At 64.1% G+C, this 57,671-nt stretch carries 49 protein-coding genes and 1 pseudogene (2 of these 50 only partly in view); 25 read left to right on the forward strand and 25 right to left on the reverse strand.

Going from position 1 to position 57,671, the window contains the following annotated elements; all coding sequences use genetic code 11:
• Positions 1 to 817: the 5' portion of a glucose-6-phosphate dehydrogenase (coenzyme-F420) gene (gene fgd / locus ACTXG5_RS03070; protein ID WP_445162296.1), read on the reverse strand. It extends 194 nt beyond the left edge of the window; 817 of the gene's 1,011 nt are visible here — the first part of the coding sequence; the start codon lies at positions 815 to 817; its stop codon lies off the left edge, out of view.
• 204 nt (positions 818 to 1,021) lie between these two features.
• On the opposite strand from fgd, the gene ACTXG5_RS03075 reads away from it, so the two are divergent.
• Positions 1,022 to 1,774: an MBL fold metallo-hydrolase gene (locus ACTXG5_RS03075; protein ID WP_445162297.1), complete on the forward strand. Its 753-nt coding sequence runs from the start codon at positions 1,022 to 1,024 to the stop codon at positions 1,772 to 1,774.
• Entirely contained in the window at positions 1,771 to 2,106 is a 336-nt protein-coding gene (locus tag ACTXG5_RS03080; RefSeq protein ID WP_445162298.1) for a YnfA family protein, read from the forward strand. Before ACTXG5_RS03075 ends, ACTXG5_RS03080 begins: the two co-directional genes overlap by 4 nt.
• Here ACTXG5_RS03080 and ACTXG5_RS03085 read toward each other — a convergent pair.
• The 6 genes from ACTXG5_RS03085 to ACTXG5_RS03110 are packed head-to-tail and all read right to left on the reverse strand — an operon-like array spanning position 2,081 to position 7,421.
• On the reverse strand, positions 2,081 to 3,436 hold the full coding sequence (locus ACTXG5_RS03085) for an NtaA/DmoA family FMN-dependent monooxygenase (RefSeq protein ID WP_445162299.1): 1,356 nt from the start codon (positions 3,434 to 3,436) through the stop codon (positions 2,081 to 2,083). The two genes, ACTXG5_RS03080 and ACTXG5_RS03085, sit on opposite strands and share 26 nt — an antisense overlap.
• Entirely contained in the window at positions 3,433 to 4,548 is a 1,116-nt protein-coding gene (locus ACTXG5_RS03090; protein WP_445162300.1) for an LLM class flavin-dependent oxidoreductase, read from the reverse strand. Before ACTXG5_RS03090 ends, ACTXG5_RS03085 begins: the two co-directional genes overlap by 4 nt.
• Positions 4,545 to 5,642 carry an LLM class flavin-dependent oxidoreductase gene (locus tag ACTXG5_RS03095; RefSeq protein WP_445162301.1) on the reverse strand — a complete coding sequence of 366 codons (1,098 nt, stop codon included), beginning with the start codon at positions 5,640 to 5,642 and terminating at the stop codon, positions 4,545 to 4,547. Before ACTXG5_RS03095 ends, ACTXG5_RS03090 begins: the two co-directional genes overlap by 4 nt.
• Entirely contained in the window at positions 5,639 to 6,169 is a 531-nt protein-coding gene (locus ACTXG5_RS03100; RefSeq protein ID WP_445162302.1) for a GNAT family N-acetyltransferase, read from the reverse strand. The genes ACTXG5_RS03095 and ACTXG5_RS03100 overlap by 4 nt, the downstream gene beginning before the upstream one ends.
• On the reverse strand, positions 6,132 to 7,052 hold the full coding sequence (locus ACTXG5_RS03105; protein WP_445162303.1) for an SAM-dependent methyltransferase: 921 nt from the start codon (positions 7,050 to 7,052) through the stop codon (positions 6,132 to 6,134). Before ACTXG5_RS03105 ends, ACTXG5_RS03100 begins: the two co-directional genes overlap by 38 nt.
• A 6-nt stretch (positions 7,053 to 7,058) precedes the next feature.
• The gene (locus ACTXG5_RS03110) at positions 7,059 to 7,421 is read right to left on the reverse strand and encodes a DUF3054 domain-containing protein (protein ID WP_445162304.1); all 363 of its coding nucleotides are present in this window, start codon (positions 7,419 to 7,421) and stop codon (positions 7,059 to 7,061) included.
• Between the two features lie 65 nt (positions 7,422 to 7,486).
• Here ACTXG5_RS03110 and ACTXG5_RS03115 point away from each other — a divergent pair, with 65 nt between their 5' ends.
• From ACTXG5_RS03115 to ACTXG5_RS03140, 6 genes are read left to right on the forward strand one after another with little or no spacing between them, the layout of a single operon-like run.
• Positions 7,487 to 8,233: an SDR family NAD(P)-dependent oxidoreductase gene (locus ACTXG5_RS03115; protein ID WP_445162305.1), complete on the forward strand. Its 747-nt coding sequence runs from the start codon at positions 7,487 to 7,489 to the stop codon at positions 8,231 to 8,233.
• 5 nt (positions 8,234 to 8,238) lie between these two features.
• Complete coding sequence (locus tag ACTXG5_RS03120) at positions 8,239 to 9,423, forward strand: acyl-CoA dehydrogenase (RefSeq protein WP_445162306.1); 1,185 nt, start codon at positions 8,239 to 8,241, stop codon at positions 9,421 to 9,423.
• A 12-nt stretch (positions 9,424 to 9,435) separates the two neighbouring features.
• A complete protein-coding gene (locus tag ACTXG5_RS03125; protein WP_445162307.1) occupies positions 9,436 to 10,584 on the forward strand; it encodes an acyl-CoA dehydrogenase family protein in 1,149 nt (382 codons plus the stop codon).
• The gene (locus ACTXG5_RS03130) at positions 10,584 to 11,258 is read left to right on the forward strand and encodes a TetR/AcrR family transcriptional regulator (protein ID WP_445162308.1); all 675 of its coding nucleotides are present in this window, start codon (positions 10,584 to 10,586) and stop codon (positions 11,256 to 11,258) included. The genes ACTXG5_RS03125 and ACTXG5_RS03130 overlap by 1 nt, the downstream gene beginning before the upstream one ends.
• 24 nt (positions 11,259 to 11,282) lie before the next feature.
• Positions 11,283 to 12,512, forward strand: coding sequence for a serine hydrolase domain-containing protein (locus ACTXG5_RS03135; RefSeq protein ID WP_445162309.1), 1,230 nt, complete (start codon positions 11,283 to 11,285; stop codon positions 12,510 to 12,512).
• A 16-nt stretch (positions 12,513 to 12,528) separates the two neighbouring features.
• Positions 12,529 to 13,131, forward strand: coding sequence for a hypothetical protein (locus ACTXG5_RS03140; protein ID WP_445162310.1), 603 nt, complete (start codon positions 12,529 to 12,531; stop codon positions 13,129 to 13,131).
• 2 nt (positions 13,132 to 13,133) lie between these two features.
• Here the strand turns inward: ACTXG5_RS03140 and ACTXG5_RS03145 are convergent, their stop codons facing one another.
• The 3 genes and pseudogenes from ACTXG5_RS03145 to ACTXG5_RS03155 form a co-directional block, all read right to left on the reverse strand.
• Positions 13,134 to 13,508 (reverse strand): hypothetical protein, encoded by a 375-nt coding sequence (locus tag ACTXG5_RS03145; protein ID WP_445162311.1) that lies wholly within the window; start codon positions 13,506 to 13,508, stop codon positions 13,134 to 13,136.
• A gap of 126 nt (positions 13,509 to 13,634) precedes the next feature.
• The gene (locus ACTXG5_RS03150) at positions 13,635 to 13,937 is read right to left on the reverse strand and encodes a CDGP domain-containing protein (protein WP_445162312.1); all 303 of its coding nucleotides are present in this window, start codon (positions 13,935 to 13,937) and stop codon (positions 13,635 to 13,637) included.
• Between the two features lie 86 nt (positions 13,938 to 14,023).
• Positions 14,024 to 14,485: pseudogene (locus tag ACTXG5_RS03155) on the reverse strand (ricin-type beta-trefoil lectin domain protein).
• Between the two features lie 751 nt (positions 14,486 to 15,236).
• Here ACTXG5_RS03155 and ACTXG5_RS03160 point away from each other — a divergent pair.
• From ACTXG5_RS03160 to ACTXG5_RS03205, 10 genes are all read left to right on the forward strand, one after another.
• Entirely contained in the window at positions 15,237 to 15,485 is a 249-nt protein-coding gene (locus ACTXG5_RS03160; RefSeq protein WP_445162313.1) for an acyl carrier protein, read from the forward strand.
• Positions 15,482 to 17,203, forward strand: coding sequence for an AMP-binding protein (locus ACTXG5_RS03165; protein WP_445162314.1), 1,722 nt, complete (start codon positions 15,482 to 15,484; stop codon positions 17,201 to 17,203). The genes ACTXG5_RS03160 and ACTXG5_RS03165 overlap by 4 nt, the downstream gene beginning before the upstream one ends.
• On the forward strand, positions 17,200 to 18,510 hold the full coding sequence (locus ACTXG5_RS03170) for an aminotransferase class I/II-fold pyridoxal phosphate-dependent enzyme (RefSeq protein WP_445162315.1): 1,311 nt from the start codon (positions 17,200 to 17,202) through the stop codon (positions 18,508 to 18,510). The genes ACTXG5_RS03165 and ACTXG5_RS03170 overlap by 4 nt, the downstream gene beginning before the upstream one ends.
• Positions 18,511 to 19,131: 621 nt before the next feature.
• On the forward strand, positions 19,132 to 20,235 hold the full coding sequence (gene pdhA / locus ACTXG5_RS03175; protein ID WP_445162316.1) for a pyruvate dehydrogenase (acetyl-transferring) E1 component subunit alpha: 1,104 nt from the start codon (positions 19,132 to 19,134) through the stop codon (positions 20,233 to 20,235).
• Position 20,236: 1 nt separating this feature from the next.
• Positions 20,237 to 21,286, forward strand: coding sequence for an alpha-ketoacid dehydrogenase subunit beta (locus ACTXG5_RS03180; RefSeq protein ID WP_445162317.1), 1,050 nt, complete (start codon positions 20,237 to 20,239; stop codon positions 21,284 to 21,286).
• Positions 21,283 to 22,512 carry a dihydrolipoamide acetyltransferase family protein gene (locus ACTXG5_RS03185; protein WP_445162318.1) on the forward strand — a complete coding sequence of 410 codons (1,230 nt, stop codon included), beginning with the start codon at positions 21,283 to 21,285 and terminating at the stop codon, positions 22,510 to 22,512. The genes ACTXG5_RS03180 and ACTXG5_RS03185 overlap by 4 nt, the downstream gene beginning before the upstream one ends.
• Before the next feature lie 228 nt (positions 22,513 to 22,740).
• Positions 22,741 to 33,051 (forward strand): fatty acid synthase subunit beta domain-containing protein, encoded by a 10,311-nt coding sequence (locus ACTXG5_RS03190; RefSeq protein WP_445162319.1) that lies wholly within the window; start codon positions 22,741 to 22,743, stop codon positions 33,049 to 33,051.
• A complete protein-coding gene (locus ACTXG5_RS03195) occupies positions 33,048 to 33,455 on the forward strand; it encodes a holo-ACP synthase (RefSeq protein WP_445162320.1) in 408 nt (135 codons plus the stop codon). Before ACTXG5_RS03190 ends, ACTXG5_RS03195 begins: the two co-directional genes overlap by 4 nt.
• Before the next feature lie 298 nt (positions 33,456 to 33,753).
• Entirely contained in the window at positions 33,754 to 34,188 is a 435-nt protein-coding gene (locus ACTXG5_RS03200; RefSeq protein WP_445162321.1) for an MmpS family transport accessory protein, read from the forward strand.
• Positions 34,185 to 37,091, forward strand: coding sequence for an MMPL/RND family transporter (locus ACTXG5_RS03205; protein ID WP_445162322.1), 2,907 nt, complete (start codon positions 34,185 to 34,187; stop codon positions 37,089 to 37,091). The genes ACTXG5_RS03200 and ACTXG5_RS03205 overlap by 4 nt, the downstream gene beginning before the upstream one ends.
• Positions 37,092 to 37,250: 159 nt before the next feature.
• Here the strand turns inward: ACTXG5_RS03205 and ACTXG5_RS03210 are convergent, their stop codons facing one another.
• Together ACTXG5_RS03210 and ACTXG5_RS03215 are read right to left on the reverse strand one after the other, a co-directional pair.
• Positions 37,251 to 38,558: a wax ester/triacylglycerol synthase domain-containing protein gene (locus tag ACTXG5_RS03210; protein ID WP_445162323.1), complete on the reverse strand. Its 1,308-nt coding sequence runs from the start codon at positions 38,556 to 38,558 to the stop codon at positions 37,251 to 37,253.
• A gap of 331 nt (positions 38,559 to 38,889) precedes the next feature.
• Positions 38,890 to 40,050: a cytochrome P450 gene (locus ACTXG5_RS03215; RefSeq protein WP_445162324.1), complete on the reverse strand. Its 1,161-nt coding sequence runs from the start codon at positions 40,048 to 40,050 to the stop codon at positions 38,890 to 38,892.
• Between ACTXG5_RS03215 and ACTXG5_RS03220 the strand changes: the two genes are divergently transcribed.
• Positions 40,040 to 40,261, forward strand: a complete 222-nt coding sequence (locus ACTXG5_RS03220) for a hypothetical protein (protein ID WP_445162325.1) — start codon at positions 40,040 to 40,042, stop codon at positions 40,259 to 40,261. The two genes, ACTXG5_RS03215 and ACTXG5_RS03220, sit on opposite strands and share 11 nt — an antisense overlap.
• Positions 40,262 to 40,666: 405 nt before the next feature.
• On the opposite strand, the gene ACTXG5_RS03225 is transcribed toward ACTXG5_RS03220, so the two are convergent.
• The 6 genes from ACTXG5_RS03225 to ACTXG5_RS03250 form a co-directional block, all read right to left on the reverse strand.
• Positions 40,667 to 41,224, reverse strand: coding sequence for an ATP-binding protein (locus ACTXG5_RS03225; protein ID WP_445162326.1), 558 nt, complete (start codon positions 41,222 to 41,224; stop codon positions 40,667 to 40,669).
• Positions 41,221 to 42,072: an SDR family oxidoreductase gene (locus ACTXG5_RS03230; RefSeq protein ID WP_445162327.1), complete on the reverse strand. Its 852-nt coding sequence runs from the start codon at positions 42,070 to 42,072 to the stop codon at positions 41,221 to 41,223. The genes ACTXG5_RS03225 and ACTXG5_RS03230 overlap by 4 nt, the downstream gene beginning before the upstream one ends.
• Complete coding sequence (locus tag ACTXG5_RS03235) at positions 42,069 to 42,338, reverse strand: acyl carrier protein (protein ID WP_445162328.1); 270 nt, start codon at positions 42,336 to 42,338, stop codon at positions 42,069 to 42,071. The genes ACTXG5_RS03230 and ACTXG5_RS03235 overlap by 4 nt, the downstream gene beginning before the upstream one ends.
• Positions 42,339 to 42,748: 410 nt before the next feature.
• Positions 42,749 to 44,470: an AMP-binding protein gene (locus ACTXG5_RS03240; RefSeq protein ID WP_445162329.1), complete on the reverse strand. Its 1,722-nt coding sequence runs from the start codon at positions 44,468 to 44,470 to the stop codon at positions 42,749 to 42,751.
• Positions 44,467 to 44,715: an acyl carrier protein gene (locus ACTXG5_RS03245; protein WP_445162313.1), complete on the reverse strand. Its 249-nt coding sequence runs from the start codon at positions 44,713 to 44,715 to the stop codon at positions 44,467 to 44,469. The genes ACTXG5_RS03240 and ACTXG5_RS03245 overlap by 4 nt, the downstream gene beginning before the upstream one ends.
• A gap of 778 nt (positions 44,716 to 45,493) precedes the next feature.
• Positions 45,494 to 45,799 carry a CDGP domain-containing protein gene (locus ACTXG5_RS03250; RefSeq protein WP_445162330.1) on the reverse strand — a complete coding sequence of 102 codons (306 nt, stop codon included), beginning with the start codon at positions 45,797 to 45,799 and terminating at the stop codon, positions 45,494 to 45,496.
• Between the two features lie 318 nt (positions 45,800 to 46,117).
• Here ACTXG5_RS03250 and ACTXG5_RS03255 point away from each other — a divergent pair, with 318 nt between their 5' ends.
• Positions 46,118 to 46,579 carry a hypothetical protein gene (locus ACTXG5_RS03255; RefSeq protein ID WP_445162331.1) on the forward strand — a complete coding sequence of 154 codons (462 nt, stop codon included), beginning with the start codon at positions 46,118 to 46,120 and terminating at the stop codon, positions 46,577 to 46,579.
• A 152-nt stretch (positions 46,580 to 46,731) separates the two neighbouring features.
• Positions 46,732 to 48,105 carry an NAD(P)/FAD-dependent oxidoreductase gene (locus tag ACTXG5_RS03260; RefSeq protein WP_445162332.1) on the forward strand — a complete coding sequence of 458 codons (1,374 nt, stop codon included), beginning with the start codon at positions 46,732 to 46,734 and terminating at the stop codon, positions 48,103 to 48,105.
• Here ACTXG5_RS03260 and ACTXG5_RS03265 read toward each other — a convergent pair.
• Genes ACTXG5_RS03265 through ACTXG5_RS03285 form a run of 5 tightly spaced genes read right to left on the reverse strand, consistent with a single transcriptional unit; the run spans position 48,102 to position 52,854 of the window.
• Positions 48,102 to 49,316 carry an O-succinylhomoserine sulfhydrylase gene (locus ACTXG5_RS03265; protein ID WP_445162333.1) on the reverse strand — a complete coding sequence of 405 codons (1,215 nt, stop codon included), beginning with the start codon at positions 49,314 to 49,316 and terminating at the stop codon, positions 48,102 to 48,104. The genes ACTXG5_RS03260 and ACTXG5_RS03265 overlap by 4 nt on opposite strands.
• The gene (locus ACTXG5_RS03270) at positions 49,313 to 49,723 is read right to left on the reverse strand and encodes a rhodanese-like domain-containing protein (RefSeq protein ID WP_445162334.1); all 411 of its coding nucleotides are present in this window, start codon (positions 49,721 to 49,723) and stop codon (positions 49,313 to 49,315) included. The genes ACTXG5_RS03265 and ACTXG5_RS03270 overlap by 4 nt, the downstream gene beginning before the upstream one ends.
• A 46-nt stretch (positions 49,724 to 49,769) precedes the next feature.
• Entirely contained in the window at positions 49,770 to 50,885 is a 1,116-nt protein-coding gene (gene purT / locus ACTXG5_RS03275) for a formate-dependent phosphoribosylglycinamide formyltransferase (RefSeq protein WP_445162335.1), read from the reverse strand.
• A 38-nt stretch (positions 50,886 to 50,923) separates the two neighbouring features.
• The gene (locus ACTXG5_RS03280) at positions 50,924 to 51,559 is read right to left on the reverse strand and encodes a PaaI family thioesterase (protein WP_445162336.1); all 636 of its coding nucleotides are present in this window, start codon (positions 51,557 to 51,559) and stop codon (positions 50,924 to 50,926) included.
• Complete coding sequence (locus tag ACTXG5_RS03285) at positions 51,556 to 52,854, reverse strand: adenylosuccinate synthase (RefSeq protein ID WP_445162337.1); 1,299 nt, start codon at positions 52,852 to 52,854, stop codon at positions 51,556 to 51,558. Before ACTXG5_RS03285 ends, ACTXG5_RS03280 begins: the two co-directional genes overlap by 4 nt.
• 80 nt (positions 52,855 to 52,934) lie before the next feature.
• Between ACTXG5_RS03285 and ACTXG5_RS03290 the strand changes: the two genes are divergently transcribed.
• The 3 genes from ACTXG5_RS03290 to ACTXG5_RS03300 are packed head-to-tail and all read left to right on the forward strand — an operon-like array spanning position 52,935 to position 55,324.
• Positions 52,935 to 53,597, forward strand: a complete 663-nt coding sequence (locus tag ACTXG5_RS03290) for a peptidase M50 (protein ID WP_445162338.1) — start codon at positions 52,935 to 52,937, stop codon at positions 53,595 to 53,597.
• A 9-nt stretch (positions 53,598 to 53,606) separates the two neighbouring features.
• Complete coding sequence (locus ACTXG5_RS03295; RefSeq protein ID WP_445162339.1) at positions 53,607 to 54,383, forward strand: site-2 protease family protein; 777 nt, start codon at positions 53,607 to 53,609, stop codon at positions 54,381 to 54,383.
• 41 nt (positions 54,384 to 54,424) lie between these two features.
• Complete coding sequence (locus tag ACTXG5_RS03300) at positions 54,425 to 55,324, forward strand: cation diffusion facilitator family transporter (RefSeq protein ID WP_445162340.1); 900 nt, start codon at positions 54,425 to 54,427, stop codon at positions 55,322 to 55,324.
• Here ACTXG5_RS03300 and ACTXG5_RS03305 read toward each other — a convergent pair.
• Positions 55,321 to 55,734: a DUF3151 domain-containing protein gene (locus ACTXG5_RS03305; RefSeq protein WP_445162341.1), complete on the reverse strand. Its 414-nt coding sequence runs from the start codon at positions 55,732 to 55,734 to the stop codon at positions 55,321 to 55,323. The two genes, ACTXG5_RS03300 and ACTXG5_RS03305, sit on opposite strands and share 4 nt — an antisense overlap.
• A 45-nt stretch (positions 55,735 to 55,779) precedes the next feature.
• Here ACTXG5_RS03305 and ACTXG5_RS03310 point away from each other — a divergent pair, with 45 nt between their 5' ends.
• A complete protein-coding gene (locus ACTXG5_RS03310) occupies positions 55,780 to 56,622 on the forward strand; it encodes an Rv0361 family membrane protein (protein WP_445162342.1) in 843 nt (280 codons plus the stop codon).
• Positions 56,623 to 56,748: 126 nt separating this feature from the next.
• Here ACTXG5_RS03310 and fbaA read toward each other — a convergent pair whose 3' ends face one another.
• A protein-coding gene (gene fbaA, locus ACTXG5_RS03315; RefSeq protein ID WP_445162343.1) for a class II fructose-bisphosphate aldolase crosses the window boundary here: on the reverse strand, positions 56,749 to 57,671 show its 3' portion. The gene runs 112 nt beyond the window's last position; the window shows 923 of its 1,035 coding nt (coding positions 113–1,035); the start codon falls outside the window, past its right edge; it ends in the stop codon at positions 56,749 to 56,751.

The following is a 57,671-nucleotide window of genomic DNA, read 5'->3' on the forward strand; positions in this document are numbered from 1 at the left end:
TGGCGGCCTTCTCCATCTCGAGGGGGTCATGGATGCTGGTCTTTTGTTCGGCGGTCAGCGACAGCGGCGCCCAGAATCGGGTGTTCTCCAGCGCCAGGTCCGGGTCGGTGTCGTAGGAGATCTTGATTTCGATCATCCGGTCGATGTCGTCGGGATTCTTGCCCGCGGCCTCCGCGCCCTCCCGCATGGCGGGGATGAGCTTGTCCTTGTACAGCTCCTCGCCCTTGCCGGAGGTGCAGATAAAGCCGTCACCCGCGCGGCCCGCGTATTTGGCGACCTGGGGTCCGCCGGCGGCGATGTAGATCGGGATGCCGCCCTCGGGCACGTCGTAAATCGAGGCGCCCTTGGTGTGGTAGTACTCGCCCTGGAAATCGACCCGGTCGCCCAGCCACAGCTCGCGCATCAGCCGCACCGATTCGCGCAGCCGGGCGTAGCGCTCCTTGAACTCCGGCCACTCGCCCTCATATCCGGTAGCGATCTCGTTGAGCGACTCCCCGGTGCCGACGCCGAGAAAGATGCGATCCGGGTAGAGGCACCCCATCGTGGCAAACGCCTGTGCGATGACGGCGGGGTTGTATCGGAAGGTCGGGGTCAGCACCGACGTGCCCAGGATGAGCCGCTTGGTGCGTTCGCCAACCGCGGTCATCCAGGCCAACGAGAACGGGGCGTGTCCGCCCTCGTGGCGCCACGGCTGGAAGTGGTCACTGACGGTGGCGCTGTCCATGCCGTGTGCCTCGGCGGTGACAGCCAGTTCGACGAGCTCACGCGGTGCGAATTGCTCGGCAGATGCTTTGTATCCAAGTTTGAGTTCAGCCACTCGTTCTTTCTACTCCTTCCCGCTCCTCTGCAAACGGTCGCGACCCGCTACGCCCGGCTTCGCCGCGCTTGCGATCGCTCCTCTATAAACGGTCGCGACCCGCTACGCCCGGCTTCGCCGCGCTTGCGATCGCTCCTCTGCAAACGGTCGCGACCCGCTACGCCCGGCTTCGCCGCGCTTGCGATCGCTCCTAGACTCGCGGGCATGGCACCAGCGCCAACACTTGTTCAAATCAGCGACACCGTGCACCTCGCCCAGGGTGAGGCCGTCAACTGGACGCTGATCACCGACGACACCGGGGTGCTGCTTATCGACGCCGGCTATCCCGGCGACCGGGAGGCCGTGCTGGCCTCGCTCGATGCGCTCGGGTACGGCCCAGGCGACCTGCGCGCCATCTTGCTGACGCACGCCCACATCGACCATCTGGGCTCGGCGATCTGGTTCGCCAGCGAACACGGCACTCCCGTCTACTGCCACGCCGACGAAGTCGGCCACGCCAAGCGCGAGTACTTGGAGCAGGTGTCGATTCTTGATCTGGCGCTGCGTATCTGGCGGCCCACATGGGCGGTGTGGACCGCTCACGTGGTGCGCAGCGGCGGCCTGATCCGCGATGGGATTCCGACGACCAAGGCGCTGACGCCCGAAATCGCCGCGGGGCTGCCGGGGCACCCGATGCCTGTTTTCAGCCCCGGCCACACCAACGGTCACTGCTCGTACCTGGTCGACGGTGTGCTGGCCAGCGGCGATGCGCTGGTCACCGGGCACCCGCTCATACGTCACGAGGGGCCACAACTGCTGCCGGCGATCTTTAGCTACAGCCAGGAGAACTGCATCCGAACCCTGTCCGCGTTGGCCCTGCTGGAGACCGAAATCCTGGCACCGGGCCACGGCCCGGTGTGGCGCGGCCCAATCCGCGAAGCGACCGATGCGGCACTGGAAAAGGCGGGCGCTCGGTGACGGTTGCCAAGTCGATCGCCCTGTTCGTCCTGGCGGCGCTGTTCGAGATCGGCGGCGCGTGGTTGGTGTGGCAGGGAGTGCGCGAACACCGCGGCTGGATGTGGGTGGGCTGGGGCGTCATCGCGCTGGGCGCCTACGGTTTTGTCGCCACCCTGCAGCCCGACGCGCATTTCGGTCGCATCCTGGCCGCGTACGGCGGGATCTTCGTCGCCGGCTCGCTGTTGTGGGGCATGGGTTTCGACGGGTTTCGGCCCGATCGTTGGGATGTCACCGGGGCCGTGATCTGTCTAGTCGGCGTGGCCATCATCATGTACGCGCCGCGAACTCACTGAGTCCCAGATGATCTCGCAGCGTTTCGCCGGTGTATTCGGTGCGAAAGGCGTAGCGCTCCTGCAGTAGTGGCACCACCTCATCGACGAACTCGTCGAGACCATGCGGTGTCAGATGCGGCACCAGAATGAACCCGTCGCAGGCGTCGGCCTGGATGTATTCATCGATCTCGTCGGCGATCTGCGCCGCGGTACCGACGAACTGCTCGCGGTTGGTGACGGCGATGACCAGTTCGCGGATCGACAGGTGCTCCGCCTCGGCGCGTTCGCGGTAACGGCGGGCCACCGCGATCGGGTCGACGTGGCGGACGCGGCCCTGGGTGATGTCGCTGTCGACGACCGGATCGAAATCGGGCAGCGGCCCTTCCGGGTCGTAGTCCGTGAGGTCGCGGCCCCAGACCTGCTCTAGCATCGCGATCGCGGTCGCTCCGCTGACCTGCTGATGGCGGATGTGTCGCGCCTTGTCCACGGCGTCGGCGTCGCTGGCGCCGAGGACGAAGGTCGCCGCCGGAAAAACCTTGAGCTGGTTGGGGTCTCGGCCGGATGACACGGCCCGGCCCTTGACGTCGGCGTAGTAGCGCTGCCCGTCTTCCAGTGACGAGTGCAGGGTGAACAAGGCGTCGCCATACCGGGCGCCGAACGCGCGGCCATCGGCGGAGTCGCCCGCCTGCAACAGGATCGGATGGCCTTGCGGCCCGACCGGCAGCGTGGGGAACCCTCGGACGTCGAACTGCGGTCCCTGGTGTTCGACCGACCGAATACCCGACGGGTCGAGATACGTCCCCGTTTCGACATCCGCCAGCACCGCGCCGGCTTCCCAGCTGTCCCAGAATTGGCGTGCGACGGTGAGGAACTCCTCGGCCCGCCGATATCTATCGGCATGGTCCAGGAAACCGCCGCGCCGGAAGTTCGCGCCGGTGAACGCATCCGACGAGGTGACGATGTTCCAGCCGGCGCGGCCACCGGACAGCTGGTCAAGGGTGGCGAATTGCCTTGCCACCTCGAAGGGTTCGTTGAAGGTGGTGTTGATCGTCCCGGTCAGTCCGATCCGGTCGGTGACACCCGCCAGGGCCGCCAGCACGGTGAAGGTGTCCGGCCGCCCCACCACGTCGAGATCGTAGATCCGGCCCCGGTGCTCGCGCAGCCGCAGCCCTTCGGCCAGGAAGAAGAAGTCGAACAGTCCTCGCTCGGCGGTTCGGGCGAGGTGGATGAACGAGTCGAATTCGATCTGGCTGCCCGCGCCGGGATCGGTCCACACGGTGGTGTTGTTGACCCCCGGGAAGTGAGCCGCCAAGTGAATCGGCTTGCGGTTCTTGCCCTCTCGGACACTCACTCGGTGATCCCCCAGCGTTTGGCGATCAGCTCGTGGGACCGCAGCCGGTCCTCCTGGCGGTGAGTCACCGAGGTGACGACGAGTTCGTCGGCGCCGGTGACCCGCTGCAGTGCCTGCAACCGCTCGGCGACTTCGTCCGGATTCCCCACGAATTGCGTTGCCAGCCGGTCCTTTACCACCGCCAGCTGGTCATCGCTCAGCGGTGGACAGTCGTCGGAGTCGGGGTAGGGCATGGCGCCGACTCCGGTCCGGATCGAATACACCCAATGGCCATATCCGGCCGCCAAACGCCGTGCCGTAGCACTGTCATCGGCAACCACGATGTCGGCGGACACCACCACATACGGCTTCGCCAAGGCCGCCGACGGTACGAACGTGTCGCGGTAAGCCTCGATAGCTTCCAGCGCAGTGGCCGGCGTGATGTGATAGCTCGCGACGAACGGCAATCCCAAGGCTCCGGCAACCCGCGCGCTTTGTCCCCGGGTGCTCCCGAAGACCCACGGCCACAACCCGCTTCGTTCGCCGGGCACTGCATGCACGTCGAACTTGCCGGCGTGGTAGGTGCCGTCCAGCAGGGCGAGAATGTCGTCAACCTGCTCGGCGAAGTCCGGCGATACCGCCTCCGGCTGCTGCAGGATCTCCATGGTGGGCTGCAACCGTTCCAGATCGAGCAGCCCGCGCAGGTCGAACGGGGTCGGAATGACCACGCCGTCCACCTCGTGCCACACGCGTGGCGGCTTGGGTTCTCTCGGCTTCTTGGGTTTGTGTTCTTGAGACCGGCGCTGCCCGGACCGGCCAACGCCGAGATCGATGCGTCCCGGATAGAAGGCCTCGAGCATGCCGAAACTCTCGACCACCGCGATGGCGGTGGTGTAGCCAAGCTGGACCGCGGCCGCCCCCACCCGAATTCTGTTGGTAGCGGCCGCGATCTGCCCGATCAGCACCGCCGGTGCGGAACTGGCCACGCCGACGAAGTGATGCTCGGCAACCCAGTATCTGCGAAACCCCCACTGTTCGGCGCGCTGTGCCAGTTCGATGGTGTTGCGCAATGCCGTCGCGGGGTTGCTGCCGGCGCTGACCGGCGCGAGGTCCAGGATCGACAGCGGAGTCATTGCCTGACCCCCGCGTACCGGTTAGGCGCTACCGGCAATCCGAGCCGGGCGCGCAGCGTTTCGCCATCCCGATACGCGGCGCGGAACCTGCCGGCCCGCTGCAGCAGCGGAACCACCTCGTCGACGATCAACGGGAGATCGGTGGCGTTGACGGCCGGCCGCAATCGCACACCGTCAATGCCCAACCCCTGCCATTCCAGCAGCAGGTCCACCAATTCCTCTGGGCTGGCGGTGAAGTTGAGAGCATCGGAGCGGGGGTCGCCCGGGCCGTCGAACGAGACCAGCACGTCCGCAAAGACTTTCAAATCGGCGCCGCCTGCCACCCGGACCTCGTCGATGATGCTGCGCACCGAAGCGTCGTCGGTAGGCGTGATGAACACGACATCGCCACTGATAGCAGCGAATTCGTAGACGGGGCCGGAGTGTGCCAGCACTGCCACCACCGGCTGACCCTGCGGCGGACGCGGCGTGATCGACGGCCCCTTGACCGAGAAGAACTTTCCGGCGAAGTCGATGTAGTGCAGTTTGTCGATGTCGACGTAGCGGCCGGTCGTCACGTCGCGGATGATCGCGTCGTCCTCCCAGCTGTCCCAGAGCCGGCGCACCACCTCGACGTAGTCGATAGCCTCCTCGAACAAGCCGTCGACGGATCCCTCCCGGCGTCCGAACAGCGCCGCCTCGTGCGTGGTCGAGCTGACTCGAGGCTGCCAACCCGCCCGGCCATGTGAGACATAGTCAAGCGTGGCAATGGCTTTGGAGACATGAAACGGCTCGGTATGGGTCACCGTGGCCACCGGGATCAGCCCGATGTGCCGCGTCACCGGTGCGATGCGGGCTGCGACCAGCACGGCGTCGCCGCGGCCGGCCAGCCGTTGCGGCGAGATCCGCTCACGACGCCCGGGCTGCGGCATCAAGGTGTCGTCGATGGTGAGGAAGTCGAGCAGCCCACGCTCAGCGGTGGCGGCGAGGCCGGCCCAGTACCGACCGCTCAGCACCGGTGCCGTCTCGGGGTCGGACGCCAGGGTCGCCCGCCATGCTTGGGGGTCCCACCCGTAGCCGTCCAGCGCGACGCCCAGATGTAGCTGCTCGGTCATGTGAGCCGCTTTTCGAATGCGATCGGGAAGACCGGACCTTGCGACGGCAACGGCCCGGCCAACCGGGTGTATCCGGTGGCCAGGTATAGCTCCTCGGCCTCGGGCTGGCGGTTGCCGGTCATCAGGTAGACCTTCCGGTAGCCGCGTGCGGCGATCTCGGCCTCCAACTCGGCGAGCAGCGCCATCGCGTATCCGCGGCGGCGATGCGCGCTGTCGGTCCAGATTCGCTTGAGTTCGGCCGTCTCGGGGTCGTATCGCCGAAACCCGCCGCCGGTGACCGGGCGGCCATCCAGCAGACCCATCAACATGCCCCCGTCCGGAGACGCGAACTCGTCAGCGGGATTGTCCTTCAGCCACGCCAATACCGTTGCTGGTGTGCTGTCATACCGCTGCGCGTACTCCGCGGCGAGCTCCGTCAGCAACGGCTGGGCCAACGCGTCATCCAACGCGGCCGGCACAAATTGGAGCTGACTCACCCTCACCTCACCTCTAACGCCCATCGGCCGGATGCATTCCGGCCGTGACATATCGGGGCGTGATCCCATTGTCATCGGGGCTGCCACGCCACTGGGCGCCCATTCCAATCGCGGCGAACAAATCGGCGACATTTCTTTCGACGGTCTCCCAGCCATGGTCCGCCAGATACTGCGGGACAGCGCGGTATTCGCCCGGATAAGTCAGCCCGGCCAGCTCGACGTCGAGACCGAATTGGCGCCAGGTGTCGACGAACGTCTGCCCAGCCTCCAGCTGGAATGAGGTCCAGGTGGGCAGGTGATCGCCGGCGAAACGGCTCCCCGGGGCACTGGCTGCCGTGACATCGTGCAGTAACTGATCCTGCCCGTCGGGGTGCAAGAACCCGACGAGCAGCGTCTCCGCAATCCACACCGTGGGTTGGGCAGCGTCGAAACCCACCCGCCGCATTGGCGTCAACCAATCTCGGCGAAGATCGGCGCCCACCGCACGACGGTTCGCGTTCAGCTCGGCGCCCAGTCCGCGCAACACGGCGGTCTTGAAGTCGATCACGTCCGGCTGATCGACCTCATACACCGTCGTCCCCGGCGGCCACCACAGCCGATACGCCCGAGTATCGAGACCAGAGGCCAGGATCACCACTTGGCGAATGCCCGCCCGCCCGGCGGCGGCCAGGAATTCATCCAGGAACCGGGTGTGCGCCCCAAGCAGGGTGATGAGCCCGGTCATGACGGCGTTGTCGCCGCCGTCATCCGCATACCGCTGGTCGTCGACCATCCGAGTGAAGTACTGCACCCCCGCGGCGCGCACCAAATGCTCGGCGAACGGGTCTTCGATCAGACCCTCATTGGTCGCCAGCGCCCTCGCCACGGCCCCGAACGTCGCGGTCATGCCGACGCCGCTGTCGGGACCCCACGTGTCGTCGTCTGTCCGCGCCATCCGTTGTCAGATGTCGGAGCGGTGCCGCAGGGTCAGCCCGACGGCCGCTCGCCAGCCGAGCAATAAGACGGCGGTGACCGTCGCGGCGACCACGACGAAACTCACAGCCACGCCCGCGGAACTGGCCTTGCGCAACACCATGCCGATCACGACGGTGCACAACCAGATCACCACCCCGGTGGGCACCACTGCGGTGGGCCGCCGCCAGGCACGGGCCGCCAGCCAACCGATCGCGGTCCCGGTGAGAAACGGCCAGGCCGTCGTCACGACGCCGGTGATATTGAGCCCTTCGTCGTGACTGCGGCGCCCCGCGGCGCAGAACACCAGCACGCACAACACGTCCACGCCCAGCCACCCCAGCCGCTGCATGCAGCGAGACTACCGCTGGGCCGACTCCTTGACCCCACCGCAGGGTGAACCTAGATTCGTCGGAAATGAATAACCATTCACAAAGCAGGCTTGCCGTGGTGACCGGCGCCGGGTCGGGCATCGGCAAGGCGATAGCCCTGGCCTTCGCCGCCCGGGGGGACCGGGTCGTCGCGGCCGATCTGGACGAAGCCGCGGCCGCGGCTACCGCCACAGCGCAGCCCGAGCTGATCACCGCGCTGCCGGTCGACGTCGCCGACCCAGCCCAAGTCGACGCCCTGCGGAAAAGGACCCACGCCGAGGCCGGCGTGCCCGACATCGTCGTCAACGCCGCCGGCTGGGACCGGACCGACCAATTCCTCAATGCCACACCGGAATTCGCTGCCAAGGTGGTCGCGATCAACTACCTGGGCCCGGTGCACATCTGCGGGGCGTTCCTGCCGGGCATGATCGAGACGCACGGCGGCGGACGCGTGGTCAACGTGGCCAGCGACGCCGGTCGAGTCGGCAGCGCGGGCGAATCGATCTATGCCGGCGCCAAAGGCGGAGTCATCGCACTCACCAAATCGCTGGCCCGGGAGATGGCCCGCCACCAGATCACGGTGAACTGCGTATGCCCCGGCCCGACCGATACGCCGCTGTTCCATGCGCAGCCCGAGAAGCTGAAAGAGGCGCTGGTCAAAGCGATCCCGTTTCGCCGCCTGGCCAGGCCCGACGAGGTCGCGGCACCCGTGCTGTTCTTCGCCTCCGACGCCGCGTCGTTCATCACCGGACAGGTGATCAGCGTCAGCGGCGGCCTAACGATGGCAGGCTGACTTCTATGAGCACTCAGAAACCTCCGGCGTTCAATCGAGACGACCCCCTTGGCCTCGACGCATCGCTGTCCAGCGATGAGATCGCCGTGCGCGACACGGTCAGAAAGTTCTGTGCCGAGCATGTCGTCCCGCACATCGCCGAGTGGTTCGAGATCGGCGACCTGCCGGTCCGCCAACTCGGCAAGCAGTTCGGCGAGCTCGGGCTGCTCGGCATGCATCTAGAGGGCTACGGCTGCGGCGGCGCCTCGGCGGTGCACTACGGCCTGGCCTGTACCGAGCTCGAGGCCGCCGACTCGGGGATTCGGTCGATGGTCTCGGTGCAGGGATCGCTGGCGATGTTCGCGATCTGGCAGTTCGGCTCCGAGGAACAGAAGCAGCAGTGGCTTCCCGGCATGGCCACCGGCGAACTGCTCGGCTGCTTCGGGCTCACCGAACCCGACGCCGGGTCCGATCCCGCGGCGATGAAAACCCATGCACGACGGGATGGTTCGGACTGGGTGCTCAACGGCCGCAAGATGTGGATCACCAACGGTTCGGTCGCCGATGTCGCGGTCGTGTGGGCCAACACCGACGACGGGATCCGCGGCTTCATCGTCCCCACCCGTTCCGCGGGCTTCACCGCCAACACGATTCACCACAAGCTGTCGCTGCGGGCGTCGATCACCAGCGAGCTGGTCCTGGACGACGTGCGGGTGCCCGCCGACGCGATGCTGCCCGGCGCCAAGGGTCTGCGCGGGCCGCTGTCGTGTCTGTCCGAGGCGCGTTACGGCATCATCTGGGGTTCGATGGGAGCGGCCCGCACGGCGTGGCAGGCCGCACTCGACTACGCAATGCAACGCACGCAGTTCGGCCGGCCGATCGCGGGATTCCAGCTGACCCAGGCGAAACTCGTCGACATGGCGGTCGAATTGCACAAGGGACAGCTGCTGTCGCTGCACCTCGGCCGTCTCAAAGACAGCGGCGGGCTACGCCCCGAGCAGGTCAGTTTCGGCAAGCTCAACAACACCCGTGAGGCGATCAAGATTTGCCGCACAGCACGAACGATACTGGGCGGCAACGGGATATCGCTGGAATACCCGGTCATCCGGCACATGGTCAACCTGGAGTCGGTGCTGACCTACGAAGGCACCCCGGAGATGCACCAGCTGGTGCTCGGCCAGGCTTTCACCGGTAGCGACGCCTTCCGCTGACAGGAGTACCCGATGTCCGCACGCCTGGAATACACGTCTGAGCATCACCAGTTCCGGGAACTGGTACGCGATTTCGTGCAGCAGACCGTCGTACCCTCGCACGAAACCTGGGAACGCAACGGCCAATGGGACCGTTCACTGTTCATCGAAGCTGGAAAGCTTGGGCTGCTGGGCTTTTCGGTCCCTGAACACCTCGGGGGCGCCGGGGTCAATGACTTTCGCTACAACGCGATTGTGATCGACGAATTGCAGCGGGCCGGGGCGGCGTCGGAGTCGATTTCGTTCACGCTGCAAAACGACATCGTGCTGCCCTATCTGACCGATCTGACGACACCCGAGCAGCAGCAGCGCTGGCTGCCCGGCGTGGTGACCGGCGAGACGGTGCTCGCCATCGCGATGACCGAGCCCGGCACCGGAAGCGACCTGGCCGGGATCCGCACCGCCGCGGTGCGCGACGGCGATCACTACGTCGTCAACGGCGCCAAGACGTTCATCTCCAACGGCCAAAGCGGCGACCTGTTCGTCATCGCGGTGCGCACGTCGCCGGACCGGCACAAGGGCCTGTCACTTCTGGTGGTGGACGCCGACACCCCGGGTTTCGAGCGTGGCCGCAACCTGGAGAAGATCGGCCTGCACGCCCAGGACACCAGCGAGCTCGCGTTCACCGACATGCGGGTGGCGAAAGAGAATCTGCTTGGCGAAGAGGGCAGCGGGTTCTATCAGCTGGTGGGAAATCTGCCGCAGGAGCGGCTCGCCCTGGGCGTGGGCGCGGTGGCCGCCGCCGAAACCGTGCTGGCCGACACGCTCGACTACGTCCGTGGCCGCAAGGCCTTCGGGTCACCGATCGCCAGTTTCCAGCACAGCCAATTTGTGCTCGCCGAACTGGCGACCGAACTCGATATCGCCCGTACCTTCCTCGACGACTGCCTGGCCGAACATTTGGTTGGCGAGCTGACCGCGGCGCGGGCGGCCCGGCTGAAATGGTGGACCACCGACCTGCAGGTGCGCACCGCCGATCGCTGCCTGCAACTGCACGGCGGCTATGGCTACATGCGGGAGTACAGCGTGTCGCGTGCGTTCGTCGACGCCCGCATCCAGACCATCTACGGCGGGACCAACGAGATCATGAAGACCATCATCGCCAAGGACTTAGGCATCTGATGTCCGTCGATTACGGTGACCTTCCCGTCGAGGAGGCGGTACGGGCGGCCCGGGTCAGCTCGCGGCGCCGACAGGTGCTCGACGCGGCGGTCACCGTCATGGGTCAGACCGGATTTCACCAGATGTCCATGCAGGACCTCGCCGCCGAGGCCAGCGTCAGTGTCGGCTTGATCTACAAGTACTTTGGCGGCAAGGAGGATCTGCTGCTGGCGACGATCGTGCGGATCCTGGATGTGTTTCGCGATCAGCTGGCACCGGTGATGGATGCGGCCGGCGACGACGCCGTCGAGCGGTTGGCTGCGGGAATCCGCCGCTACATCGAGATCGTCGACGAGAACCTCGACGGCGTCGTGCTGACCTACCGGGAGAGCCGAACGCTGGGGCCGGGCGGGCGCGCGCAGATCAAGGACCTCGAAATCGCCAGTGCCGCACCGCTGCGCGCGGCGATCGAGGCCGGCATTGCTGCCGGGGTGTTCCGCGACGTCGATGTCGACCTCACCGTTTTCGACATCATGCTGATCGCGCACGGCTGGGCGCTCAAGCACTGGCACTTCGGCCCGATTTACACCGTCGAGGAATACATCCGGCTGCAGACCCACCACGTGCTCCACTCGTTGGTTTCCGACGGCCGCCGGGCGGATTATGCGCTCCTGCTGGAAACCGTCGACGGGTAGCGCGCCCGGCTGTAAGACTCGGATATGCCGTTCTTGCGCTGGGTCGCGTGTCTGGTCATCGCTTCGCTGATACTCGGCTGTGGGCACAAGTCGGCCCCGCCAGCGTCGCAGGCGGACTCAGCCGACAAGGCCAAAGCCGATGCCGTGATGCGGGTGGTCCGCACCTTCATGACGCAGGCCCACCTGAAGGCCGCAATCGTTCGCGTCACGGTGGACGGCAAGGAGGTGGTCACCCAGGCCGTCGGCGACTCGATGACCGGGGTGCCGGCCACCACCGACATGCACTTCCGCAACGGCGCAGTCGCGATCTCCTACGTGTCGACGTTGCTGCTGAAGCTGGTCGACGACAAGAAGCTGAGCCTTGACGACCGGTTGTCGAAATGGCTGCCCGACTTTCCCAACGCGCAACGCGTCACGTTGGGGCAACTGGCGCAGATGACGGCCGGTTACCCCGATTACGTCATCGGCAACGGTCAGCTCGAAAACGAGTTGTACGCAAACCCGTTCCAGCAGTTGACAACTCAAGACATACTTGCCCAGATTTCGGGACGGCCACTGCTCTACGATCCGGGAACAAACTGGAACTACGCGCACACCGACTACGTCCTGCTGGGACTGGCGCTGGAGAAGGCCACCGGCCAGGACATGCCGACGCTGCTGCACAACGAGGTACTGGGCCCACTGGGCCTGAAATCCACCACGAACTCCGAGACACCCGAAATTCCCTGGCCCGTCCTGCACACGTTCAGCTCCGAGCGGCGTAAGGCACTCAAAATCCCGGCGGGAACTCCGTTCTACGAAGAGTCGACGTACTGGAACCCGTCCTGGACCATCACCCATGGCGCGATTCAGACCACCAACATCTACGACATGGAAGCTACCGCGGTCGGCGTCGGCTCGGGCAAGCTGCTCTCGACGGACTCGTACAAGAAAATGGTGTCGACAGCGCTGCGCGGCAAGACGCACTCCCAACCGGGCTGCCCAACCTGCTTCGACCAAAACGAGGGCTACACCTATGGTCTGGGAATCATCACCTCCGGCGACTGGCTGATGCAGAACCCGTTGTTCTCCGGCTGCGCGGGTGTGGAGGCATACCTGCCTGCGCAGAAGGTGGCGATCGCCGTCGCGGTCACCTATGCCCCGGAGGCGTTCGATGACCAGGGCAACTACAGTAACCAAGCCGACATACTGTTCCGCAAGGTCGGTGCGGTGGTGGCTCCTGACGCAGCCCCACCCATGCCGACGGGGAGATAACCGAAGGAGTCGAGGCATGCGGATTCGTGCTTTCGTTGCGTGCACGCTGGCCCTGGGCGCTTTGGGCGTGCCCACTGCCGTCGCCGATCCGACCGGCACACTGCCCCCGATGACGCCCACCAACGGCGGGCCGATCATCGGTGGCGGCGGCGCCGCACCGCAGATGTCACAACAACTCAAGAGCCTCAATGATCCCAACGTCCAAGAAGTCGACGGCCCGGACGCGGCTCAATTCATCGCTGCGGCAGCAGGTATCAGTGATCGCGACCTCGCCTTGCCCTTCATGGCGCTGCAGCGCGCGCTGGTGTGCCAGAAGAACAATGCCGGATTCGGGGCGCGCGGCTACCGACGCAATGACGGGAAGTGGGGAGGCGCCATGCTCGTCATCGCGAAGAGCGCCTACCCGGACGTCGCGGCGATGAAAGCATGCGAGATGTCCAATTGGCGCAGGCCGTCGATGGGCAGCCCAACGTCAATGTGCAACAGCGGCTGGGCCTATCCCCCGCAGACATTCGACAACAAGGGCGGCGACTACACCGTGTTGTACGCCGGCACGAACTCGGACTTCTGCACGGCGCTCAACGGGAACTACAAGGGCACCGCTTCCGTCTGGCCGTGAGCCTACGGGTGGTCACCTATCCGGCAATTTCCGAAGAATGTTCCCGGGTCGCAATAGAGGCCAACCGGGGGTGGCGGCTTGGGAGGTGGGTTGTCGCCGTCCCAAATCATGTGGGAGACATTGCCCATTCCGGGCCACAGGTAGTAGTAGGTGTGGCATACCGTCGGGTTCCAGTCGTGAATTGGGTCGGTGACGTGATTACCGGTTGCCGGGAGGGGCTCCCCCGGACACCAATGTTTCGCCGGCCCCCAATCGGTGTTGGCGTCGCCGTGGGCGGTGACGGGCGCCAATCCCGCAGCCCCCAGAGCCAGACCACTAGACACCAAAGCGGTAATGGCCAATCGCGTGATCCGCGGCGCCTTGACGTTGGCGTTCATGTTTCTCCTTGGTCGCATGGTGGCAAGTGAATGCCGCCGGCGCTACTACCGATCCCAAAGAGTGTCGAGGCCGCAGTTCAGAACGGGATGGGAACTGACTTTGCGGCAGGTGAGAAGCTGTGTGGGCTAGTCGTCGATGTGCGTCGGTGGGTCGTTGAAGGCGACACCCGACGGATGCTGGTCGGGACCCAGCGTTTGGCAGTTGGTGTTGGTGACGTAAACCGGGGTGCCGTCACGCCCGCTGGTAGGGGGAAACACCACGCACCGTTGCCAGGTGCCGTCGGGCTGGACGGGTCCATCGCACTTGCTGATAACGATGCCACCGAATTGGCAGGCAGCACTGGCCGGGGGCGAGGCGATCAGCGCGCCAGCGGTCAGCACGCCGGCCACCAGCGTGGTAGTTAATCCCGCGACGACAAATCGCTTCATGCCGTTGGGAGACTACCTCTAATTTGCGCGGCGGAGGCTCATCACCGGCGACAACACAGATTGCTTGCGGGCTGGCGGTTAGCCGGTCACGGCACCAGGTCCCACCCCTGCTCGGGCGAGCCGTTGCAGATGCGGGTGGCCACCCATGTTCCCGGGCCCGGGCTACCGAGGACGGTGAGGCAGCCGCCGAGGACGGCGGTGATCTGGCCGTTGTCCTGGATGGTCCGACGCTGGCTGTTTCCAGCACGGCTGCAGACGCGTGCGGGAGCTGTCAACGCTCAGGCCTTGCCCGGGGAACGCCGCGCATTCGAGTCGCCCGTCGCCGGTGACATTCCAGCGCTGAAGTCCGTCCCGTTGCATGGGTTGACCACCGCGAAGGTGAACCAGTCCGCGCTCGGGGCGTCCAGACACGCGTCGCCAAGTCGGCTTCGCAGCTGCACGGGCCCGTCGGCACTCGCTCCGCCGGCGTTGAGCACCGCGGCGATCAACGCTGCGCTGAATACGACAAGGACTCGTCGCGCGACGACCGTCCGCAGTGATTGATGCATGTCAACTCCGCCTTGCTGTGGGACAAAGCCGCAATAAACGTGCCGTCGATGATTTCCATGGGCTCTTTCACGTCGCCGCTTCGACGGCCGTAATGGCGGGATGTACCGTGACGAAATCGGCAATGCACGACGGGCTTCGGGAAGCTCACGGCGACACTCGTTGCTGGACAGTTGAAAACGGCTGATGTCTTATCCCCACACAGTTGGCCTAAAGTAGGACTAAAGGGCAGAAGAATTGCAGATCTGCAGCAGCGGCAACGGCAACGGCAACGGTGGCCGCAGGGTTCGGGATGGCCGGGCAGGCCTGCGATTTCGATGGCGGAAACGTTGCGCAAGGTAGTTTGGAATTGGTTGTACGACAGAGGATCCACCTAATAGGGGTATCCTATTAGGTGGATCCTATTATCTCCTATTAAGTGTATCCGCTTGCGCGCCTGCGTGATCGACGACACATAGCCAAGAGTGGATTCGGGATCATAAGTTAAACAAGTACATCGACCCACGCATGAGTGATGGCGCTTTTCGACTGCTGACTAGTTATGCAGCCAGTCTGAACGTCGATGTCGCAGAGCTCGGAGCAACAACGAAATTTTGCTGATGGGTCAACTGTGCGCTGCCATGCCGGATGCTGTGGTCAAAACAGCGCTGCGCCAATCCTTTCCATTAGGTGCGGTGCGAGCAGATGCGGCTCACCCATAAGTTTTGTCGCCGCTGCAGTGAACGCGGACGACCTGTCAACAGGACTGATCACATGAGACTTTCCACTGCGCGACCCCTACTTGATCGTGTGCGCGCGGTCGTCGCTGAGGTGCTTTGGGTGCCGGTCACCGACATCGATGACGATGCCGCCCTGGTCAACTATGGGCTCGACTCACCGCGCGCCATCGAACTGACCCTGCGACTCGAAGAAGAGTTTGCCGTCGAGCTCCCCGAAGATGTGGCTGCGCGGCTCGATACGACTGCGGCCATTGCGGCCCACTTCGCTGGAGAACTGCGATGACGCTATCGATCGCCCAGCTTCCCACTGCGTATCCGAGCATCGTGCACGCGCTGGTGGCCGGCGCTGAACGCGACAACGGTGTGCCGCGCACTATCGTGCTCCCGGGTTCCGGCGAGGAACTCGTCTTCGGCCACGACCGGCTCGCTGCTGCGGCGTGCCAGGCCGCAGCGCGACTTGCTGATCAAGGCGTCCGGTCCGGTGACCGAGTACTGATCTGTCTGCCTACTTCGCCGGCGTTTCTCAGCGTCTTCCTTAGCGCCCTGATGCTGGGTGCCGTCCCGACTAATATCGCGACGCCTAGCGCCTATGGCGCGATGGAGGTGTTCGGCCAAAAGGTCGCCCAGCTTGTCGACTATCTGGATCCCGTTGCCATCATCGCCGAACAAGGGGTCATCGACGGGATTGCCCCGCTTATGCTGACGTGCCGTCTGATCGACGGGGAACAGCTGCACGCCGAGTCGATCGCTGCGGGCGTTGCAGATACCGAGCTGCGACTGCCCGCCGCAGCGGATCCGGCCTTCATCCAGTGCACTTCCGGATCAACCGGCCGTCCGAAGGGCGTGGTAATCAGCCACGCGAACCTGGCGGCCCACTGCGCCCAGATCACCGCGCTGACCGGTTGCGGTCCAGAGGACGTGTGGGTCAGCTGGCTGCCGCTCTACCACGACATGGGGCTGATCGGCGGGTTCCTGACACCGATGTTCACCCACGGTGACGCCGTGCTGATCCCGGTAACCCGATTCCTGCAGGCGCCGCAGGAGTGGTTGCTAGCGGTCCACACCTACCGCGGCACTATCGCAGCCGCACCGAATTTCGCGTTCGGCTATGCCGCGGCCCGAATCCGCGACGAAGACATCACCGAAATCGATCTGTCCTCGTGGCGCATGCTCAGTTGCGGCGCCGAGCCGATCGTGCCGCAGACCGTCGAGGCATTCGTCGACCGATTTCAGCGTTACGGCCTGCCTGAGGGCGCGATCGCACCGTGCTACGGCCTGGCCGAGGCGACGTTGGCGGTCACTATGGTGCCCCCTTCGGGGGAAGGGGTCCGGTTCGACACCGTCGATCGCGGTCGGCTCGTGCGTGACGGACACGCGGTCGACGCCGGGCCCGATTGCGCCGAGGCGATACACCTGGTTGACTGCGGCCCACCGGTGCCCGGTACCGAGGTCAGGATTGTCGATGCCGCGGGCGCGGTATGCGCGTCGGATCGCTTGGGGCACATCCAGTTCCGCGGGCCATCGGTGACCTCGGGCTACTTCCGCAGCCCGGACGCGACTGCTGCCTGCCTCGACACCGAAGGCTGGTGGGACTCTGGGGATCTCGGCTACCTGCGCGAAGGCAGGCTACGGGTGGCCGGGCGTGCTAAGGACATTGTCATCATCCGCGGGGTAAACCACTTCCCGTCGGACTTCGAGGCGGCGGCCGAGGTAATACCTGGAGTGCGCCGCGGCGGCGTCGTCGCCACCTCGGCGCCCCATCCAGACGAGAGCACCGAGGCACTGCACTTGATCGTAGAGTCGGAATTGCCTGAAACCGACCATGATCGGCTGCGCCACGACGTCCGGATCGCAGTGAGTATTCGCACCGGTGTACCACCTGTCGCCGTTCACGTGGTGCCACCGCATTCGATCCCGAAGACAACCAGCGGCAAGCTGCAGCGCGCCAGGGCGCGCACGATGTTCGTCACCGGGCGCGAAGACGTCGGGACACCCCAGTGACCCAAACAAGCCGACACGAGGGGAACTTCAGTCTCGAATACTTCATCGACCGCGATGCAGGCGACTTCGAGGGGCGGTTCGGCTCTTTCCGCCCCTTCGTCGACAACGCGTATGCCAAAGGTTTCGTTCTGCGGGAGGTCACATCTACCGCCGGGCCGGTGGTGACCGCGCGTCGGGGGTCCGAAGCACCACGCGAGTTGGTCATGCTCGGATCGAACAACTACCTCGGTCTGGCCGACGAGCCGGAAATTATCGCCGCCGCCATCGCTGCCACCGAGGAGTTTGGTATCGGCCTCGGCGGTCCGCCTTTGCTCAATGGCACCTCGTCGCTGCACCGGCGACTCGAACAGCGCCTTGCTGAGTGGAAGGGCTGCGAGGCTGCCCTCGTGTTCTCCTCTGGTTACTGCGCCAATATCGGATGGGTCACGGGGGTACTGCGCAAGGGTGACGTGCTGATCTACGACCAACAAAATCACGCTAGCCTTTATGACGGCATCCAGTTAGGCCGCGTGCGCGCGATGGCGTTCGCCCACAACGACCTTAAGGAACTGCGCCATCGGCTGATGCAGGTGCGCTGGCGCGACCCGGGTTGCAACATCGTTGTCGCCGTGGAAGGCGTCTATTCAATGGACGGCGATATCGCGCCATTGCCGCAGATCAGAGCGTTGTGCGACAGCTACGGCGCATTGCTCGCGGTCGATGACGCGCACGGTGCCGGGGTGCTTGGCGCCACCGGCTCGGGGACCGCGGAGCATTTCGGGATGAAGGATGGGGTCGATATCGCGATGGGTACGTTTTCCAAGGTCTTCGCGACCGCGGGAGGCTTCGTCGCGGGTTCCCGGGACGTGGTGGACTGGTTGCGGTTCTTCGCCCGGCCGTACATGTTCTCCGCGTCGTTACCGCCTGCAACGGTCGCCTCGGTTCTCGCCTCGATCGACTTCATCAACGCCCATCCCGAGCGGTTGGGCGCGCTGTCGGACAACACCGAATACTTCACGGCGGCATTGCGTTCCGAGGGATTCACGGTCAAGCCCGGCACCTCGATCATTCCGCTGATCCTGCCGACGTTCGTACCGATTGCCGACGTGGTTGCCGCATTGCACGACGCAGGCGTATTCGTCAACGGGATTGAATTCCCGGCGGTTCCAAGGGAGTTACAACGACTGCGGTTTAGCATGATGGCGACACTATCGCGCCAGCAACTCGACTTCGCGGTCTCCGCGGTCGCGGACGTGGCGCGGCGGTTCGGATTCCATCCGCAACAGGACAGATCCAGCACACAGGTTCGCGAAAGCGCGTCTCGATGAATCTCCGCCGATGCACATTCGGGCGGTCGTGTGTAGGCCGACGCCGTCGGCAAGTCTCATGCGCTGCCATGTTTGGTGGGGCGCCGAACGTAACCCCGGCGGAGGACGCGGTGAAGGCCCGATATGAAATCACCGGTAGACAGCCCGTGCAGATACAGCAATTGCAAGGCCTCGCTGATCTGCGGGGACTTGCGCACCCGAGCCGCCAAGATCGCGGAAAACCGCTTGCGCTCAACAGAGTCGGAGTTGGTCCTTCTGTCGTGGAACGTTATTGGGCACAAACTAATTTACATGTCAAGTTGCACATCCAGCCGTTCGCCGTCTTAAACATAGCGCACCTGAAGCAGGTTCATTTTGTGGGGTTGTCAGCTGCCCAATGGCGTTTTAATAGCTCATTGGCATGCGTGGCGTCGACTGACGACATTAATCGTTGGAGCTGTCACCGCTTCAAACTTGCAGCCTGTCAATAGGTTTAAAGTTTCTCGAGTTCGGAATTCATTCAGGAAACTGTTGAGTTGTGCAGATTGATTCTACCGGCTGGTTGGCAAGCAGCCCACGAGTGTGACGAGGGGTCAGCTGCCGTCGCGGACCACGGCGGCAGTGCTCAAACGAGGAGGCGGTATGGCAGGCGCTAGCGAATGGACCGACCAGGTCTCGATGGTCGTCAACCAAGAACCGGTACAACTCGTCTCTGCAGATGGGTCCCCCACTTCTGAGGAGCGGTACAGCCGCGATCTCCCCGCTGAGACTCTGAGCTGGTTGTACGAAATGATGGTCATAACACGCGATCTCGACGAAGAGTTCGTGAATCTGCAGCGTCAGGGCCAGCTTGCGCTGTTCGCATCATGTCGCGGCCAGGAGGCCGCCCAAGTTGGTGCGGTGGCCTGCCTACGCAAGACTGATTGGCTGTTTCCGCAATATCGCGAACTCGGGGCATTCTTGGTGCGGGGAATCAGCCCGGCTCAGGTAGGGGGATTCTGGCGCAGTCGTTGGCATGGCGGACTCGGCTTCACCGAAAAGTGTTGCGCGCCCATCGCCATCCCCATCGGGACTCAGGCACTGCATGCGGTCGGCGCGGCGATGGCCGCGCGGCGCCTCGGAGAGGACTCGGTGACCGTGGCCTTTGTCGGTGACGGCGCAACCAGCGTGGGCGACGTACACGAAGCATTCAATCTGGCCGCGGTCTACCAGACCCCGTGTATCTTCTTCGTGCAGAACAACCATTGGGCCATCTCGGTACCTCTGAATCGGCAACTCGTGGCACCGTCGATCGCGCACAAGGCGATTGGCTACGGCATGCCGGGTGTCCGGGTGGACGGCAACGACGTGCTGGCCTGCTACGCAGTCGTGGCCGAGGCGGCCCAACGCGCGCGCCGCGGCGACGGACCGACTCTCATCGAAGCTGTGACCTACCGGATGGCACCCCACACCACCTCCGACGACGCGGCGCGATACAGGCCGCCGGGCGACTTGGAATTCTGGGCCGCGCATGACCCGATCTCTCGCTACCGCTCGTTCCTGCAGTCAGCGGGCGTGTGGAATGAGCGCCTAGAGAAGCGTGCCGCCGCCAAATCCACCAAGCTTCGGTCCGACCTCCGGAACAGTGTAATCCACGAGGCGGATATCGATGTCGGTGAAATGTTCGACAGCGTCTACGCGGCCATCACGCCGGATCTCGCCGACCAGCGCGACAGGCTGGTCGCTGAACTGACGAAAGAAATGTGACATGACCCAGATCCAAAGTAACGCTGAAATATTCGAGGATGACTCACGCACCTTGGCCACGTTGGCGACTCAAGCGCCGGTGACTATGGTGACGGCGATCAATCGTGCTTTGAGCGATGCGATGGCCGACGACGAACGTGTACTGGTGTTCGGCGAGGATATCGCGACGCTCGGTGGAGTGTTCCGTGTCACCACCGGTCTGGCCGAAAAGTTCGGTGATCAAAGGTGTTTCGATACGCCATTGGCCGAATCGGCGATCATCGGCATTGCGGTCGGGTTGGCAATCCGTGGCTTCGTCCCCGTTCCCGAGATACAGTTCGACGGGTTCGCATATCCGGCGTTCGATCAGATCGTCAGTCACCTTGCCAAATACCGGATGCGGACCCGCGGCGACGTCGACATGCCGGTGACTGTGCGGATCCCGTCTTTCGGCGGAGTCGGAGCGGTGGAACACCATTCGGAGTCGACCGAAAGCTACTGGGTGCATACCGCGGGGTTGAAGGTCGTGACACCGGCTACGCCGTCCGACGCGTACTGGCTCCTTCGCTACGCAATCGCCAGTGCAGATCCGGTGATGTATCTGGAACCGAAACGACGCTACTGGGAAAAGGAATTGATCAGCGCCGACTCACCCGGACTGCCGATCGGGCAGGCGCTGGTCCGTCGTGACGGGAAAGACGTCACGGTCCTGACTTATGGCGGTCTGGTCCAGACAGCCCTCGCAGCAGCGGAACTCGCGGCCGAGAGCCACGGCTGGAGTTTGGAAGTCGTCGATCTGCGCTCGCTGAACCCGTTGGACTTCGACACTGTCGCCGCATCGGTAGCAAAGACCGGCCGTGCGGTGGTAATGCATGAAGGTCCGCGGACGTTGGGCTTCGGTGCGGAGCTGGCTGCCAGGATTCAGGAGGATTTGTTCTACGAGCTCGAGGCACCGGTGTTGCGGGCGACGGGATTTGATACGCCCTATCCGCCGGCACGGCTGGAAAGAGCATGGCTTCCGGGGCCGGACCGACTTTTAGACTGCGTCCAGAAGGCCATGAGTCAATCATGACCGGACCGCTGCGGGAGTTCTTCGTACCCGATCTCGGAGAGGGATTGAGGGATGTGACAATCTCCGAATGGAACGTCGCCGTAGGCGACGACGTGGAACTCAATCACAAGCTGTGCACGGTCGAGACCAATAAAGCGGAAGTCGAGATCCCGACTCCTTACGCTGGTCGCATCGTCGAGTTGGGTGGTCAACAGGGCGCTACGCTCGACGTAGGAGCGCTGCTGGTGGCCATCGCGACGGCACCTGTCGTCGATGTCTCGCCGGGTCCGGCAGCGACGGCGGGAGTCGACACGAACGGCGTTGTCCCCAAACGTAGTCCGCTGCTGGTGGGCTACGGCTCGGACCGCGAGATGGATGTCGGCCGCCGGTGGGCCGGGCGGCCAGGCCGGCCGAAGGCGAAGCCGCCCGTCCGTAAACTGGCCGCCGAACTGAACGTCGATCTGACGGTCCTGTCGGGCTCCGGCCCGCAGGATGTGATCACCCGTGAGGACGTGCTTCGGGCCGCTGAGTTGGCCGCCGGCCACCTGCCCACCGTGGAGGTCGGTGGCGTGCAAGCGCAGATGGCCGCCCGGATGATGCGGTCGCATTTGGAGATACCAGATGCGACCGCCGCCGTCCAGGCGGATTGTTCTGGCTTGATTCGGCTGCGTGATCGGCTGGGCAGAGCCGGCGGTGAAGACGGGGTGGAATTCACGCCGTTCGTCCTGATGTTGCGGCTGGTCACGATTGCTTTGATTCACCACCCCATCCTCAACTCCAGTTGGATCGACGCCGTTCACGTCCCACAGATCCACCTGCATCGCGCAGTTCATCTCGGTTTCGGCGTGGCGACACCGCGTGGCCTACTGGTGCCGGTGTTGCGGGATGCACAAGCCAAGACGCTGCGGGAATTGGCCATCGAGGTGGCACGCCTGATCGACGGTGCGCGAGCCGCGACGCTGAAGCCGTCGGAGCTGTCGGCCTCGACATTCACGGTTTCCAACTTCGGGTCGCTCGGTCTGGACGACGGCACACCGGTGATCAACCACCCCGAAGCTGCCATTTTGGGAATGGGCAAGCTGATGGATCGCCCGGTTGTCGTCGACGGTGTGGTGGTCGCTCGTCCGACGATGACAGTGACGTGCTCCTTCGACCATCGAATCGTCGATGGTGCCCAGGCGGCCGGGTTTCTGCGGGAGCTGTGCGGTCTCTTGGAGGCGCCGGAAACGGCGTTGCTCGACCTGTAACCACATGCTGATGCTTTTGAAATCTATGAACGCACTGGGGAGTTCGACATGAATTCAGATAATCCTGACACCGGGAGTGGCCCGCAGTCGGTTCTCCCGAACTTCTCGGGGCCGGCTGAAGTTGAAGCGCTACTCGCTTCGATGTGGCAATCCGCGCCAGAACGGCACAATAGCGAACCCGCGCAAGAGCGCGCTCGCACACTTCGGCACAAGCTAGGTGATGGTCAGATGGGTTGGGAGGCAAAACGTATCGGCCAGGCGCGGCGAATCTTGGACAGTTATATCGCAGGGCTGGATGCCGCAGAGACCGCTGCGGTACGTGGCGAGGCGGGCGAGTCCCGCCGCCCACCGCGGCTAATCGCCGACGTAGTGCGCACCGAGAGCAGGTTCGCGCTGACCTTCGCCGGCCAGGCCAACGCGTTCATCGATGAGCTCGCCAAGCTGTACCGGGAGTGTTTCGCAGCCGCACAGATCATCGATCAAGTCGCCGAGCGCATTACGCTCGAATTGGACGGCATGCAGGCATGCGATCGCGCCGTCTACTCGCGGGGCTTCGATGTGCTCGAGTGGCTGCAGACTCCCCAGACGCGCCCGAGCGCCGAGTACATCCAAATGGCCGCTGTGTCCGAAGCGCTCGTCTTGCTGACCCAGCTCGCCCACTACGTTCGCCTGTTGAGCTCTGGCTACGACTGTCCGGAGTTTTGGGAACACATCGGCGTCGCGGCGGGCCACAGCCAGGGGATCATGGCCGCGATATTCGCGGCCGAGAATGCCGGAAAGACCGACATTGCGGAACGGGTAGGCGATTACGTCATCTATATGGTCTACCAGGGCTTGCGTATGCAGCAAGCCTACCCGCTGGTGGGCATCTCGCCTTCGCTCGTCGCGCAAGCTCGTGAGGCCGATGCCGGCGACATCTCCCCGATGGCGATGGTAGCGGGTTTGACCGCCGCCGAACTCGTCGATGCCATCGAGGGGCTCTCGCTCGATGTCACCGTTTCACTCGAAAACACGCGGTTGCGTAAGGTCGTGTCGGGACGGCCTGAAGAGCTCGATCTACTGCGCCGAGCCATCTTCGACGACTATGACGCGCGGGCGAAGAAGAGGTCACAAGGACGCCATGCCGGGTCGCTGGTCCCTCGCCAGTGGCAATATCTTCCGGTCAGCGGTCCCTTTCATTCCGAGTACATGCGGAGCGGGGCCGTTGCCATTCGCAGTGACATCGCCCGGCTGGATTTCGTAATCGACGCAAAGGCACTCCAATTCGCCGTGCTCGATACCGCGACGGGCGAAGATCTGCGAAATGCAGACGATCTGACCGACCGGATCGTCGAGATGCAGTTTCTCGAGAGGGTGCGTTGGGACATCTGTGTGTTGGAAATCGTGCGGGCTGACGCGCGCTTCGTGCTCGACTTCGGCCCCGGCGAGTCCAATTGCCGAATGACCGCCGACAACCTACGCGGACGCGGCGTTCTCACCCTCTGCGTCGCAACGGAAGACGGGCGCGCGATCGCCCTAGACGAGCAGACGGCACCCGAACCTCCGGCCGACTATCGCATATTCGCACCCAGGTTGGTGACGACGCCTGACGGTGTGACTCGCATCGACAACCGCTTCACCCGATTCACTGGACGTTCGCCGGTGATATTGCCAGGAATGACACCCACCACGGTCGAAGCCGACATCGTTGCAGCTGCGGCGAACAGCGGTTATGTGGCCGAGCTTGCCGGCGGCGGCCAGGTCACCGCTGAGATGCTGAAGCAGCGACTGGCCGAACTGTCAGGCAAGCTCATATCCGGTAACGGTGTGGTTTTCAATGCGCTCTACCTTGACCCATACCTGTGGAAGCTGCACTTCGGTGGCAACAAGCTTGTGCTGAGGCTGCGCGAGGAGGGCTATCCGCTAATAGGTGTCACCGTGAGCGCGGGCATCCCTCCGCTCGAGGAAGCAGTGGCATTGTTGAGGGAGCTCGTCGGTGGCGGCTTGTGGCTCAACGCTTTTAAACCGGGCACCGACAACCAGATAACGCAGGTTCTCGAGATCGCCGACGCCGTGCCGGACATCACCCTGTGCATGCACATCGAAGGCGGCAAGGCCGGCGGACATCACAGCTGGGAAGATCTGCAGGAATTGGTGATTCGGCATTACGATCGCATTCGCCAACGACCGAACGTCATGCTCGCAGTGGGTGGCGGGATAGCTAGCGAAGAGCAGGCAACGGCGTATCTCGACGGCAGCTGGTCGGTTTCCCGCGAGATGCCCCGCATGCCCGTGGATGCTGTGTTTCTGGGCACCGTCGCGATGGCGGTCAAGGAGGCCAAGACATCGCGCGCGGTCAAGGAGGCCCTGGTCCGCGCCTCTGGCACGCCAGAGTGGATTCTCGATGGTCAAGTGAGCGGCGAAATTATGTCGGGGCGAAGCGAACTCGGCGCATCGATCCACTACATGGACAATGCTGCCGCCCGGGCCGATCGCTTACTCGAGGAAGTGGCCGGCAACCCCGAAGCCATCAAGGCGCGTCGAGACGAGATCATCGAGTCGCTGGGCAAGACGGCCAAACCCTATTTCGGTGATATGCCCGACATGACCTATGCGGTGTTCTTTGAGCGCATGGTCGAGCTGATGGCGATCGGCTGTGGGGGTGAATACGAGTACGGCCGCTGGCTTGACGTCAGCCATGCTGCGCGAGTGATCGAGATGGTGCGCACTGCCGAAGCGCGGTTGTGTTCGCGCAATGACGCCGAGTTCGCATCAATCGCCCAGACCGATGCATCGCTCAGGGAGCCGGAGGCCTTCTTCGAACAATTCAATGCCGCCTATCCGGCAGCCGCCGTCGAACGGGTGCATCAAGACGATGCGGACTACTTTGTCGAAGTGTGTCGTTGGCCGGGAAAGCCTGTCAACTTCGTGCCGGTGCTCGACGAAAGTGTGCGGAAATGGTACAAGTCCGACAGTTTGTGGCAGGTGCATCGCGGGAATTACGACGCTGACCAAGTTCTGGTAATTCCCGGGCCCGAAGCCGTCGCCGGTATCAAGGAGATCGACGAGCCGGTGGCGGGGCTGCTGGGTCGGTTCGAGGCGTCGATGGTGACGTCGCTGCGCCAGGAAGGTGTGCCCGCGCGACGGCTGAGCACGAGTGCAGACCGGCGGCTCGGTGATGGCGGCGCCACCTGCGAGGGCGGCGCTATCACCTGTGACGCCAGCGAGGCATTGGAAAGTGACCGGTGGTTGGAGCGGGTTGCGAGTCTTGGCACCGGTCCGCTCGCTGCAAGCCTCATGCACCGCGACGTCACCGTCGCAGCGTCTGCCGCAGCGGGAGTGCGGCTTGCCAAGAACCCGCTTCGCCGCTTGATGGCGGCGCGAGAGGGTTGGACCGCCGAATACCGCAACGAACGAGGCGTGTTGCGCGCCCTAATGATGCGTGAACAAAGCGGCATCGTAGTTGCGCGCATGCACCTGGGCGAGACGGTCGACGACGTCACCGAACTGGAAGCTGCACTCGTCGTGGTGAACGCGCATGACTCCGAGACGCCCGGCGATGAGCTTCCGATCTGCGCCACCTGGATCGAGAATCAAGGGGCCGGCTTCGTCGCCTGGGATCGCGACAGGTACCTCGCGCGTCAGGTGCCGTTCTTCTCGCGTCTTATGCTGGGCCGGCCGGCACCAGCTGTGCAGGCATTCGCCGACGCGACCACCACGGTGCGCGTGACGCGAGACGCCCTCGCGTTGTATGCGCTTGCCACGGGTGACGACTCACGCAACGTAATGGAGACTGCGATCGCGAACGCTCCCGGCACTATGGTTTTCGCCTTGGCCTGGGAATCGGTGTTCGCCGCGTTAACAGGCATGCGTGCCGATTTCCTCAATCTTCTACACGAGCAGAACGAAGCGATACTCGAGGCGGGCTGGCCAGTACGCGACGGCGATATGCTTACCGCCTGCGGGAGAGTCGTGGGCGTCACCGGCCAACCGGGCGGCAGACGTGTAGTCGTCACTGCGGAGCTGCTACGCGGCAGTGCACTTGTCGCCCGACTGCGCAGCTCGTTCTTCATTCGGGCCGACGAGATCGAAACGGGTCACGAGATTCGTGAGAGTTATCGGTCCTCTTTCGACGTTGCCGACAAAGCGGCCTGCGACTTCTTGACGGCACAGCCGTGGTTTCAGCCGACGGCCGAGCTCAGACCCGGCACCACGGTGACGCTTGATTGTCCGAGCTTCCTCGATGCCTGCCGCGACGGTCACTACACCTTCTCCGCTGCGGGCGAGATCACCTTCGACGGCGAGCGGGCTGGTTCGGTCCTCATGACACCTGGCATGACGCCGCCGGGCAGTAAGCGGCACCCCGTGGTCGAGGCCAGCCGCCTGCTCGGCGCTGGTGTGGACGACGCGGTGCCGACCACTGCTCCGCGTGACCTCGGGCGCAAGGTGCTGCAAGCTCCGACCGACATGCACCTGTACGCGCGCGCCAGCGGTGACTTTAATCCCCTGCACACCGCTGATCATCTGGCGCGTTTCGCGGGCTTCAGCGCGCCAATCGTCCACGGTATGTGGACCGCTGCAACCACCGTGCATCGGGTGATCCGGCTGGCCGCTGCAGGCGACGCCAACCGCGTCACACAGCTGCGGACGCGCTTCGTGTCACCGGTGAGGCTGGGTGAGGACCTCGTGGTTTCAGCGCGCCACGTCGGTATGCGGCGCGGCGAACGCATCGTCGAAATCGAGGCGAGCGCAGCGCGCGGAGCCGAATTCGTCCCAGTGCTCGATGGCGAAGTGTCCATTCGTGCTCCCCGTACTGCCTACGGATTTCCGGGTCAGGGTGTGCAGAGCCAGGGCATGGGCATGATCGGCTACGCGCGTTCACCCGCGGCAAAAGCGGTGTGGGACAGTGCGGAAGAAATCTGTCGCGACCAGCTCGGCTTTTCACTGTTGCACGTTGTGCGGGAGAATCCACGTGAGCTGCTGGTGCAAGGTAGCGCTGTCCGGCATCCCGATGGGGTCTTGTTCCTCACCCAGTTCACCCAGGTCGCCCTGGCCGTCGCAGCGATCGCCCAGGTACGCCAGCTCAAGGAGCATGGTGTCTTCGTGGAAGACGCCATTTTCTGCGGCCACTCGCTCGGCGAATACTCAGCGCTGGCAGCGATCCCCGAGGTGCTGTCGTTGGCCGATGTGGTGGTCGTTGTCTACAACCGCGGCCGGACCATGGACGCACTCGTCGCTCGCGACGACGAAGGCGCCTCTCCGTTCGGCATGGGCGTGATCCGCCCGCATTACGCGAACCTGGCCGAGGGCGACGCGCACGCCCTCGTGACGCAGGTAGCCAATGAAACCCAGCTACCGCTCGAGATCGTCAACTTTAACGTCCGCGGCAGGCAATACGCCGTCACCGGTGACGTGCGCGCGCTCCGGCACTTGAATGTGATTCTGGCGGAGCGACGAGCCGCGGCCGGCGGGACGAAACCCGCCTATCTCGACGTCCCCGGTATCGATGTTCCGTTCCACTCCACGTTGCTGCTCGGCGGTGTACCGGAATTTCGCGAGACACTCGAATCGTGTCTGCGCTCCGTCATCGACCCGCAGCTGCTGGTCGGTAGGTACATCCCGAATCTCGTCGGGCGGCCCTTCTCGCTCGAGCGGGAGTTCGTCGAACTCGTGCACACCGCGTCGCGATCACCGGTGCTGTCCCAGGTGTTGGCGGATTGGCAGGCCTGGCGACAGGATGCGCGCGCTGATTCCCTTACGCGCACATTGCTCGTCGAACTGCTGGCCTACCAGTTCGCTTCACCGGTGCGCTGGATTGAGACACAAGATCTGCTGTTCGACGGTCCCTCGTCCGTCGACGAGCTGATCGAGATCGGCCACGCCGACCAACCTGTCATTTCGGCGATGGCTCAAGCCACGCTTGCGCAGAAGACGCACCGCGCCAACGAGATCCGGGTGCTCAATAGCGAATCCCATTTCGAGGAATTGTTCGGGCCGACTAACCAGAACATCGAAATCGACGCTCTGCCTGCGCTACCGGAGCCTGTCACACCTGCTGCACCAGGTGTCGTGGAGGTCGCCTCCCCGCCCGCCCACAGCGGTGCGCTGGCCGCCGAGATCTCGACGGGGGATCCTATAGGGGCCGATCCCGCCATCGACGCGAACAGCGTGCCCGACGCACCTCCGAGCCCAACGGAGTGTCTCCGCATACTTCTCGCGTTACAGACAAAGTTGCAGCCCGCTCAGATCAGCGAGGGCGAAACGCTCGATGAACTCCTTGGTGGCAACTCCGCGCGCCGTAACCAGGTCCTCGTGGACATCGGCGCAGAGTTCGGCATTAGCGCGATCGACGGCGCGCACGACCTGCCGTTCGGTGACCTCGCGGACCGGGTGTGCGCGCGGGCCACTACCTACGCACCGCCGGGCAGGTATCTGGAGACGTCGGTTGATCAGTGCGTTGCGGCGAGGCTGAGCTCCGCGGGGATCCAGAAGGCCGACGTCCTCAGTTACTTGTCTCGCGAATGGGCCATCGGACCGGGACGTGCGTTGTCAGTGCTCTTGCGTCTGCCGTTGTATGTCCGCGAGGGTGCTTCGAGACGCGGTGGAGCGCTGAGCGATCTGCAACCGGTCGGCATCGCGGACAGCCGCGCGGCCGAAGCTTGGATCGACAGCGCGGTCGGAGCGTACGGCCGTGAAGTCGGTTTGACGTTCAACAAGCGAGCCGTCGCCGGGGCCGGCCCCGATACCCAAGTGGACGCCGCTGCCCTCGGCGCCCTCTCTGATCGGTTGTTCGGCAGAGAAGGTGTATTGACGAAAACCGCGGAGCTGTGGCAAACCCAGACGGATGCCGACGTTTACGCCGGCCGTGTCGTCGTCGGGTCCCCGGCTACGGCTGGCGACTCGGCACGGCTCGCGGCGTACGAACGCGAACACAGTGCCGAATACGAAGCGGCCATCGCCGCGCACTTCGATGAGGACAAGCACCTGGCATTCACCTCGAGCTGGGCGTGGGTCCGCCGCGATGTCTACGCACTGGCACAACGGCTGGCGCTCGGCGAAGTCGTCGATGGATGTGAAACGGCAACGCTGAGTTCACGCCTCGACGCCGGAGCGCGGCAAGCCGCACGGGCGCTTGCGAACGTTGCGCGCCGCGAAGGGCGGGAGCTGCACGCGGATGTATTGGACGAGCTTGCGCGCGAACCGCAAGGCGGTGTCGCGTATGTGCCGCGGTTTACGCCGACGGCACCCCGGCAGGAACGCCAAGCGGACGGTCACTGGCTGGCCACATCGGCGGCGCGCCCCGGAGAATGTGATCCGCGCACGTTCACCCGGGCAGTGTGTATGGGTGATTCGCCGATTGCTTTGGTGGGACACGAGACCGCAGCCGAACCGTTGCCCTTCCAACAGCTGCTTCTCGACGCCTGTGCGAGCGGCCTGACATTCGCTGGGCGGACCGCGCTGGTCACCGGCGCCGGGCCGGGCTCCATCGCGCTCGAGATGGTGAAAAGTCTGCTGGAAGGCGGTGCTCGCGTTGTAGTCACGACGTCCAGTTATGGCCTCGACCGTTCGAAGTTCCTAAAGCGCGTCTACCAGGAGCACGCCGCACCGGGTGCGGAACTTCACGTGATTCCGGCGAACCAAGGCAGTTTCACCGATATCGACGCCCTGGTGCATTGGATGGTTAGCTCGCGATACGAATCCGTCGGTGCCGTCCAGACTCAGTTGAAGCCGGCATTCGTGCCGGATATCGTGGTGCCATTCGGTGCGCTCGGCGAAACTGCGTTCCTGACCGGCCAGGACGCCAAATCGCAAGCGGTGCTGCGTGTTCTCCTGCTTGGCGTGGAGCGCTTGCTCGCACGGCTGGCAGATGTCTACCGCGACAATGCCATTTGCGACCGCCGTCTTCACATCGTGCTGCCCCTGTCGCCGAATCACGGTGTATTCGGTGGCGACGGTCTGTACGGCGAAAGCAAAGCCGCGCTCGAGGTCCTGCTCAACAAGTGGCGGGCCGAACAAGCAGACTGGGGTCGATTCACCAGCCTCGTGGGCGCGCGCATCGGGTGGGTGCGAGGTACCGGTCTCATGGGTGCCAACGACGTACTGGCGGCCCGCATGGAGAGCGACACCGGAATGCGCACGTTCGCGCCTGAGGAAATGGGTTTCCTGCTCACCGCGCTGTGCAGCGACAAGATCCGCGACGCCGCATTGAGCGAACCGCTGATCGCCGAGTTGACCGGCGGTTTCGACACGGCCGCAGACATTTCCGAACGCGCCAGGACGATCCGGGAAGACATCGCCGAGAGCACAACCTTCGCGAGGCGTCGCCAAGAGCTGGACCGCGCATTCGTCGCGGCACTCGATATCGCGCCAACGGAGACCGTCATGGTGCGACCCAGGATCAACCATCGCGTAACGGTTCCCATCCCATCGCCGATGGAACTCGGATCCATGCCCGAGCTTGATCATCTGAATTCGGACCGCGTCGTTGTTGTCGTGGGTTTCGGCGAAGTTAGTCCGCTTGGCAGCGCGCGCACGCGGTGGTCTGTGGAGCGGACCGGGACGCTCTCGATCGAAGGGGTCGCCGAGCTCGCGTGGATGATGGGCCTGATCCAACCCAGCACCTCGGGCATCGGGTGGCAAGACACAGACAGCGGCGAATCAGTTGACGACCTCGATCTTAAAGACCGCTACGAAGACGTCGTAATGTCGCACACCGGGATTCGCTTCACCGACGTCGGGGTCGCGAATTTCGACCCCGACGCCGTCCACGGGCTGGTCGAGGTGCATCTGGAACAGGACTTGAGTTTCACTGTGCCGACCCGTGCTCAAGCCGAAGAGCTGCGCAAGGCCGATAGCGAGAACACGGTGGTGCTCGCGAATAACGGCGCCTTCACCGTGATTCGCAAGCGTGGCGCGAAGGTGCGCGTTCCCCGCTCGCTAAAGCTCCTCCGAGCCGTCGCCGGACAGGTACCGAGCGGATGGGACGCAACGCGTTACGGCATTCCCGCCGAGTTTGTCGACCAGGTCGACCGCAGTACGTTGTTCAATTTGGTGGCGACTGTCGAAGCCTTCATGCAGGCCGGATTGACCCCCGACGAAATTTACGCATTCATTCACCCTTCACGTGTCGGGACCACGCAGGGCTCAGGTCTCGGCGGTATGACCAAATTGCAGAAGCTGTATCGCGACTGGTACGACGGCTCGCCGCGGCAGACCGACGTGCTGCAAGAGACATTGATCAACGTCATCGCCGGCTATGTCGTTCAGAGTTACACGGGTTCCTACGGCCCAATGTCGATACCGGTCGGCGCTTGTGCCACCGCAGGGGTGTCCGTGCAGAGCGCCGTCAACCTGATTCAGCAGCGCGAGGCAGACTTCGTCATCACCGGCGGTGTCGACGATTTTAACGTCGAGGGCGTGATCGGGTTCTCCGACATGTCGGCGACCTGCGCCACCGACACCATGGAGCGTCTGGGCCTGAGGCCTTGCTCGGCTTCGCGCCCGAACGACCGCAGGCGTCGCGGCTTCGTCGAATCGCAGGGGGCTGGCGCGATCTTGTTGTGCCGCGCTAGCCTCGCCGTCGAAGCGGGTCTGCCGGTGTATGGCGTCGTCGCGTATGCAGGCAGCTTCGCCGACGGCATCAATCAATCAGTGCCCGCGCCGGGCATTGGAGCCCTGTCGTGTGCGGCCGAACTAGTTGCCGCAGAACGTAATGCACACGACGCGTGCGACCTCGTCGGCAGGCGGACGGTGATCCGTGAACTCGACGAGAAGGCCGACGCCCTTGCCGACCTGGTGGGCGTCACGACGGCTGAACAGATCAGAGCGGCAGCGGTTCAGAAGTATGCGCACGACTTCTACCACGAGAGCACAAACATCTCACCGCTGCGCGGTGCGCTTGCAGTGTTCGGTGTCGGACCCGACGACATCGTGGTCGCGAGTAAGCACGACACGGGGACGCAAGCAAATGACCTGAACGAGAACCGCTTGCACCACATGTTGCAAGCGCATTTGGGTCGAACCCCGGGGCTGCCGCTCGCGGTGATCTCACAGAAGTCGCTCACCGGCCATCCGAAGGGCGCCGCAGCCGCGTGGCAGCTGAATGGGTTGATGCAGGCAATGGCCGACGGCGTCATCCCGGGCAACCAGAACCTCGATGACGTCGATCCCATGATGGCCGACTTCGCGACGATGATGTTCAGCGACCGAGAGATCACCGTAGGCAGTGGCCGGCTACGTGCGGGCATCGTCACCAGCTTAGGTTTCGGCCACGTGGGTGCGCTCGTCGCATTGGTGCATCCGTTCTACTTCTGGCGCATGTTGAACGACGTGGACCGCGAGGGTTACGCGCAGCGCTTGTCGCAGCGCACCGACCTGGCATCGCGCACCCTGACGAGCGTGCTCAGTGGGCGCGAGCGGTTGGTGGCTGTTCGCAGCGAGCGCCCGTTTGCCGGGAAACCGGGTAGCGCTGAACATCTTCGGCACGAAGCGAGGATGCTTCTCGATCCTTCGCCGCCGTTATCCCGTAGTCGACCAGCGTCGAGGTTCGGCGAATCGTGATCGTGGGTATCGGCATCGATCTGGTGGACATGCGCGAGTTCGGCGAGCAGCTTGCGGACACCGCGAGCGCGTTTGTCCACGCCACGTTTACGGCCGGAGAAATCGGCTACAGCAGACAGACGCCCGCCAGTGATCCGGTGCGTCATCTAGCGGCGCGGTATGCGGCAAAAGAAGCGACGGTCAAGGCGCTGGAAATGACGTGCGCCACCAACGCTGTCGGTCGAGCCGTCGTCTCGCTGCGCGATATCGAAGTCACCCGTGACGAGTTCGGTTGCCCTTGGCTCCTGCTGCACGCCAGCGCACACGATCTCGCCAACCGTGCACTCGTGGACAGGGCATGGTTGTCACTCAGTCACGACGGCGACTATGCGGCCGCGATGGTCACGCTCGAGCGGATTGCCTAGTAATGCAGCCGTGGATGGGGATCACTGACGTTCGCGGCCTTGATTGATCCGTAGGCGATGGGGCCGGCATCTCGATCATTGACCGATATTTCTGATCGTTGGAGGGATCTACTTGTCTACGGCTGCAACATGTTCCGCGTTTATAGCATGCACATTTATGTTTGGACGTCCATCACAACGGTGTGACGTTGCTGTTGTCCCCGCAGATGACGCGGGCCCTGTCAGCCCGCGCATCCCCTTCCTCATCACATCGTTTGGGCTATCGCCCGTGCGATGTGATGAGAAGGGAATCACCTAGGTGCAGATATCGAGAGCAGTGCGCAATGCGTGGTTGCCGTTGTTGATCGTGGCGGTAGTGGTCGTCGGCGGGTTTGCCGTAGTCCGAGTCAAGTCGTTCTTCGGCACCCACGACACCGGTGTCATGTCGAGCCCACGGCTAGATGATGCCAAGCCGTTCAAGCCCAAGGTCGTCAAGTACGAGGTCCTCGGCTCGGCCAGCCACGCCAACGTGAACTACTTGGACCTGTCCGCCGACCCGAAGCGGGTTGATGGTGCGCTCCTGCCGTGGACGTTGGTCCTGAGCACAACCGCCCCCTCAGTCTTCCCGAACCTCTCGGCACAAAGCGACGGTGCCTACCTCGGTTGCCGCATCACCATCGACGACGAAGTCAAGGACGAGAAAATAACCACCGGCGTGCACGCCCTGACCTTCTGCATGGTGAAATCCGCATGAGCAAAACGTTCAATGACACCCGGACCGACACCGTCCCGGTCGCCGAAGACAAAGAACGGCCGTCGATCCCGCGCTTCATCCGAAAATTCGCCGTACCCATCATCCTGGGCTGGATCGCGCTCATTGCGGTGCTCAGCATCCTCGTCCCCGACCTCGACGAGGTGGGGAAAATGCGCTCAGTGTCTATGGCGCCCGACGATGCGCAATCGGTGATCGCGACAAAGCGTATGGGTGCGGTGTTCAACGAATACAAGTCCAACAGCTCGGTGATGATCGTTCTCGAGGGCCAGAATCCGCTGGGCGCCGATGCCCACGCGTACTACGACAAACTCGTCAAGAAACTCGACGCCGACACCAAACACGTTGAGCACGTTCAGGATATGTGGAGCGACCCACTGACCGGAGCGGGTGCGCAGAGCAACGACGGCAAAGCCACCTACGTCCAGGTCTACCTTGCAGGGAATCAGGGCGAAGCGTTGGCCAACGAATCGGTAGAGTCCGTGCAAAGCATCGTCAAAAGTGTGCCCACACCCAACGGGGTGAAGGCCTACGTCACCGGACCTGCGGCGCTGTCAGCGGATCAGGACGTCACAGGTGACCGCAGCCTAAAGGTGATCATGATGTGCACGTTCGCGGTGATCATCGCGATGCTGCTGTTGGTCTATCGGTCGATCGTCACGGTGTTGCTGACGGCGGTGATGGTGGTGCTCGAGTTGTCAGCCGCCCGTGGAATGGTCGCCTTCCTCGGCTACCACAAGATCATCGGACTGTCGACGTTCGCGACGAACTTGTTGGTCACGTTGGCGATCGCGGCCGCCACTGACTATGCGATCTTTTTGATAGGCCGATATCAGGAAGCGCGGGGTAAAGGTGACTCCCGTGAAGATGCCTATTACGACATGTTTCATAGCACGGCGCATGTGGTGCTGGGCTCGGGATTGACCATTGCCGGTGCGACCTTCTGCTTGCACTTCACCAACCTGCCGTATTTCCAGACGCTGGGTATCCCGTTGGCCATCGGCATGGTGGTCGTGGTGGCGGCGGCACTGACGCTGGGTCCCGCGGTCATCTCGATAGCGACGCGTTTCGGCAAGACACTCGAACCCCGGCGGACGCAACGTATTCGCGGGTGGCGCAAGATCGGCGCCATCGTGGTGAGATGGCCCGGCCCGATCCTGGTCATGACGATCGGGGTGGCCCTGGTCGGCTTGCTGACCCTGCCCGGGTACCGCACCAACTACAACGATCGCAACTATTTGCCTACCGATGCACCCGCGAACGAGGGATATGCGGCCGCGGATCGGCACTTCTCGCAGGCGCGGATGAATCCCGAAGTGCTGATGATCGAAAGCGACCATGATCTGCGGAACTCCGCGGACTTCCTGGTCATCGACAAGATCGCCAAGGCGGTCTTCCGGGTGCCGGGGATTGGCCGCGTGCAGGCCATCACCAGGCCGCAGGGTACGCCGATCGAGCACACCTCAATCCCCTTTCAGATCAGCATGCAGGGTGTCACCCAGCAGATGAATCAGAAGTACCAGGAAGACCAGATGGCCGACATGCTCAAACAGGCCAACCTGATGCAGTCGACCATCGACACCATGGTCAAGATGCAGAGTCTGACCCAGCAGATGTCCAACGACATGCATCAGATGGTCGGAAAAATGCACGACATGGCCATCGACATCAATGAATTGCGCGATCACATGGCGGATTTCGAAGACTTCTACCGACCCCTTCGTAGCTACCTCTACTGGGAGAAGCACTGCTTCGACATCCCGGTGTGCTGGTCGCTTCGTTCCATTTTCGACGGCCTCGACAGCATCGACACGATGGCCGATGACATTCAGAGCCTGCTACCCATCATGGATCACCTTGACGCACTGATGCCTCAGATGGTGGCGCTCATGCCTTCGATGATCGACAACATGAAGGCCATGAAAATGTCGATGCTGACCATGTATTCGACCCAAAAGGGGCTACAGGATCAGCAGAACGAAGCGCAGAAGAACTCGAATGCGATGGGCAAGGCATTCGATGCCTCCAAGAACGACGACTCGTTCTACCTGCCGCCGGAAACATTCAACAACGCCGAGTTCAAAAAGGGGATGAAGAACTTCCTCTCCCCCGACGGCCATGCCGTGCGGTTCATCATCAGTCACGACGGAGACCCGATGTCGCAGGAGGGGATTTCGCATATCGGGGCTATCAAGAAAGCGGCTTACGAAGCCCTCAAGGGCACGCCGTTGGAGGGCTCCAAGATCTATCTCGCCGGCACCGCGTCAATAGATGAGGACCTCAGTGACGGCAACACCTATGACCTGTTGATCGCCGGAATCGCGTCCCTGTGCCTCATTTTCATCATCATGCTGATCATCACCCGAGGTGTGGTGGCATCGGTGGCCATCGTGGGAACCGTGTTGCTCTCGCTGGGCGCGTCTTTCGGACTTTCGGTGCTGATCTGGCAACATCTCATCGGCATTGAGCTGCACTGGATGGTGCTCGCGATGTCCGTCATTATCCTGCTCGCTGTCGGTGCCGACTATAACTTGCTACTGGTGGCGCGGTTGAAGGAGGAGATCCACGCCGGTTTGAACACCGGCATCATCCGATCCATGGGCGGTACCGGTTCGGTAGTCACGTCAGCGGGACTGGTCTTCGCCTTCACGATGATGACGATGGCGGTCAGCCAGCTGACTATCATCGGCCAGGTCGGCACCACCATCGGCCTCGGCCTGCTGTTCGACACGCTGATCGTTCGGTCGCTGATGACGCCATCGATTGCCGCGCTGCTGGGTAAGTGGTTCTGGTGGCCACAACGCGTCCGGCAACGCCCGGTCCCCTCGCCTTGGCCCGCTCCGAGTAAGAAGCCGGGCACCGAGCCCATGACCGCAGCTAGGTGACCTACTGCCGATGCTGCTCGACATCCGCGTCGGCGAAACGTGAATCATGGGAACGGATTCGGTCGATTCCACCAAACTTCTGAGCACGCGGTTAGTGCTTGCCGCGGTCTCGCACGAACAGTCGCGCGGATCTTCGAAAGCTGACACCAGCCCGAACCGCTAAGCGGGCGGAATTGCCACGAGCCCTCGCTCGAATTCCGTCAGGAACCGTGCGCCGTAGTCGTCGAGTGCGACGGGGTCGGTGACCAGCCCGAAGCTTACGGTGTCGCCGAGCACGACGCCGGTCAGTGAGAACGTACAGTTCAGTAGCGCAGACAGTGGATAGAGGTGGAACCGACGACCCAATACGTGCCGAGAGGGGCTGAACAAAGGACTGATCCCGAGGTCAATGTCCGGGTTGATGGCGGCCACGACGCCTCGGGTCAGCACACGCTGGACGGGCCAGGGAACGAAGCCGGGGCTGTGGGCGACCAGCAGCGGGGTGAGTTCGGGTCGCTCGGTATTGATCGCTATCAGTTGCGTGCGCAACGCCGCAAGCTGATCAGTGAAAGACGCTGTTGCACTGGGGATATTGAGCAGTGCGATGGATACCGAGTTGCCGCCGTGCGAGAACTGCGAATCCAACGTCACTGGAATGATCGCCCGCACTGTGGACCGTCGTCGCCCGACCGGGCGCGACCGCAGGCTTAGCGCACGCCCCGCCGCCGCGAGTGTCACCTCGAGAGTGGACGCAGCGTGCTGGCTGGCCTGCTTGCGCACCGCCGCGGTGGGCAAGGTCAACAGGTCGACACGGCGCAGGCCGGAGCCGCTGGGTTGTGGAAAACGTTCGCGGAGGAGCCCGCGGCGCCAGGTGCGCACAAAACTTCGGACCGCCGTCCGCGACAAGTCCCCGGCGATGGTATCGAGATCAACGCGCGAACCAGTGAAGAACCTTTCATACGAACGTAATTGCTCTACGGTGCCGTCGACGAGCAGCCTCAGGAAGGCGGTCGCGCCGACCGCGTCGGCGAGAGAGTGATGGACCCGCAACACGATCCACTGGTCCGCAGTGTCGCTCGCCGAAATCAGCGTGACCCGCCACATCGGCGAGTCGGTTCGGATCGATTCCGACATGAGCGCGCCTATCGCGGTGAGCGCCTCGGCGCGATTCGCGACGCTGCGCGAGCTGATGTTGTCGGCCGGGTCCCATGGCGTATCCGCTACGGTGGGGCGACGCCAGTTTCGCACGTGGGCGCGGTACTGGAATAGGCTGCGCTGATTAGCCCGGTCGTGCACCCTCCTGATCAGGTCCTGCTCGGTGATGGCAGGTTCGTCCGCGGTGTCGAACTCGAACACTCCAGCAAAGTGCATCGGTTGCGACGCGGATTCCAGATGGAAGAAGTCATTGTCAAAGGCCGAGAGCGCGGCAGGGGCATTCGGCACGTCCTCAATCGCGGTGCCCAATTTGTCGGCGGCGTCGATGTCCATGGCGGAAACCTTTCGTAACGGAGTGGGGAAGTGGTTGTCTAACAGTCGATTTCAGGGTCACATGTTGGACGGCGCTGCCGAATCCCAGCATTTCACCGTAACGCTTAACCCACAACTAGCATTGCCGGATGCACCTGGTTCCTGTGGCGCAATGTGTAATCGACGCCTGATTTGAGGACTTTGAGGACTGGAACGTGAAGAAGTAGTTCGGTGGGCAAGTGCGCAAGGGTCGATGATCCGCCCATCGGCTGCTGGCATGTTATGCAGCTAGTTGGAAGTCGACGTCGCAGGGGTCAGCAATGATCGAAACTTTCTAGGTCTTCGCCGTTCGTCACAGCATTTTTACATCGACCAACGCCGGGGGCGCGCTTAATGTGAACCGGAGATCGGGATTGAGGTGGGTGAGATCTTCAGAGTGGAAGCGGAACCGCTTGCCAAGGATCTCGAGGGCGATCTCCATTTCGCGTAGCGCGTACGCCGCGCCCCAGCACATCCGTGCGCCCGCACCGAAGGGTAGCCAGGCAAAACGATGTTGCGGCGGGTTATTATGCCGGTCTGGATCGAAGGCTTCCGGATCCGGGCTCCAAAATTGGGGATGCCGGTGCGTGACGAACGGACTTATCGACACCGTACAACCGGCGGGAACGGGCACACCATCAAATTCGTCATCGGCCATCGCGACGCGGCCGATGATCCAGCTCGATGGATACAGCCGTAAACCTTCGCGGACAATGTTTTGTGTGAACACATGACTGGTCGCTGCTTGAGTATGGAGCTGGTCCTGCCATCGGAGGTAGACTGTTGGATTTCGAATTAGCGAAATCCAGGTCCAGCTAAGGGTATTCGCCGTTGTTTCGTGCCCGGCGAGCAGTAGGGTTAACACCTGGTCGGCGATGGTATCTCCGTCGTATCCGGCATCAACCATCGCAACGATGGCCGCTTGTCGCTTAGTCTCGGGACACCGTTCCATCAGGTCATGGATTACGCGAAGGCACTTCGCCCTGGCTGGTGCTAACTTCGCACTTGAAGGCAACATCACGCCGTTGGACTCCAAGACCGCGATGGCAGCCGCCAGGGCTTCGGCTAACTCGTCGATCTCCGTCCACCCCAGGATCACCTCGGCGATGATAGACAGCGCCAACCGATTGAACTCTGCCGTAAGGTCGACGCGATCGCCGCTCGTGGCCTTCTGTGTGAGCCGTGCCGCCAAGGCCTCTGTCTTCGCCACTGCGATCCGGTCGAGCAGCTTGTGATCCTGCGCCGCTTTATTGAGAACCAGCCGATCCCGTCGATGACGCTCTGGAGGTGCAGTAACGAGCCCATCCGACACATGAGCGCGGAAATACCGGTTAGTGCCAGTCTCTTTAGTATAGTTTCGGTTGGTCAGTATCGCCCGAATAGCATCGGGATGCTTGACCAACACACCCCGACCCGGAACGATCGGAATCACGTTGCTCCGGTCGTCTATCCAACCTTTTACGATGTCGAACACCCTGTCCGATATGGTTGTGTCGGAAGTCATCTCGGTGCTGAACCCCTGTTCGAAAGTCGCGGTGGTCGTGTCGGCTGCCACCCGGCAGGACGTGACGGCGGTCAGCAGCTGGTACTGGTCCGCAATGAATAACGGACTTTCCAGCGCGCCGAATGCTCTGACCGCGCACGCGGCAATACCGGGAAGTGAATCCGCTGTCAGGATAAACTAGCTGTCCCAGTACATTGCTGCCCCACAAGCTGATTAACTCTCGTAAAGACACACGATCTGGTTGCACTGACGTTTACGCTCACTGTCTCAGCTCCGCCCACCCTACAACGGAGCAAGCGCAGAATACTTGAAAAGTGTTGCAACTCACTGTATTACTGTGGAGGTACGCCTACCCCACCGCGAAATGCATTGTTGAACAACGCCATACCGTACCGACGTTGAGACCAGAGGCTTGCATCGGACGTGCGTGCGAGTATCCCCGGTTTGTATGCAAGCAATTTCGCCGCTCACGGCGCACGGATATCGGCACCTGTTGCACGCAGAATATGTCGCGGGCCCGTGCGAAACCGCGAGGCCTGAAGCATCGGGCCGCAGCACTGGCGAGCACGGCGTCGTACGAATCCGACTATCGTGTCCCCTCGACATCGGTTGTCAGACTTCCGGTCACCATGGCCGTCGCCTCGTCGGGTACCCGCGCCGCGGCGGCGGCGCCGACCCGTTCAAGCCAGCCCAGTTCCGACGCGAGTTCGTGCAGTGCCGACGCCGACCTGTCGTCGGCACGGAGATGAAAGGTGTAGTCGGGTATCGGCAGTTCTGATGCCACGCGACGCAACTCGGCCCGGTCGCCGCCCGCAGCAACGCCCTCGGCGAATGCGGTGTACCAGTAGCCGGGTGCGATGAGAATGTCCGGGCCGCGATGGCGCACGAGGTCGAGGGCAAGCTTTAACCCGCATACCGCCAACTCGGTGCGCGCGGTCGGCTCGAGCGTTTCGGCATGCCTGGCGTAATCCTCGGGGCGTCGCATGGTGAGTTTCGCACCGGCGGCCGGGTCGAGCAACGCATCCCACACCGTAAGCATCGCGACCTTTCGGCCACCCGCGGTGAGCTTCGCCGCTAGCCGAGCCGAAAGCGCGGTCTTGCCGCAGCCGGGCGCACCGGTCAGACAAATCAGTGGCACCTTCATGCCGGAACCGCCTCTGGGTCAAAGTTTTCCACTTGAGTGGCGCGCGCACGGCGAATGATACGGTTGAGGTATGGCCGCATGAGATTCTCCGGGAGCCCGGACCAGAACAGCAGGAACCGGGTCAACGGGTCGATGCCGATGTGTGCGTTTCCGCACTCTATGCCGCGCACGATTGCGGCGGCGACTTCGCCCGCTAGCCTTGGCACGACGGTCGATGAAATTGCCGCTGTCTCCGCGGGTTTGCGCAGGTTCTCCGCGGCCAGCCCGGGGGTGTCGGTATCCGGCGGGTACACCACCGACAGACCGACCCCGGTGCCTTCCATTTCGTAGCGCAGACACAGCGCGAACTGACGGATCGCCGCTTTGGTCGCCGCGTATCCGGAGTATCCGGTGACGCCGATGATTCCAGCGGTCGAACTGACCAGCACAACCCGACCGCGACCGCGTGCGACCATGCCGGGCAGCACGCAATGCACCGCGTTGAGCGTACCGGTGACATTTACCCGAAACTGTTCGGCCAGCTCCTCCGGTGGCGACTCGAGGTATCGGGCTGGCAATGCTCCGCCCGCGCAGGTCAGTAACACATCGCAAGGACCGCTGCGGTTTTCGAGTTCCGCGATGGCGGTCCGCAACTCGTCGAGTGAGCTGACATCCGCGGCTGCGAAGTGAGCGCCCAGTGGCTCGGCTGTCGCTGCCAACGTGGCCGGGTTTCTGGCGATCAGCGACATCGCCGCTCCGCGCGCCACACACTCCGCGGCGACGGCGGCGCCGATTCCTTGCGAGCCGCCGGTGATTACCACATGCTTCCCACGCCATCCCGCCGCGCCCATGCGGCGCGTCGCCCTCACTGCTGCCCTTCTCCGCCGGGGGCAACCTCGACATCCGAATGCTCGATGAGCTTTTCGATGTCACCGATCGTCTGACACGCGAACAGCTCTTCGTCTGATATTTGGACACCGAGGCGTTCCTGGATGGCCACCAGCCCGATGGCGAACGCTACGGAATCGAAAGCCAGGTCCTCCCTCAGCACCGTGTCGGCCTGCACCTTGGCCGGGTCTACACCCAGGTCGGTAATAAATACATCTCGCAACTCGCCTCGCACCGCTCTAGTCATCCTTTCGTCCACAGGAATTCTGTTCAAGCGCACTGTCAGACCATGTCAACGTCTTTTCGGAATGACAGTCGGCCCCACCGGTCGTCCGGGATATCCCCAACAGACGCCAAGGCGACGACGTCGTCGTGCCAGGCGGTGCTTGATCGTACTGGTAGCAACTCGGACGGGTGATCATTCATCTAAGCTCCGTCCTGGGTAGGATGAGGTCCCCGAAAACTGGAAGGGCTTGTGCGGCTTGGCCGGCCGCGTTCAGTGGTGGCGGGACAGTCGAGCTCGGTATCGCTGTCGCCAACGTGACCAGTCCATCAGGCTGGTGACAGTGTTGTGCGATCAGCACCAGAGCATCGAAAGAATCGGCGGAATTCGCTGACGGTCAAGGTGGTCAGCTCTATCACGGCGGCTTGTCTGGGTCACTGGGGTGTCCCGACGTCTTCGCGCTCGGTGACGAACATCGTGCGCGCCCTGGCGCGCTGCAGCTTGCCGCTGGTTGTCTTCGGGATCGAATGCGGTGGCACCACGTGAACGGCGACGGGCAGTACACCGGTGCGAATACTCACTGCGATCCGGACGTTGTGGCGCAGCCGATCGTGGTCGGTTTCAGGCAATTCCGACTCTACGATCAAGTGCAGTGCCTCGGTGTTCTCGTCTGGATGGGGCGCCGAGGTGGCGACGACGCCGCCGCGGCGCACTCCAGGTATTACCTCGGCCGCCGCCTCGAAGTCCGACGGGAAGTGGTTTACCCCGCGGATGATGACAATGTCCTTAGCACGCCCGGCCACCCGTAGCCTGCCTTCGCGCAGGTAGCCGAGATCCCCAGAGTCCCACCAGCCTTCGGTGTCGAGGCAGGCAGCAGTCGCGTCCGGGCTGCGGAAGTAGCCCGAGGTCACCGATGGCCCGCGGAACTGGATGTGCCCCAAGCGATCCGACGCGCATACCGCGCCCGCGGCATCGACAATCCTGACCTCGGTACCGGGCACCGGTGGGCCGCAGTCAACCAGGTGTATCGCCTCGGCGCAATCGGGCCCGGCGTCGACCGCGTGTCCGTCACGCACGAGCCGACCGCGATCGACGGTGTCGAACCGGACCCCTTCCCCCGAAGGGGGCACCATAGTGACCGCCAACGTCGCCTCGGCCAGGCCGTAGCACGGTGCGATCGCGCCCTCAGGCAGGCCGTAACGCTGAAATCGGTCGACGAATGCCTCGACGGTCTGCGGCACGATCGGCTCGGCGCCGCAATTGATCCTGCGCCACGAGGACAGATCGATTTCGGTGATGTCTTCGTCGCGGATTCGGGCCGCGGCATAGCCGAACGCGAAATTCGGTGCGGCAGCGATAGTGCCGCGGTAGGTGTGGACCGCTAGCAACCACTCCTGCGGCGCCCGCAGGAATCGGGTTACCGGGATCAGCACGGCGTCACCGTGGGCGAACATCGGCGTCAGGAACCCGCCGATCAGCCCCATGTCGTGGTAGAGCGGCAGCCAGCTGACCCACACGTCCTCTGGACCGCAACCGGTCAGCGCGGTGATCTGGGCGCAGTTGACCGCCAGGTTCGCGTGGCTGATTACCACGCCCTTCGGACGGCCGGTTGATCCGGAAGTGCACTGGATGAAGGCCGGATCCGCTGCGGCGGGCAGTCGCAGCTCGGTATCTGCAACGCCCGCAGCGATCGACTCGGCGTGCAGCTGTTCCCCGTCGATCAGACGGCACGTCAGCATAAGCGGGGCAATCCCGTCGATGACCCCTTGTTCGGCGATGATGGCAACGGGATCCAGATAGTCGACAAGCTGGGCGACCTTTTGGCCGAACACCTCCATCGCGCCATAGGCGCTAGGCGTCGCGATATTAGTCGGGACGGCACCCAGCATCAGGGCGCTAAGGAAGACGCTGAGAAACGCCGGCGAAGTAGGCAGACAGATCAGTACTCGGTCACCGGACCGGACGCCTTGATCAGCAAGTCGCGCTGCGGCCTGGCACGCCGCAGCAGCGAGCCGGTCGTGGCCGAAGACGAGTTCCTCGCCGGAACCCGGGAGCACGATAGTGCGCGGCACACCGTTGTCGCGTTCAGCGCCGGCCACCAGCGCGTGCACGATGCTCGGATACGCAGTGGGAAGCTGGGCGATCGATAGCGTCATCGCAGTTCTCCAGCGAAGTGGGCCGCAATGGCCGCAGTCGTATCGAGCCGCGCAGCCACATCTTCGGGGAGCTCGACGGCAAACTCTTCTTCGAGTCGCAGGGTCAGTTCGATGGCGCGCGGTGAGTCGAGCCCATAGTTGACCAGGGCGGCATCGTCATCGATGTCGGTGACCGGCACCCAAAGCACCTCAGCGACGACCGCGCGCACACGATCAAGTAGGGGTCGCGCAGTGGAAAGTCTCATGTGATCAGTCCTGTTGACAGGTCGTCCGCGTTCACTGCAGCGGCGACAAAACTTATGGGTGAGCCGCATCTGCTCGCACCGCACCTAATGGAAAGGATTGGCGCAGCGCTGTTTTGACCACAGCATCCGGCATGGCAGCGCACAGTTGACCCATCAGCAAAATTTCGTTGTTGCTCCGAGCTCTGCGACATCGACGTTCAGACTGGCTGCATAACTAGTCAGCAGTCGAAAAGCGCCATCACTCATGCGTGGGTCGATGTACTTGTTTAACTTATGATCCCGAATCCACTCTTGGCTATGTGTCGTCGATCACGCAGGCGCGCAAGCGGATACACTTAATAGGAGATAATAGGATCCACCTAATAGGATACCCCTATTAGGTGGATCCTCTGTCGTACAACCAATTCCAAACTACCTTGCGCAACGTTTCCGCCATCGAAATCGCCACCGCCGACAAACCGGGCAGCACGATCGATCCCGTTGTCAATTGCCCTCCCGCACCACGCCTTCGACAACCCCTTTTGTCATTGAGATCCGCGCTCGATGATGACTCCACGTCGTGTTCGTAGCCGCCTGATGAGCTCACCGATTCGAATATCAATCTGCGACAGACGATCGGTCGACACCGCATCAATACCGCGTGCACGTTGAAGCCGACATCGACAACCTGGAGGCAATCGCTGACGGGGACAGCCGATGCCGGCACCGTAGATGCATGACAGCGGCAGCTCTGGGCGGCATGGGAACTGACTTTGAGGCGGGTGAGAAGTTGAGTGCGCTAGTCGTCGTCGATGTGGGTCGGTGGGTCAGTGAAGGCGACACCCGACGGGTGCTGGTCGGGACCCAGCGTTTGGCAGTTGGTGTTGGTGACGTAAACCGGGGAGTCGTCACGCCCGCTGGTAGGGGGAAACACCACGCACCGTTGCCAGGTGCCGTCGGGCTGGACGGGTCCATCGCACTTGCTGATAACGATGCCACCGAATTGGCAGGCGGCACTGGCCGGGGGCGAGGCGATCAGCGCGCCAGCGGTCAGCACGCCGGCCACCAGCGTGGTAGTTAATCCCGCGACGACAAATCGCTTCATGCCGTTGGGAGACTACCGCGAATTAGAACCGCGAGAGCTCATCAGAGGCGACAACGCGGATTTCTCGTGTGACGAATGCCGCCGACAGCCAGGGCATGCGCTCCCGCAGCGCGATCAGATGACGCACGCGCGGGACACGGCGGTTACGGCGGGCGCTATTGCGAAATAACTTGCACACGACACTTTTTCGAGTGAGTGAAAGCGAAACACGTTGATAGACAACTGAAAACAGACGTTGTCTTATCCTGTACACAGTTAGCCTAAGTAATAATATTAGGTATCAAGAATTTCACGTGTGCTGCAGCAGCGACGGCCCTGATGGCCGCAGGTTTCGGGTTGGCCGGCTTGGGCGCTGCCAGCCCAGCTCAGGCCGACCCGCCGCCCCCGCATTGGTGCCCCGGCGATTTCTGGGACCCGGGATGGGGCCCGACTCCGATCAACTGCCGAGACGATTTGAACACCTTGGTGACGCCGGGCCCCGACGTTGTGCCCTACCCGCCGGGGCACCACCCCGGTCACGGCGGCCACCCTGGCTACCCCGGCGGACCCGGCGGACCTGACCACCCGGGCGGACCCGGCGGTGGACCGGGCGGACCGGGCGCACCCGGCGGCGGCGCACCCGGCGGACCCGGCGGAGGCGGCGGCGCCCCAGGCGGCGGTGGAATTGGCGGCGGAGGTGGCGGGATCGGCGGCGGATTCGGCGGTGGCGGCGGCATCGGTGGTGGTGGCGGCGGCATCGGCGGTGGTGGCGGCGGTGGCGGTGGCGGTGGCGGTCGCTGACCCGCATACCAGCGCATGCGGCGGCCGCGGTGAACATTCCGCGACCGCCGCTTTGCACTGCTCGAGTGAGATCATGCCGCTGAAGTCGTACGGTGGACTTGCGCTGCGGAGACTGTAGGGGCCAGAAGCATCAGCAAACCCGGAGGAGAATCATGTCGCGCCATCGCGTCGTCATCATCGGAAGCGGGTTCGGCGGGCTGAATGCGGCCAAGGCGCTCAAGCGCGCCGACGTCGACGTCACCCTCATCTCGAAGACGACCACCCACCTGTTCCAGCCGCTGTTGTATCAGGTCGCTACCGGCATCTTGTCCGAAGGCGAGATCGCGCCCGCGACCAGACTGATTCTGCGGAAGCACAAAAACGTGCGGGTGCTGCTGGGCGACGTCTACGACATCGACATGAAGGCCAACACCGTGACGTCGAAGTTGATGGGCATGGAGACGGTGACGCCCTACGACAGCCTGATCGTGGCCGCCGGTGCCCAGCAGTCCTACTTCGGCAACGACCAGTTCGCGACCTACGCGCCCGGCATGAAGACCATCGACGACGCCCTGGAGCTGCGCGGCCGGATCCTCGGCGCGTTCGAGGCGGCCGAGGTCACCGACGATCCCGCCGAACGGCAACGCCGCCTGACATTCGTCGTCGTCGGTGCCGGACCGACAGGCGTCGAGGTGGCGGGTCAGATCAAGGAACTCGCCCACCGCACCCTGAAGGACGCGTTTCGGACCATCCAGCCCACCGACTGCCGGGTGATCCTGCTCGACGCCGCGCCCGCGGTGTTACCGCCGATGGGCGAGAAACTGGGCCTCAAGGCGCAGCAGCGGCTGGAAAAGATGGGCGTCGAGGTCCAGCTGAACGCGATGGTCGATGACGTGGACTACATGGGCCTCACCGTCAAGGAAAAGGACGGCACCAAGCGCCGCATCGAATGCGCGTGCAAGGTTTGGGCGGCCGGCGTGCAGGCCAGCTCGCTGGGCAAGATCATCGCCGACCAGTCCGACGGCACCGAGATCGACCGCGCCGGACGGGTGGTCGTGGAGCCTGACCTGACGGTCAAGGGCCACCCGAACGTCTTCGTCGTCGGTGACCTGATGTCGGTGCCCGACGTACCCGGCATGGCCCAGGGCGCCATCCAGGGTGCGCACTACGCGACGGCGCGGATCAAGCACATGGTCAAGGGCACCGACGATCCGGCCACCCGCGAGCCCTTCAAGTACTTCGACAAGGGCAGCATGGCCACGATCTCCCGGTTCAACGCCGTCGCGCAGGTCGGCAAGCTGGAGTTCGGCGGCTTCATCGCCTGGCTGGCATGGCTGGGGCTGCACCTGCTTTACCTGGTGGGCTTCAAGAACCGTTTCACCACGGTGGTCGCCTGGTTTATCACCTTCTTGGGCGACGGGAGGGGCCAGATGGCCATCACCACCCAGATGATCTACGCCAGAGTGGTGACACAGAACTGGATGGAAGCGCAAACGCAGGAAGCGGCCGCCGCGGCCCAACAAGCCGAAAGACAAGCAGCCAGTTAGCTCAGGGCCTGGTCGATATCGGCGAGCAGATCGGTGACGTTTTCCAGGCCAACCGAAATACGGACCACACCGTCACCGAGCCCGATCGCGGCGCGGCCCTCCGGCCCCATCGCCCGGTGAGTCGTCGTCGCCGGGTGTGTGACAAGCGATTTCGCGTCGCCGAGGTTATTCGAGATGTCGATCAGCCGCAGCTTGTCCAGCACCTCGAAGGCACGCTCCTTGGCGGCGCCGGCCGGGGCGTTCAGCTCGAACGTGAGAACCGTCCCGCCGCCGGACATTTGACGCTTGGCCAGGTCGTACTGCGGGTGTGACGTCAGATACGGGTAGCGCACCCAACTTACCGTCGGGTGCCCCTCCAGGAACTCCGCAATCCGGTGCGCCGAAGAGTTGCTGTACTCAACTCGAACCGCCAGTGTCTCAAGGCCTTTCAATAGCACCCAGGCGTTGAATGCGCTCATCGCCGGGCCGGTGTGCCGCATCAGCTTCTGCACCGGGCCGTCGATGTACTCCTTGTCGCCGAGGATGGCACCACCGAGGACCCGACCCTGACCGTCGATGTGTTTGGTGCCGGAGTACACCACCACGTCGACCCCGATCGGAAAACCCTGCTGCAGCAGCGGTGTGGCAAACACATTGTCCAGCACCACTTTTGCGCCTGCGGCGTGCGCCAGCTCGGTCACCGCGGCGATATCCACCAGCGACTGCATCGGGTTCGACGGCGTCTCGAAGAACACCGCCTGCGTGGGCACCGACAGCGCCTGCTCCCATTGGGACAGGTCGTCGCCGTCGACGAAGACGGTCTCGACACCCCAGCGCGGCAGGATTTCGTTGCACACCACGAAACAGGATCCGAACAGGCTGCGCGCGGCCACCAGTCGATCGCCGGCGCCCAGCAGCGCGCCCAGCGAGGTGAACACCGCGGCCATGCCGCTGGCCGTGGCGAACGCCGCCGGCGCGCCCTCGATCAGCCGCAGCCGCTCCTCGAACATCGACACGGTGGGGTTGCCGTAGCGCGAGTACACGTAGCGGTCCAGCTCGCCGGAGAACGACTGCTCGGCGGCGGCCGCCGACGGGTAGACGTAGCCGGAGGTCAAAAACATCCCCTCGGCGGTCTCTTCGAACTCCGAGCGCAGAAGCCCCCCGCGCACGCCGATCGTGGCTTGGCCGACGCCGTCAGGAAGTGCCTTCGGAGTGCGGACCGAGTCGGTCACTGCTGCTTCCAGGGCAGTCCGACTGCGCGCCAGCCACTTTCACCACGGTGTCCGAGCGCATCGAGCTGACCTTCGAAACCGTCCAGCACGTTGTAGGACGGCGCGATGCCCGCGTCGGTCGCGATCTCGGCGGCACCGATGGAGCGGTTGCCCGAGCGACACAGGAAGACCACCGGTCCGGACTCTGCGGGGATCCGGTCCTTCAGGTCGGCCAGGAAGTTCCGGTTGTGCTGCCCGGCCGTTGTGTTCCACTCGATGAAGACCGCGTCGCGGCCAAGACTCGACAAGTCGGGCACCCCGACGAATCGCCATTCGGCGTCGGTGCGCACGTCGACCAAGATCGCCTGAGGGTTGTCGCTGAGCAACTTCCATGCCTCAAGCGGGGTGATATCTCCTGCGTAGCTCATTCGCGTGAGTCTCGCATATTCAGTTCCTCCCCTGCGAACCTCACAGCTAGCGGCCTCCGGACACCGCGGTGGCGACGTCACGGGCACGGTCTCGGGCGGCCGCCACGTCCGGTGCGGTGGCCAGTGCGACCCCGAGCCGCGGGCCCGGTCCTCGATCGAACACTCGAAGGTCGCTTTCGCCGACGGCTAGCGCCGCGGTCAGCGCCTGAGCAGTGGGCGCCGGGTGAATCGTGCGGGCGGCGGCCGGTGAAATCATCAGGGCGTCCACCGGCAGTCCGAGAATCGCCCGGGCCTGCAGGTCGAATGCCGAAAGCCGCTGGCTACGCAGGGTCACCCAGGCGCTCTGCGGCAGGACGGCGCGGACATCGGCGAAGTACACCTCGTCGCCGTTGATCATCAATTCGACAGCGAAAACGCCGCGGCCGCCGAGTGCCTTGACGATCCGCGCGGCGATCGACTTGGCGGCGTCGAGTGCGGGCGGGCTCATTTTCTGAGGCTGCCAGGATTCCAGCACGTCGGGCTCGGCGTGACGATGCCCGATGGGTGAGCAGAACTCGATCGCCGGCCCGTTTGGGCCCTCGCTGCGAATTGCGAGCAGCGTGACGCAAAACTCGACCTCGACCACCGTTTCGGCCAAAACCCGCTGGTGTTCGGCTTGCCCCACTGCGCGCCGCCACACGGGCTCGACGTCGTCTGGCCCGTAAGCCACCGACACCCCGGGCGCCCCGCCCAGCGACTCCACCCGCAACGGATATCCGCCGTGCGCGGCCACCGCCTTGAGTTCGCCGACCGACCCTACGAACCAGAACGGCGCGGTGGGCAGGCCCAGCTGGTCGGCGGCCAGCCGGCGCAGGCCCTCCCGGTCGGCGGTCAGCCGGACGGTGCGCGCGCTGGGCACCAATTCGACGGCGTCGCCCTCGGAGCGGGCAGCGAGCGCCTCGAGGGCAGCAACGGAGACCATGCCCGTGGCGGTCACCACGAAGTCCGGTTGCAGCCGGTCGATCGCCCCCGACAGCGCGTCGGCGTCGGTCATCGGGTCCGGGTGCTCATCGACCTCCGCGCCAAGGCGCCGCAAGGCATTCGCCAACTCCCGGCTGAGCTCGCCGGAACCCAGCAGCAGCACGCGGGGCTCGTGTTGTCTTTCGGTCAAGCCGTCGGTCACCAGCTAAGGATAGGTGCGCCGCAGATGGGGCCGGCTCGTCACGGCTGGCCGGGCAGTAACCGCACCATCAACCCGGTGCCTTCGGCCAGCACCGTGTCGCCGTCGACCAACTCGGCGGAGACAAACGCCTTGCGGCCCTCGATGCTGGTGACCCGTCCGCGCACCAGCAACGGAACGTCGATCGGGGTGACGTTGCGGTAGTCGACGTGCAGGAACGCCGTCCGGCTGATCGGGCGCTCCGCGGCGTGCGAGATCATCCCGAACATGTGATCAAACAGCAGCGGCAGCACACCGCCGTGCACCGCGTGATTACCGCCGACATGAAACCGGGTGAAATGGCCCGTCATCTCGACACCGTCGGGCGCATAGCGGGTCAACGTCCAGGGCGGCATCAGCAAGCTGCCCATGCCGGGCAGATCGGGCGTGCGGCCCGCCGGCGCGACGCCTTCATCGGCCTCGAACGGCCCCAGCAGCTCCACCAGTGCGGCAGCGCGCTCGGCCGCGTCGTCCCAGACGCTGTCGGCGGGGTCGGCGGACACGGCCAGGTCCTGCAGTCGGCGCATGGCCGCCACGAACCGCCCGAATCCCGGGCCGGGGGTGGCCGGGCCGTATTCCGGGAAGCCGCCGTGATGTTCGTAGTCTGGGTCGAGCTCGCGTGCGTCGGCTTCCGTCACGGGCGGGTCGCCAGGACGTCGCGGCGCACGATGGTCTGATCCCGTCCCGGCCCGACGCCGATGCACGAAACATGTGCTCCGGCAAGCTCTTCCAGACGCAATACGTAGTCACGCGCTTTGGCGGGCAAGTCGTCGAACTGCCGAGCGTCGGAGATGTCTTCCCACCAGCCGGGCAGCTCTTCGTAGATCGGTTCGGCGCGGTGGAGTTCGCTCTGGGTCATCGGCATTTCGTTGGTCTGCACGCCGTCGACGCGGTACCCGACGCAGACCGGCACGGTCTCCAAACTGGACAGCACGTCGAGCTTGGTCAGGAAGTAGTCCGTGATGCCGTTGACCCGGGTCGCGTAGCGGGCGATCACGGCGTCGAACCAGCCGCAGCGGCGGCGACGTCCGGTGGTGACCCCGAATTCGCCCCCGGTCTTGGACAGGTATTCGCCGTTCTCGTCGAACAATTCGGTGGGGAACGGGCCAGAGCCCACCCGGGTGGTGTAGGCCTTGAGGATTCCCAGCACGGTGGTGATCCGGGTCGGGCCGATGCCGGACCCGACGGCCGCGCCGCCTGCCGTCGGATTCGAGGACGTCACATAGGGATACGTGCCGTGGTCGACGTCGAGCAGCGTGCCCTGGGAGCCCTCCAGCAGCACGGTATCGCCGGCCTCCAGCGCGGTGTTGAGCAGCAGCCGGGTGTCGGCGATGCGATGCCGGAACCCCTCGGCCTGTTGCAGCAGGGCGTCGACCACCTGGTGCGGATCCAGCGCCTTGCGGTTGTAGATCTTGACCAGGATCTGGTTTTTGAGTTCCAGGGCGCCCTCGACCTTGTGTGTCAGCAGCTCGGGGTCGAGCACGTCGGCGACCCGGATTCCCTGGCGCGCGATCTTGTCCTGGTAGCACGGTCCGATGCCACGGCCGGTGGTGCCGATCTTCTTGTTGCCCATGTAGCGCTCGGTGACCTTGTCGATGGCCACGTGGTAGGGCAACAGCAGGTGTGCGTCGGCGGAGATCAGCAGCTTGGAGGTATCGACACCGCGATCTTCCAGGCCCTTCAGCTCGTCCAGCAGCACACCGGGATCGATCACCACACCGTTGCCGATGACATTGGTGACGCCGGGCGTCAGCACACCCGAGGGGATCAGATGCAGTGCGAAATTCTCCCCGGTCGGCAAAACGACGGTGTGTCCGGCGTTGTTGCCACCCTGGTAACGCACCACCCACTGCACGCGCCCGCCGAGCAGGTCAGTCGCCTTACCTTTGCCCTCGTCACCCCATTGGGCGCCGATGAGGACGATTGCCGGCATGACATGCTCCCGCCTGGTCTCGCCTGCTTATTGTGGTCCAGCCGGGGACCAACCATATCCCAGCAGGTCGCGAGGAGCCCATGAATATCGCCGCGGACACGGCCAGCGTGGCGGTGTTGTGGTTCGGCGAGCGGCGACTGCCTGGTCGGCTGCACGGCCTACCGACCCATAAGGCCGAAAGTCTGGCCGACACCGGCGCCATCGACGCCGCAATCGGGCCCTACCGGCGGCTGGTCGTGGTCGGCGTCGACGCCGAGCTGGCGGCCGTGCTGAGCAGGCTGCTGCGCGCCGAACGACTCGACGTCGAAGTGGCCTACGTGCCGCGCCGCCGCACCCGCGCGACCCGGATCTACCGTTTACCGGCGGGACGACGCGCGGCCCGGCGTGCCCGGCGCGGCACCCCCGGGCGGGTCACCCTGGTGCGCGACGAGACCGGCTCGGTGATCGTGGGCCGGGCCGACTGGCTGCCACCCGGCGACGGGCAACGAGTTCACGGCGAGGCCGTCGTCGATGACACGCAGCTGTTCAATGGCGACGTCACCGGCGCCTTCATCGAGCCGACGCTGGCGATACCGGGCCTGCGGGCCTCGGTACGCGGAGCCTGGCGTCGCTGGGTCGCCGGCCGCGCCGTCCAGCTGGGCAGCACTGGCGTCGTGGTGATCCGGGACGGGGTCGCGGCGCCCCGCCCTGCCCGCCGGTCGACGTTCTACCGCCACGTCGAAGGCTGGCTGTTGGTCCGGTAGTTTCGACCAGTGAACTCAAGGCGGCACGCATCAGTGCGGCCCAGCCCAATCTTCTTGGCCCTGATCGGATTGACGGCCGTCGGCGGCGTACTGGCCTGGCTGGCCGGGACGACCGTGAAGCCACTGGCGTACGCCGGGGTGTTCGTCTTCGTGATCGCCGGCTGGCTGGTTTCGCTGTGCCTGCACGAATTCGGCCACGCGGTGACCGCCTGGCGATTCGGTGACCACGACGAAGCGGTGCGCGGCTACCTGACCCTGGATCCGCGGCGCTACGCCCATCCCGGGCTCTCGCTGCTGCTGCCGATGGTGTTCATCGCGCTGGGCGGGATCGGCCTGCCGGGTGCCGCGGTGTATGTGCGCACCTGGTTCATGACGCCGACCCGTCGCACCCTGGTCAGCCTGGCCGGCCCGGCGGCCAACCTGCTGCTGGCGGTGCTGCTGCTGACGCTGACCCGGCTGCTCTTCGACCCGGAGCACTGGGTGCTGTGGGCCGGCGTGGCCTTCCTGGGTTTCCTGCAGATCATGGCGGTGGTCCTGAACCTGCTGCCCATCCCGGGCCTGGACGGGTACGACGCGCTGGAACCGCATTTGAGCCCCGAAACACAGCGCGCCGTGGCGCCGGCCAAGCAGTACGGCGTGTTCATCCTGTTGTTCCTGTTGTTGGCGCCGGTGGTGAACCAGTGGTTGTTCGCGGTCGTGGACTGGTTCTTCGACTTCTCCGGGGTGCCGCATTTGCTGGCCAGCGCAGGCAACTCGCTGACCCGCTTCTGGAGCCGCTGGTTCTGACTCTTGCCATATATGCGATATCACGCATATATTGATTGACTATGGGCGCAGGACACAGTCACACCCCCGCCGAGGCCGACGCGTCTCGGATGATCCCCCGCATGGTCATGGCCGCGTCGATCTTGGCGACGTTCTTCGTGATCGAATTGACGACGTCGCTGCTGATCAATTCCCTTGCGCTGCTGGCCGATGCCGGGCACATGCTGACCGACGTCGTCGCGGTGTTCATGGGTCTGGGCGCCGTGATGCTGGCCAAGCGCGGCAGCACGTCCCCGGACCGCACCTACGGCTGGCACCGCGCCGAGGTCTTCACCGCAGTGGCCAACGCGGTGCTGCTGGTCGGCGTCGCGGTGTTCATCCTCTACGAAGCGATCGAGCGGCTCGGGACCGGAGCGTCGGTCCCCGGCGTGCCGATGATCGTGGTGGCGCTGGCCGGGTTGGTCGCCAACTTCGTGGTCGCGATGCTGCTGCGGGCGGACTCCGAGGGCAGTTTGGCCGTCAAGGGCGCCTACATGGAGGTCGTCGCCGACACCGTCGGCAGCCTGGGCGTGCTGATCGCCGGGATCGTCACGGTCACCACCCACTGGCCCTACTCCGACGTCGTGGTCGCCATCTTGGTAGCCCTCTGGGTGCTGCCCCGCGCCTTCGCGCTGGCCCGTGCGGCGCTGCGGATCCTGTCCGAGTCGTCGCCGGCCCACATCGACGTCGACGAGCTACGTGCGGCGCTGGGCGCCGTCGACGGCGTGACCGAAGTACACGATCTGCACGTGTGGACGCTGTCGCCGGGCAAGGACATGTGCACCTGTCACTTGACCAGCGACGGCGACTCCGCCCGCGTGTTGAGCGACGCGCGTGCGGTGCTGCACGAACGCGGGCTCGACCACGCCACTGTCCAGATCGAATGCCCGGAGAGCGCCGAGGACTGCACGGAAACTTTCTAGAGCCCCAGCTCTTTGCGTGCTGCGGGGTCGCAGTCGTCCAGCAGGTCCAGGCAGCGGTTCAGCTCGTCGGTCTCACCGATCGCGTCGGCGGCCCGGGCCAACGCCGCCACACACCGCAGGAAGCCGCGGTTGGGCTCGTGCGCATAGGGCACCGGGCCGAAGCCCTTCCAGCCATTGCGACGCAGCTTGTCCAGGCCGCGGTGATAGCCGGTCCGGGCGTACGCGTAGGCCGTGATGGCCCGGTCGTCGGCCAGCGCCTCCTCGGCGAGGGTCGCCCAGGCCACCGACGCCGACGGATGCGCCGCGGCGACGATGCCCGGATTCTCGTTGGCGAGCAGTTCGGCTTCGGCTTCGGTATCGCCGGGCAGGAGTATCGGATCAGGTCCCAGGAGATCACCCATTGGTGTCATAAGTTCTATTCTGCCGTCCCGCCGCGGGTCGCTAAGCTCCAACTCATGCCTAACCCACCGGAGCCCGACCGCGGCACGCCGCGCGAACCCGGGGCCGAGCCTGCCGGCGTCCCGGACGACGAGCGGGTCGACGAGGCAACCGAGGCCTATCCGCTGGTCCCTCCCGACCCCGAGACCGAGACCGTGGTGATCGACAGGCCCGATCTCGGCACCGATCCCGAGGCGGATCCGGAAGGGCAACAGCACGAGCGTCGCTTCACCGCGCCCGGCTTCGACGCGAAAGAAACGGCGATCATCGCCACCACCCCGGAGCCCGCGACGGAAGTGTTCAGCACCGCCCCGGGGCAGATCGGCCAGCCGGGGCAGCCCCTAATGCCTCCGAAACCTGCTGTGCCGCAATCTATCCCAGGGCGTGATGGGACCAAGCCGCGATCGGCACCCAGGAAATTCAACTGGGGCTGGGTGCTGGCGATAACCGTGATCGTCTTGGCATTGGCGGCGATCGCCATCCTGGGCACCGTGCTGCTGACCCGCGGTAAGCACACGAAAGTCTCGCAAGAAGACCAGGTGCGCCAGTCCATCCACTCCTTCGACACCGCGGTGCAGCGCGGCGACCTGACCCAGCTGCGCAGCATCACCTGCGGCACCACCCGCGACGGCTACGTCGATTACGACGAGCACTCGTGGACCGAGACCTACCAACGAGTCTCGGCGGCCAAGCAGTATCCGGTGATCGCCAGCATCGACCAGATCGTCGTCAACGGCCAGCACGCCGAGGCCAACATCACCACGTTCATGGCCTACGACCCGCAGGTCCGCTCAACACGCAGCCTCGACCTGCAGTACCGCGACGATCAGTGGAAGATCTGCCAGTCCCCCAGCGGCTAAAGCCCCGTCAGCCCCCGTCAGGCCCCGTCTCGTGTGCCGAGTGTGAAGTTAGCTTCACGTTGGGCGCCGAGTGTGAAGCCAACTTCACGTTGGGCACACTCCAGCGGCTAGCTCGGCGTCAAGGCCCTAGCTGCCGACTGACTTTCCGGCGCAGTGCAGGTCGTTGCAGGCCTCGATCACCCGCTCGGTCATGCTGGCCTCGGCCTTCTTGAGATAGCTGCGCGGGTCGTAAACCTTCTTGTTGCCGACCTCGCCATCGACCTTGAGCACACCGTCGTAGTTCGCGAACATGTGGCCGGCGAGCGGCCGGGTGAACGCGTACTGGGTGTCGGTGTCGACGTTCATCTTCACCACGCCGTACCCCAGCGCCTCCTCGATCTCCGATTTCGCCGAACCTGAGCCGCCGTGAAAGACGAAATCGAACGGCTTGGCGTCATCGGACAGTCCGAGCTTGGCGGACGCCACCTTTTGCCCCTGGGCAAGGATGTCGGGACGCAACTTGACGTTGCCGGGCTTGTAGACGCCATGCACGTTGCCGAAGGTGGCGGCCAGCAGGTACTTGCCGTGCTCACCGTGGCCCAACGCGTCGATGGTTTTCTCGAAGTCTTCCGGGGTGGTGTACAGCTTGTCGTCGATCGCGCCTTCGACGCCGTCCTCTTCGCCGCCGACGACGCCAATCTCGACCTCGAGGATGATCTTGGCGGCCGCGGCGGCCTTGAGCAGCTCCTTGGCGATAGCGAGGTTCTCATCGATCGGCACCGCGGAGCCGTCCCACATGTGCGACTGGAACAGCGGGTTCTTGCCGGCCGCTACTCGCTCCGCCGAGATCGCCAGCAGCGGGCGGACATAAGTGTCCAGCTTGTCCTTGGGGCAGTGGTCGGTGTGCAGCGCGACGTTGATCGGGTACCTGGCCGCAATGCTGCGGGTGAACTTGGCCAGCGCGACCGCACCGGCAACCATGTCCTTGACTCCGAGGCCGGAGGCGAACTCCGCACCGCCGGTCGAGAACTGGATGATGCCGTCGCTGCCGGCGTCGGCGAAACCCTTGA

This window comes from Mycobacterium sp. Dal123C01, assembly GCF_052566995.1.

Bases quoted from the DNA above. Each gene is read 5' to 3' on its own strand.
- ACTXG5_RS03075 (WP_445162297.1), top strand. From the start codon at position 1,022: ATGGCACCAGCGCCAACACTTGTTCAAATCAGCGACACCGTGCACCTC.
- ACTXG5_RS03090 (WP_445162300.1), bottom strand. From the start codon at position 4,548: ATGACTCCGCTGTCGATCCTGGACCTCGCGCCGGTCAGCGCCGGCAGC.
- ACTXG5_RS03095 (WP_445162301.1), bottom strand. From the start codon at position 5,642: ATGACCGAGCAGCTACATCTGGGCGTCGCGCTGGACGGCTACGGGTGG.
- ACTXG5_RS03100 (WP_445162302.1), bottom strand. From the start codon at position 6,169: ATGTCACGGCCGGAATGCATCCGGCCGATGGGCGTTAGAGGTGAGGTG.
- ACTXG5_RS03105 (WP_445162303.1), bottom strand. From the start codon at position 7,052: ATGGCGCGGACAGACGACGACACGTGGGGTCCCGACAGCGGCGTCGGC.
- ACTXG5_RS03110 (WP_445162304.1), bottom strand. From the start codon at position 7,421: ATGCAGCGGCTGGGGTGGCTGGGCGTGGACGTGTTGTGCGTGCTGGTG.
- ACTXG5_RS03115 (WP_445162305.1), top strand. From the start codon at position 7,487: ATGAATAACCATTCACAAAGCAGGCTTGCCGTGGTGACCGGCGCCGGG.
- ACTXG5_RS03120 (WP_445162306.1), top strand. From the start codon at position 8,239: ATGAGCACTCAGAAACCTCCGGCGTTCAATCGAGACGACCCCCTTGGC.
- ACTXG5_RS03125 (WP_445162307.1), top strand. From the start codon at position 9,436: ATGTCCGCACGCCTGGAATACACGTCTGAGCATCACCAGTTCCGGGAA.
- ACTXG5_RS03130 (WP_445162308.1), top strand. From the start codon at position 10,584: ATGTCCGTCGATTACGGTGACCTTCCCGTCGAGGAGGCGGTACGGGCG.
- ACTXG5_RS03135 (WP_445162309.1), top strand. From the start codon at position 11,283: ATGCCGTTCTTGCGCTGGGTCGCGTGTCTGGTCATCGCTTCGCTGATA.
- ACTXG5_RS03140 (WP_445162310.1), top strand. From the start codon at position 12,529: ATGCGGATTCGTGCTTTCGTTGCGTGCACGCTGGCCCTGGGCGCTTTG.
- ACTXG5_RS03145 (WP_445162311.1), bottom strand. From the start codon at position 13,508: ATGAACGCCAACGTCAAGGCGCCGCGGATCACGCGATTGGCCATTACC.
- ACTXG5_RS03150 (WP_445162312.1), bottom strand. From the start codon at position 13,937: ATGAAGCGATTTGTCGTCGCGGGATTAACTACCACGCTGGTGGCCGGC.
- ACTXG5_RS03160 (WP_445162313.1), top strand. From the start codon at position 15,237: ATGAGACTTTCCACTGCGCGACCCCTACTTGATCGTGTGCGCGCGGTC.
- ACTXG5_RS03165 (WP_445162314.1), top strand. From the start codon at position 15,482: ATGACGCTATCGATCGCCCAGCTTCCCACTGCGTATCCGAGCATCGTG.
- pdhA (WP_445162316.1), top strand. From the start codon at position 19,132: ATGGCAGGCGCTAGCGAATGGACCGACCAGGTCTCGATGGTCGTCAAC.
- ACTXG5_RS03180 (WP_445162317.1), top strand. From the start codon at position 20,237: ATGACCCAGATCCAAAGTAACGCTGAAATATTCGAGGATGACTCACGC.
- ACTXG5_RS03185 (WP_445162318.1), top strand. From the start codon at position 21,283: ATGACCGGACCGCTGCGGGAGTTCTTCGTACCCGATCTCGGAGAGGGA.
- ACTXG5_RS03190 (WP_445162319.1), top strand. From the start codon at position 22,741: ATGGGTTGGGAGGCAAAACGTATCGGCCAGGCGCGGCGAATCTTGGAC.
- ACTXG5_RS03205 (WP_445162322.1), top strand. From the start codon at position 34,185: ATGAGCAAAACGTTCAATGACACCCGGACCGACACCGTCCCGGTCGCC.
- ACTXG5_RS03210 (WP_445162323.1), bottom strand. From the start codon at position 38,558: ATGGACATCGACGCCGCCGACAAATTGGGCACCGCGATTGAGGACGTG.
- ACTXG5_RS03220 (WP_445162325.1), top strand. From the start codon at position 40,040: ATGTCGAACACCCTGTCCGATATGGTTGTGTCGGAAGTCATCTCGGTG.
- ACTXG5_RS03225 (WP_445162326.1), bottom strand. From the start codon at position 41,224: ATGAAGGTGCCACTGATTTGTCTGACCGGTGCGCCCGGCTGCGGCAAG.
- ACTXG5_RS03235 (WP_445162328.1), bottom strand. From the start codon at position 42,338: ATGACTAGAGCGGTGCGAGGCGAGTTGCGAGATGTATTTATTACCGAC.
- ACTXG5_RS03240 (WP_445162329.1), bottom strand. From the start codon at position 44,470: ATGACGCTATCGATCGCCCAGCTTCCCACTGCGTATCCGAGCATCGTG.
- ACTXG5_RS03245 (WP_445162313.1), bottom strand. From the start codon at position 44,715: ATGAGACTTTCCACTGCGCGACCCCTACTTGATCGTGTGCGCGCGGTC.
- ACTXG5_RS03250 (WP_445162330.1), bottom strand. From the start codon at position 45,799: ATGAAGCGATTTGTCGTCGCGGGATTAACTACCACGCTGGTGGCCGGC.
- ACTXG5_RS03255 (WP_445162331.1), top strand. From the start codon at position 46,118: ATGGCCGCAGGTTTCGGGTTGGCCGGCTTGGGCGCTGCCAGCCCAGCT.
- ACTXG5_RS03260 (WP_445162332.1), top strand. From the start codon at position 46,732: ATGTCGCGCCATCGCGTCGTCATCATCGGAAGCGGGTTCGGCGGGCTG.
- ACTXG5_RS03270 (WP_445162334.1), bottom strand. From the start codon at position 49,723: ATGAGCTACGCAGGAGATATCACCCCGCTTGAGGCATGGAAGTTGCTC.
- ACTXG5_RS03285 (WP_445162337.1), bottom strand. From the start codon at position 52,854: ATGCCGGCAATCGTCCTCATCGGCGCCCAATGGGGTGACGAGGGCAAA.
- ACTXG5_RS03290 (WP_445162338.1), top strand. From the start codon at position 52,935: ATGAATATCGCCGCGGACACGGCCAGCGTGGCGGTGTTGTGGTTCGGC.
- ACTXG5_RS03300 (WP_445162340.1), top strand. From the start codon at position 54,425: ATGGGCGCAGGACACAGTCACACCCCCGCCGAGGCCGACGCGTCTCGG.
- ACTXG5_RS03305 (WP_445162341.1), bottom strand. From the start codon at position 55,734: ATGACACCAATGGGTGATCTCCTGGGACCTGATCCGATACTCCTGCCC.
- ACTXG5_RS03310 (WP_445162342.1), top strand. From the start codon at position 55,780: ATGCCTAACCCACCGGAGCCCGACCGCGGCACGCCGCGCGAACCCGGG.